General features: G+C 70.4%; 49 protein-coding genes (1 of these 49 running past the window's edge). 25 read left to right on the top strand and 24 right to left on the bottom strand.

Annotated features, from left to right (window positions below):
- From ngcE to ACN6LB_RS09575, 9 genes are all read left to right on the top strand, one after another.
- Nucleotides 1-1,286, top strand: partial view of an N-acetylglucosamine/diacetylchitobiose ABC transporter substrate-binding protein gene (gene ngcE / locus ACN6LB_RS09615; protein WP_445025430.1) — the 3' portion only. 160 nt of this gene lie to the left of the window's left edge; 1,286 of the gene's 1,446 nt are visible here — the last part of the coding sequence; its start codon lies beyond the left edge, outside the window; its stop codon occupies nt 1,284-1,286.
- A gap of 80 nt (nt 1,287-1,366) precedes the next feature.
- Nucleotides 1,367-2,299, top strand: coding sequence for a carbohydrate ABC transporter permease (locus tag ACN6LB_RS09610; protein WP_356144652.1), 933 nt, complete (start codon nt 1,367-1,369; stop codon nt 2,297-2,299).
- A gap of 14 nt (nt 2,300-2,313) precedes the next feature.
- On the top strand, nt 2,314-3,252 hold the full coding sequence (locus ACN6LB_RS09605) for a carbohydrate ABC transporter permease (RefSeq protein ID WP_356144654.1): 939 nt from the start codon (nt 2,314-2,316) through the stop codon (nt 3,250-3,252).
- A 414-nt stretch (nt 3,253-3,666) separates the two neighbouring features.
- A complete protein-coding gene (locus ACN6LB_RS09600) occupies nt 3,667-4,866 on the top strand; it encodes an ROK family transcriptional regulator (protein WP_356144656.1) in 1,200 nt (399 codons plus the stop codon).
- Between the two features lie 133 nt (nt 4,867-4,999).
- Nucleotides 5,000-6,109 carry a substrate-binding domain-containing protein gene (locus ACN6LB_RS09595; RefSeq protein ID WP_445025504.1) on the top strand — a complete coding sequence of 370 codons (1,110 nt, stop codon included), beginning with the start codon at nt 5,000-5,002 and terminating at the stop codon, nt 6,107-6,109.
- Between the two features lie 178 nt (nt 6,110-6,287).
- Nucleotides 6,288-7,079: an ATP-binding cassette domain-containing protein gene (locus ACN6LB_RS09590; RefSeq protein ID WP_356144658.1), complete on the top strand. Its 792-nt coding sequence runs from the start codon at nt 6,288-6,290 to the stop codon at nt 7,077-7,079.
- Complete coding sequence (locus tag ACN6LB_RS09585; RefSeq protein WP_445025429.1) at nt 7,076-8,371, top strand: sugar ABC transporter permease; 1,296 nt, start codon at nt 7,076-7,078, stop codon at nt 8,369-8,371. Before ACN6LB_RS09590 ends, ACN6LB_RS09585 begins: the two co-directional genes overlap by 4 nt.
- Nucleotides 8,372-8,596: 225 nt before the next feature.
- The gene (gene dxs / locus ACN6LB_RS09580; protein WP_445025428.1) at nt 8,597-10,531 is read left to right on the top strand and encodes a 1-deoxy-D-xylulose-5-phosphate synthase; all 1,935 of its coding nucleotides are present in this window, start codon (nt 8,597-8,599) and stop codon (nt 10,529-10,531) included.
- A 146-nt stretch (nt 10,532-10,677) separates the two neighbouring features.
- Complete coding sequence (locus ACN6LB_RS09575; RefSeq protein ID WP_356147997.1) at nt 10,678-12,174, top strand: amino acid permease; 1,497 nt, start codon at nt 10,678-10,680, stop codon at nt 12,172-12,174.
- A 34-nt stretch (nt 12,175-12,208) separates the two neighbouring features.
- Here the strand turns inward: ACN6LB_RS09575 and ACN6LB_RS09570 are convergent, their stop codons facing one another.
- On the bottom strand, nt 12,209-13,186 hold the full coding sequence (locus ACN6LB_RS09570; protein ID WP_356148000.1) for a hypothetical protein: 978 nt from the start codon (nt 13,184-13,186) through the stop codon (nt 12,209-12,211).
- Nucleotides 13,187-13,206: 20 nt separating this feature from the next.
- Between ACN6LB_RS09570 and ACN6LB_RS09565 the strand changes: the two genes are divergently transcribed.
- The 6 genes from ACN6LB_RS09565 to ACN6LB_RS09540 all read left to right on the top strand — a co-directional run bounded on the left by ACN6LB_RS09565 (nt 13,207) and on the right by ACN6LB_RS09540 (nt 21,242).
- A complete protein-coding gene (locus ACN6LB_RS09565) occupies nt 13,207-14,427 on the top strand; it encodes a CapA family protein (RefSeq protein ID WP_445025427.1) in 1,221 nt (406 codons plus the stop codon).
- A gap of 258 nt (nt 14,428-14,685) precedes the next feature.
- Complete coding sequence (locus tag ACN6LB_RS09560; RefSeq protein ID WP_445025426.1) at nt 14,686-16,941, top strand: HAMP domain-containing protein; 2,256 nt, start codon at nt 14,686-14,688, stop codon at nt 16,939-16,941.
- Between the two features lie 6 nt (nt 16,942-16,947).
- Entirely contained in the window at nt 16,948-18,555 is a 1,608-nt protein-coding gene (pgsB, locus tag ACN6LB_RS09555) for a poly-gamma-glutamate synthase PgsB (protein WP_445025425.1), read from the top strand.
- A complete protein-coding gene (locus ACN6LB_RS09550; protein WP_356148019.1) occupies nt 18,552-19,034 on the top strand; it encodes a poly-gamma-glutamate biosynthesis protein PgsC/CapC in 483 nt (160 codons plus the stop codon). Before pgsB ends, ACN6LB_RS09550 begins: the two co-directional genes overlap by 4 nt.
- 37 nt (nt 19,035-19,071) lie before the next feature.
- Nucleotides 19,072-20,127, top strand: coding sequence for an NlpC/P60 family protein (locus ACN6LB_RS09545; protein WP_445025424.1), 1,056 nt, complete (start codon nt 19,072-19,074; stop codon nt 20,125-20,127).
- Nucleotides 20,128-20,225: 98 nt separating this feature from the next.
- A complete protein-coding gene (locus ACN6LB_RS09540; protein ID WP_445025423.1) occupies nt 20,226-21,242 on the top strand; it encodes a hypothetical protein in 1,017 nt (338 codons plus the stop codon).
- A 250-nt stretch (nt 21,243-21,492) separates the two neighbouring features.
- On the opposite strand, the gene ACN6LB_RS09535 is transcribed toward ACN6LB_RS09540, so the two are convergent.
- The 4 genes from ACN6LB_RS09535 to ACN6LB_RS09520 form a co-directional block, all read right to left on the bottom strand.
- On the bottom strand, nt 21,493-23,619 hold the full coding sequence (locus ACN6LB_RS09535; protein WP_445025422.1) for a 3-hydroxyacyl-CoA dehydrogenase NAD-binding domain-containing protein: 2,127 nt from the start codon (nt 23,617-23,619) through the stop codon (nt 21,493-21,495).
- Nucleotides 23,616-24,842, bottom strand: a complete 1,227-nt coding sequence (locus ACN6LB_RS09530; RefSeq protein WP_445025421.1) for a thiolase family protein — start codon at nt 24,840-24,842, stop codon at nt 23,616-23,618. The genes ACN6LB_RS09535 and ACN6LB_RS09530 overlap by 4 nt, the downstream gene beginning before the upstream one ends.
- Nucleotides 24,843-24,967: 125 nt before the next feature.
- Nucleotides 24,968-25,996 (bottom strand): LacI family DNA-binding transcriptional regulator, encoded by a 1,029-nt coding sequence (locus ACN6LB_RS09525; RefSeq protein WP_445025420.1) that lies wholly within the window; start codon nt 25,994-25,996, stop codon nt 24,968-24,970.
- Nucleotides 25,993-28,362, bottom strand: coding sequence for a glycoside hydrolase family 2 protein (locus tag ACN6LB_RS09520; protein ID WP_445025419.1), 2,370 nt, complete (start codon nt 28,360-28,362; stop codon nt 25,993-25,995). The genes ACN6LB_RS09525 and ACN6LB_RS09520 overlap by 4 nt, the downstream gene beginning before the upstream one ends.
- Nucleotides 28,363-28,522: 160 nt before the next feature.
- On the opposite strand from ACN6LB_RS09520, the gene ACN6LB_RS09515 reads away from it, so the two are divergent.
- The 3 genes from ACN6LB_RS09515 to ACN6LB_RS09505 are packed head-to-tail and all read left to right on the top strand — an operon-like array spanning nt 28,523 to nt 31,619.
- Nucleotides 28,523-29,839: an extracellular solute-binding protein gene (locus tag ACN6LB_RS09515; RefSeq protein ID WP_445025418.1), complete on the top strand. Its 1,317-nt coding sequence runs from the start codon at nt 28,523-28,525 to the stop codon at nt 29,837-29,839.
- Nucleotides 29,839-30,792: a carbohydrate ABC transporter permease gene (locus ACN6LB_RS09510; protein WP_445025417.1), complete on the top strand. Its 954-nt coding sequence runs from the start codon at nt 29,839-29,841 to the stop codon at nt 30,790-30,792. The genes ACN6LB_RS09515 and ACN6LB_RS09510 overlap by 1 nt, the downstream gene beginning before the upstream one ends.
- Complete coding sequence (locus ACN6LB_RS09505; protein WP_356145795.1) at nt 30,789-31,619, top strand: carbohydrate ABC transporter permease; 831 nt, start codon at nt 30,789-30,791, stop codon at nt 31,617-31,619. The genes ACN6LB_RS09510 and ACN6LB_RS09505 overlap by 4 nt, the downstream gene beginning before the upstream one ends.
- Nucleotides 31,620-31,623: 4 nt before the next feature.
- Here the strand turns inward: ACN6LB_RS09505 and ACN6LB_RS09500 are convergent, their stop codons facing one another.
- The 3 genes from ACN6LB_RS09500 to ACN6LB_RS09490 all read right to left on the bottom strand — a co-directional run bounded on the left by ACN6LB_RS09500 (nt 31,624) and on the right by ACN6LB_RS09490 (nt 34,711).
- Nucleotides 31,624-32,901 carry an HRDC domain-containing protein gene (locus ACN6LB_RS09500; protein WP_445025416.1) on the bottom strand — a complete coding sequence of 426 codons (1,278 nt, stop codon included), beginning with the start codon at nt 32,899-32,901 and terminating at the stop codon, nt 31,624-31,626.
- A gap of 173 nt (nt 32,902-33,074) precedes the next feature.
- Complete coding sequence (locus tag ACN6LB_RS09495; protein ID WP_030605794.1) at nt 33,075-33,737, bottom strand: response regulator transcription factor; 663 nt, start codon at nt 33,735-33,737, stop codon at nt 33,075-33,077.
- A 347-nt stretch (nt 33,738-34,084) separates the two neighbouring features.
- A complete protein-coding gene (locus ACN6LB_RS09490; protein ID WP_445025503.1) occupies nt 34,085-34,711 on the bottom strand; it encodes a DUF3000 domain-containing protein in 627 nt (208 codons plus the stop codon).
- Nucleotides 34,712-34,870: 159 nt separating this feature from the next.
- On the opposite strand from ACN6LB_RS09490, the gene hemE reads away from it, so the two are divergent.
- Nucleotides 34,871-35,938: a uroporphyrinogen decarboxylase gene (gene hemE / locus ACN6LB_RS09485; RefSeq protein ID WP_445025415.1), complete on the top strand. Its 1,068-nt coding sequence runs from the start codon at nt 34,871-34,873 to the stop codon at nt 35,936-35,938.
- Nucleotides 35,939-35,947: 9 nt separating this feature from the next.
- On the opposite strand, the gene ACN6LB_RS09480 is transcribed toward hemE, so the two are convergent.
- On the bottom strand, nt 35,948-36,769 hold the full coding sequence (locus ACN6LB_RS09480; protein WP_356145809.1) for a rhomboid family intramembrane serine protease: 822 nt from the start codon (nt 36,767-36,769) through the stop codon (nt 35,948-35,950).
- A 148-nt stretch (nt 36,770-36,917) separates the two neighbouring features.
- On the opposite strand from ACN6LB_RS09480, the gene ACN6LB_RS09475 reads away from it, so the two are divergent.
- Entirely contained in the window at nt 36,918-37,256 is a 339-nt protein-coding gene (locus ACN6LB_RS09475; protein ID WP_356145812.1) for a hypothetical protein, read from the top strand.
- 10 nt (nt 37,257-37,266) lie between these two features.
- Here the strand turns inward: ACN6LB_RS09475 and ACN6LB_RS09470 are convergent, their stop codons facing one another.
- Both ACN6LB_RS09470 and ACN6LB_RS09465 read right to left on the bottom strand, forming a co-directional pair.
- Nucleotides 37,267-38,670 carry an FAD-dependent oxidoreductase gene (locus ACN6LB_RS09470; protein WP_445025414.1) on the bottom strand — a complete coding sequence of 468 codons (1,404 nt, stop codon included), beginning with the start codon at nt 38,668-38,670 and terminating at the stop codon, nt 37,267-37,269.
- A gap of 27 nt (nt 38,671-38,697) precedes the next feature.
- Nucleotides 38,698-39,717, bottom strand: a complete 1,020-nt coding sequence (locus ACN6LB_RS09465) for a DUF4349 domain-containing protein (protein WP_356137313.1) — start codon at nt 39,715-39,717, stop codon at nt 38,698-38,700.
- Between the two features lie 158 nt (nt 39,718-39,875).
- On the opposite strand from ACN6LB_RS09465, the gene hemG reads away from it, so the two are divergent.
- Together hemG and hemQ are read left to right on the top strand one after the other, a co-directional pair.
- Complete coding sequence (gene hemG / locus ACN6LB_RS09460) at nt 39,876-41,333, top strand: protoporphyrinogen oxidase (protein ID WP_445025413.1); 1,458 nt, start codon at nt 39,876-39,878, stop codon at nt 41,331-41,333.
- A 4-nt stretch (nt 41,334-41,337) separates the two neighbouring features.
- Complete coding sequence (hemQ, locus tag ACN6LB_RS09455; protein ID WP_356137309.1) at nt 41,338-42,069, top strand: hydrogen peroxide-dependent heme synthase; 732 nt, start codon at nt 41,338-41,340, stop codon at nt 42,067-42,069.
- Between the two features lie 11 nt (nt 42,070-42,080).
- On the opposite strand, the gene ACN6LB_RS09450 is transcribed toward hemQ, so the two are convergent.
- The 7 genes from ACN6LB_RS09450 to ACN6LB_RS09420 all read right to left on the bottom strand — a co-directional run bounded on the left by ACN6LB_RS09450 (nt 42,081) and on the right by ACN6LB_RS09420 (nt 49,805).
- Complete coding sequence (locus tag ACN6LB_RS09450; RefSeq protein ID WP_445025411.1) at nt 42,081-43,721, bottom strand: alpha/beta hydrolase; 1,641 nt, start codon at nt 43,719-43,721, stop codon at nt 42,081-42,083.
- A gap of 128 nt (nt 43,722-43,849) precedes the next feature.
- Nucleotides 43,850-44,644: a TIGR04222 domain-containing membrane protein gene (locus ACN6LB_RS09445; RefSeq protein ID WP_445025410.1), complete on the bottom strand. Its 795-nt coding sequence runs from the start codon at nt 44,642-44,644 to the stop codon at nt 43,850-43,852.
- Between the two features lie 113 nt (nt 44,645-44,757).
- Nucleotides 44,758-45,537 (bottom strand): DUF4142 domain-containing protein, encoded by a 780-nt coding sequence (locus ACN6LB_RS09440; protein WP_445025409.1) that lies wholly within the window; start codon nt 45,535-45,537, stop codon nt 44,758-44,760.
- 277 nt (nt 45,538-45,814) lie between these two features.
- Entirely contained in the window at nt 45,815-47,191 is a 1,377-nt protein-coding gene (locus ACN6LB_RS09435) for a DUF692 domain-containing protein (RefSeq protein WP_445025502.1), read from the bottom strand.
- Between the two features lie 152 nt (nt 47,192-47,343).
- On the bottom strand, nt 47,344-47,994 hold the full coding sequence (locus ACN6LB_RS09430; RefSeq protein WP_445025408.1) for a TIGR03086 family metal-binding protein: 651 nt from the start codon (nt 47,992-47,994) through the stop codon (nt 47,344-47,346).
- An 81-nt stretch (nt 47,995-48,075) separates the two neighbouring features.
- The gene (locus ACN6LB_RS09425) at nt 48,076-48,720 is read right to left on the bottom strand and encodes a TetR/AcrR family transcriptional regulator (RefSeq protein WP_356137299.1); all 645 of its coding nucleotides are present in this window, start codon (nt 48,718-48,720) and stop codon (nt 48,076-48,078) included.
- A 347-nt stretch (nt 48,721-49,067) separates the two neighbouring features.
- Nucleotides 49,068-49,805 carry a peptidyl-tRNA hydrolase gene (locus ACN6LB_RS09420; RefSeq protein WP_356137297.1) on the bottom strand — a complete coding sequence of 246 codons (738 nt, stop codon included), beginning with the start codon at nt 49,803-49,805 and terminating at the stop codon, nt 49,068-49,070.
- A gap of 68 nt (nt 49,806-49,873) precedes the next feature.
- Here ACN6LB_RS09420 and ACN6LB_RS09415 point away from each other — a divergent pair, with 68 nt between their 5' ends.
- Together ACN6LB_RS09415 and ACN6LB_RS09410 are read left to right on the top strand one after the other, a co-directional pair.
- Complete coding sequence (locus ACN6LB_RS09415; protein ID WP_445025407.1) at nt 49,874-50,788, top strand: ABC transporter ATP-binding protein; 915 nt, start codon at nt 49,874-49,876, stop codon at nt 50,786-50,788.
- Entirely contained in the window at nt 50,785-51,456 is a 672-nt protein-coding gene (locus tag ACN6LB_RS09410) for an ABC transporter (protein ID WP_356137293.1), read from the top strand. Before ACN6LB_RS09415 ends, ACN6LB_RS09410 begins: the two co-directional genes overlap by 4 nt.
- Nucleotides 51,457-51,467: 11 nt before the next feature.
- On the opposite strand, the gene ACN6LB_RS09405 is transcribed toward ACN6LB_RS09410, so the two are convergent.
- The 4 genes from ACN6LB_RS09405 to thrS form a co-directional block, all read right to left on the bottom strand.
- Nucleotides 51,468-51,662 (bottom strand): hypothetical protein, encoded by a 195-nt coding sequence (locus ACN6LB_RS09405; RefSeq protein ID WP_356137291.1) that lies wholly within the window; start codon nt 51,660-51,662, stop codon nt 51,468-51,470.
- A gap of 31 nt (nt 51,663-51,693) precedes the next feature.
- Nucleotides 51,694-52,575, bottom strand: a complete 882-nt coding sequence (locus tag ACN6LB_RS09400; RefSeq protein ID WP_445025406.1) for a polysaccharide deacetylase family protein — start codon at nt 52,573-52,575, stop codon at nt 51,694-51,696.
- A 125-nt stretch (nt 52,576-52,700) separates the two neighbouring features.
- Nucleotides 52,701-53,588, bottom strand: coding sequence for a PPK2 family polyphosphate kinase (locus tag ACN6LB_RS09395; protein WP_445025405.1), 888 nt, complete (start codon nt 53,586-53,588; stop codon nt 52,701-52,703).
- 135 nt (nt 53,589-53,723) lie between these two features.
- Nucleotides 53,724-55,001: a threonine--tRNA ligase gene (thrS, locus tag ACN6LB_RS09390; protein WP_445025404.1), complete on the bottom strand. Its 1,278-nt coding sequence runs from the start codon at nt 54,999-55,001 to the stop codon at nt 53,724-53,726.
- Between the two features lie 197 nt (nt 55,002-55,198).
- On the opposite strand from thrS, the gene ACN6LB_RS09385 reads away from it, so the two are divergent.
- Entirely contained in the window at nt 55,199-55,675 is a 477-nt protein-coding gene (locus ACN6LB_RS09385; protein ID WP_445025403.1) for a spore germination protein GerW family protein, read from the top strand.
- Between the two features lie 56 nt (nt 55,676-55,731).
- Here the strand turns inward: ACN6LB_RS09385 and ACN6LB_RS09380 are convergent, their stop codons facing one another.
- Together ACN6LB_RS09380 and ACN6LB_RS09375 are read right to left on the bottom strand one after the other, a co-directional pair.
- On the bottom strand, nt 55,732-57,141 hold the full coding sequence (locus ACN6LB_RS09380) for a PhoX family protein (RefSeq protein WP_445025402.1): 1,410 nt from the start codon (nt 57,139-57,141) through the stop codon (nt 55,732-55,734).
- Between the two features lie 88 nt (nt 57,142-57,229).
- Nucleotides 57,230-57,671 (bottom strand): SPFH domain-containing protein (locus tag ACN6LB_RS09375; RefSeq protein ID WP_445025401.1); only part of this gene is annotated, 442 nt, incomplete at its 5' end.

The raw sequence follows: 57,671 nt of genomic DNA, 5'->3' as shown, positions 1-57,671 counted from the left end.
AGGGCAAGACCAGCAAGAAGAACCCCTTCGGCGTGGACAAGGGCACCAAGGTCGACGTCGTCGTCTTCAAGGGCGGATACGGCGACGACTACGCCAAGGCCTGGGAAGCCGCCTTCGACAAGAAGTGGGGCACCAAGAGCGTCCACACGGGCACCCAGGAGATCACCGGCAAGCTCCAGCCCCGCTTCAACAACAACACCCCGCCGGACATCGTCGACGACTCCGGCGCCCAGCAGATCAAGCTGGACGTGCTCGCCAAGAACGGCCAACTGCTCGACCTGGCCGCCGTGCTCGACGCCCCGTCCATCGACGACCCGAGCAAGAAGGTCCGCGACACCCTCATCCCCGGCACGCTCGACCCGGGCCTGCAGGGCGGCAAGGTCGTGGCCCTCAACTACATCTACACGGTGTGGGGCCTGTGGTACTCCGGCAAGCTCTTCAAGGAGAAGGGCTGGGAGGTGCCGAAGACCTGGGACGACTTCCTCGCCATCTGCAAGGACGCCAAGTCGCAGGGCATCGGCGGCCTCGCCCACCAGGGCAAGTACCCGTACTACATCAACGTCGCCATCATGGACCTGATCGCCAAGAAGGGCGGTCTGGACGCCATGAAGGCGATCGACAACCTCGACCCGAAGGCGTTCGTCGGGTCCGACGCCGCCCAGGCGGCCGTCGAGGCGATCTACGAGGTCGTCGAGAAGGGCTACCTGCTGCCGGGCACCAACGGTCTCACCCACACCGAGTCGCAGACCCGCTGGAACCAGTACAAGGCCGCGTTCATCACCTGCGGCTCCTGGCTGGAGAACGAGCAGCTCAAGCAGACCCCGGCCGACTTCGACATGAAGTTCATGCCGATGCCCAACCTGCCCGGCAGCGCGCTGCCCTTCGAGGCGATCCGGGCCGGCTCGGGTGAGCCCTTCATCATCCCCGCGAAGGCCGGAAACCTGCCTGCCGCCAAGGAGTTCATGCGGAGCATGCTCTCCAAGGAGTGGTCGACGCTCTTCGCGCAGAAGGCCAACTCGCTCACCATCCTCAAGGACGGCGTCTCCACCGGCGTAAAACTGCGTCCGGGTACGCAGTCCACCGTTGAGGCCTCGAAGGCGGCGGGCGACAATACCTTCAACTACCTGTACCCCAACTGGTACAGCGAGATGGGCACCGCCATCGAGAACGCGTCCAACGAGCTGATGTCCAAGCGTATTCAGCCGAAGGAATGGCTGAAGCGGGCTCAGGCCGCCGTCGACAAGGCCGCCAAGGACCCGGCGTCCAAGAAGAACCACCGCGACTGACACGCAACCCGGAACACCAGGGTCACGCACACCCGGAACACCAGGGTCACGCACACCCGGAACACCAGGGGCAGGATGCCATGCGAAAAGGGCAGTACCGGTTCGTCGCGGGGTTTCTCCTCGCTCCTTTGGCGCTGTATCTGATCTTCGTGATCTGGCCGTACATACAGACCATCGGCTACTCCTTCACCGACTGGACGGGCCAGTCACAGAAGTTCAGCTTCGTCGGCCTGGACAATTACACGGCGTTGTTCAAGGACGACGTGTTCATGGGCGCCATCTGGCACAACATCCTGTTCCTGGTGTTCATCCCGGTGATCACCATCCTGCTCGCCCTCTTCTTCGCCTTCATGGTGAACGCGGGCGGGCGGGGCCGGGCCGGCGGTGTCGAGGGCGTCGCCGGCTCGAAGTTCTACAAGATCGTCTACTTCTTCCCGCAGGTGCTCTCGCTCGCGATCGTCGCCGTCCTGTTCGGCGCGCTCTACCGAAGTGACGGCGGTGGCCTGCTCAACGGCATCCTGATCAAGCTGGGCCTCGTCGACGCGAACAATCCGATCGAGTGGATGAACGAGCCCAAGCTCGTCCTGTGGTGCCTGATGGCGGTGGTGGTCTGGCACGGCGTCGGCTTCTACCTGGTGCTGTTCTCGGCCGCCATGCAGTCCATCCCGAAGGACATCTACGAGGCCGCGCTGCTCGACGGCGCCGGCCGCGGGCACACCTTCTTCCGGGTCACCCTGCCCCTGCTGTGGGACACGGTGCAGACGGCGTGGGTCTACCTCGGCATCATCGCGATGGACATGTTCGTGCTCGTCTCCACCATGACCCAGGGCACCGGGTACGGCGGCGGGCCCGACCACCACAGCGACGTCATGGCGAACGTCATGATGCGCAACTTCCTCTACTTCGGAAAGAGCGGCTACGCCTGCGCCATGGGCGTCGTCATGCTGCTCCTCACCCTGGTCCTGTCCGTGGTCACGCTGCGCGCCACCCGCCGCGAGCGCATCGAGTTCTGAGCGGGAGAGAGACCATGAGCGCACCCATCACCGAACCGACCAAGGTCGACACACCCGGCGTACCGCCCGGAGGCACGGTAAAGAAGGCCCCGCCGCGGCCCGGCGACAAGCGCAGCGAGGGCATGACCCTCAATGTCTTCTCGCACGGATTCCTCGCCCTGTGGGCCGTGTTGATCATCCTTCCACTGCTCTGGCTGGTCCTGAGCTCCTTCAAGACCGACGCGCAGATCGGTGGCTCGGCCCTGGGCTGGCCCTCCAACTGGCAGCTGGACGTGTTCAGCAGGGCCTGGGACAAGGGCATCGGCGACTACTTCGCCAACACGCTCATCGTGCTGGTGTTCTCGGTCCCACTGACCATGCTGCTGGGCTCGATGGCGGCCTATGTGCTGGCCCGCTACGAGTTCCCGGGCAACCGGCTCGTCTACTACTTCTTCGTCGGCGGGGCGATGTTCCCGGTGTTCCTCGCCCTCGTGCCGCTGTTCTTCATGGTCAAGCGGCTCGACATGTTGAACACCTACCAGGGTCTGATCCTGGTGTACGTCGCCTACTCGATGCCGTTCACCGTGTTCTTCATGCACGCCTTCTTCCGCACGCTGCCGAACGCCGTCTTCGAGGCCGCGGTCCTGGACGGCGCCTCGCACAGCCGGGCGTTCTTCCAGGTCATGCTGCCGATGGCGAAGCCCGGCCTGCTGAGCGTCGGCATCTTCAACGTGCTGGGCCAGTGGAACCAGTACATCCTGCCGTCGGTGCTGATGCAGCCGCAGAAGGGCGGCGATCCGGAACGGTACGTGCTCACCCAGGGCCTCATCCAGCTCCAGCAGCAGCAGGGCTACGCCACCGACCTGCCCGTCCTCTTCGCCGGCGTCACCATCGCCATGATCCCGATGCTCGTCGTCTACCTGTCCTTCCAACGCCAGGTCCAGGCGGGCATGACCTCGGCCACGCTCAAGTAGCCCTGCCGCACGTTTCGCTCGTCCAGCGCCTGCGCCACCCTCGCTCCCGGGGGTGACGCAGGCGTCTTCGGGAAAGAGGCCGCGGCGCGACGGGGTGTGAACCGAAGGGAGAGCGTCCCTGCGGTTCGCGGCCGAAAGGGTGACAAATTACGCATAGCCGGGCTCTCGTTGGTGTGGCGTGCGTCACGGATGTCGTTGCGTCCCTGGTCAGCGCCTTGTCTCCGGCGTCAGGGCTGGGTTTTTCCGCTTCCGAGGCGTCGCGCATCGTCCGGGCCGGGCCTTCATCTGTGTGCCCTATTGCCCAGATGTGGCGCAACCTCTTGACGGGAGGTAACCCAAACGGCTCAGCTTAGAGTTCACTAGTTGGACATAGACGGGGCCTCATTGTGGCGGCCCCGTACGCGGGAGGTCGTCGTGGAGACTCCGGGGTCGCAGTCGTCGCTGCACCGGGCCAATCTGGAGCGCGTCGTCCGTGCGGTGCGGCTTGCGGGCTCGCTGACGCAGGCGGAGATCGCGAGGACGACGGGCCTGTCCGCCGCGACCGTCTCCAATATCGTCCGTGAGCTCAAGGACGGTGGAACGGTCGAGGTCACACCCACTTCGGCCGGGGGTCGCAGGGCCCGCAGCGTCAGTCTGAGCGGCGATGCCGGCATTGTCATCGGCGTCGACTTCGGGCATACGCATTTGCGCGTCGCGGTCGGGAATCTCGCCCACCAGGTGCTCGCCGAGGAGTCGGAGCCGCTGGATGTGGACGCGTCCGCGGCGCAGGGCTTCGACCGGGCGGAGGAGCTGGTCAGTCGCCTGATCGCAGCAACCGGGGTCGACCGGTCGAAGATCGCGGGCGTGGGGCTCGGTGTACCCGGCCCGATCGACGTCGAGTCCGGGACTCTGGGCTCCACCTCGATCCTGCCGGGCTGGACCGGCGCGAAGCCCGCCGAGGAGCTGCAGGGGCGGCTCGGCGTGCCCGTGCACGTGGACAACGACGCCAACCTCGGCGCCCTCGGCGAGCTGGTCTGGGGCAGTGGGCGCGGCGTCAAGGACCTGGCGTACATCAAGGTCGCCAGCGGTGTCGGTGCGGGACTCGTCATCAGCGGCAAGATCTACCGCGGCCCGGGTGGCACAGCGGGAGAAATCGGGCATATTACTCTTGATGAATCCGGCCCCGTCTGCCGCTGCGGCAACCGGGGCTGCTTGGAGACCTTCGCGGCGGCGCGCTATGTGCTGCCGCTCCTCCAGTCCAGTCATGGCACGGATCTGACCATGGAAGGAGTGGTCAGGCTGGCACGGGACGGAGATCCGGGCTGCCGTCGTGTGATCGCCGACGTCGGTCGACACATCGGCAGTGGAGTCGCCAATCTCTGCAATTTGCTGAACCCGAGCCGGGTGGTCCTCGGCGGCGACCTAGCGGAAGCCGGCGAGCTGGTTCTCGGGCCCATAAGGGAGTCTGTCGGCCGCTACGCGATCCCGAGTGCGGCACGCCAACTGTCCGTTCTCCCGGGGGCACTTGGGGGCCGTGCGGAGGTGCTCGGAGCACTCGCTCTCGCGCTCAGCGAGATGGGTGATTCGACCCTTTTGGACGGCACGCTGCATGCAGTGACCCCTGCCTTCACTTAGAGAACGGATGGCACCGTTGCCATCTCGTTAAGGATTTACTTCTTGACGTCGCACGTGTGGCCGAGTTGACTTCCAGCCACCTCGGCCGCAACGTCGCGGCCTCGTCAGGGAGGTTTCTGAAGTGAACACGCGTATGCGTCGTGCCGCCGTTGCTGTCGCCGCTGGTGCGATGGCCGTATCGCTGGCTGCCTGTGGCAGTGCCAAGGAGTCCGGCGACAAGAGTGAGGCTTCGAAGTCCGCTTCGAAGAAGGGCGACGCGATCAAGGTCGGTCTGCTCCTGCCGGAGAACGAGACCGCGCGTTACGAGAAGTTCGACAAGCCCTTGATCGAGAAGAAGGTCAAGGAGCTCACGAACAACAAGGGCGAGGTCGTCTACGCCAACGCCAAGCAGCAGGCCACCACCCAGGCCCAGCAGGTCGACACGATGATCACCAACAAGGTGGACGTGCTGATCGTGGACGCGGTGGACTCCAAGGCCATCGCGAGCGGCGTGAAGAAGGCCAAGGAGGCCGGCATCCCCGTCGTCGCCTACGACCGCCTGGCCGAGGGTCCCATCGACGCCTACACCTCGTTCGACAACGAAGAGGTCGGCCACGTTCAGGGCAAGGCGCTCCTGACGGCCCTGGGCGCCAAGGCCAAGCCCTCCGCGAAGATCGTCATGATGAACGGCGCGATCACCGACCCGAACGCCGCCCTCTTCAAGAAGGGCGCGCTCGCCGAGCTCAAGGGCAAGGTCGACATCGCGAAGTCGTACGACACCAAGGAGTGGAAGCCCGAGAACGCCAACCAGAACATGGAAGGCGCGATCGCCGCGATCGGCAAGGACAAGATCGTCGGCGTCTACTCCGCCAACGACGGCATGGCGGGCGGCATCATCACCGCCCTGAAGGCCGCGGGCGTCTCCCCGCTCCCGCCGGTCACCGGCCAGGACGCCGAGCTCGCCGGTGTGCAGCGCATCGTCGCGGGTGAGCAGTACATGAGCGTCTACAAGCCGTACGCCCCCGAGGCCACCGCCGCCGCCGAGATGGCCGTCGCGCTCGCCCAGGGCAAGTCGCTCGACTCGGTCGCCAAGGACAAGGTCGACAGCCCGACCACCAAGGCCGTCCCGTCGGTCATCGTCCCGGTCATCTCGCTGACCAAGGCGAACGTCAACGACACCGTCATCAAGGACGGCGTCTACACCGCCGCCGAAATCTGCACGGCCAAGTACAAGGCGGCCTGCGACAAGCTCGGCATCAAGTAAGTCACCGCAGGTCTCTATCCGCGTACGGGAATTCGTCCTTGAATTCCCGTACGGGACTTGCGCTCCAAGCCCCTCCGGCACCCCGCCGTCAAACAGCCCCGCAAGCTAGGCGGGGTGCCGGACGGAACTCCCCCCGATCTTTCTGCACAACCTCCCGCCGGGTCAGGCGGCGAAGGAGATGGTTCACGTGTCCGCTACGCCTGTTCTGGCGTTGCGCGGGGTCTCGAAGCGGTTCGGTGCCGTTCAGGCGCTCACCGACGTAGAGCTCGAGGTCCACGCCGGTGAGGTGGTCGCCCTGGTGGGCGACAACGGCGCCGGAAAGTCCACGCTGGTCAAGACGATCGCCGGCGTGCATCCCATCGATGAGGGCGTCATCGAGTGGGGCGGCAAGGCAGTTCAGATCAACCGGCCGCACGACGCCCAGAGCCTGGGCATCGCGACCGTCTACCAGGACCTCGCGCTGTGCGACAACATCGACGTCGTCGGCAACCTCTTCCTGGGCCGCGAGCTCAAGCGCCGCGGCGTTCTGGACGAGGTCGAGATGGAGCGCCGCGCCCGCGAGCTCCTGCAGACGCTGTCGATCCGCATCCCCAGCGTGCGCATCCCGATCGCCTCGCTCTCCGGCGGTCAGCGCCAGACCGTGGCCATCGCGCGCTCCATGCTCGGCGAGCCCAAGCTGGTCATCCTCGACGAGCCCACCGCGGCCCTCGGTGTCGAGCAGACCGCGCAGGTCCTCGACCTGGTGGAGCGGCTGCGCGAGCGCGGCCACGCAGTCATCCTCATCAGCCACAACATGGCCGATGTGAAGGCCGTCGCCGACAAGGTCGCCGTACTGCGGCTCGGCAGCAACAACGGCGTCTTCGAGGTCAAGTCGACCTCGCAGGAAGAGATCATCTCCGCCATCACCGGCGCCACGGACAACGCCGTGACCCGTCGTGCGGCGCGCAGCAACGGGGAGGCTCAGAAGTGAGCATCGACAAGACCTCCGCCACGCCGGAGGACCAGCACATCGTCGAGAACCCCGAGGCCGCCGCCGGAGCCGACGTCGCCGTCGACCCCCGGCTGCTGGTGCGCGAGCGCGGTCTCGCCGGCTACCTGGACGAGTTCAAGCGCAAGATGCGCGCGGGCGACCTGGGCTCCATGCCCGTCGTGGTCGGCCTGATCATCATCTGCGCGATCTTCCAGAGCCTGAACTCGGCCTTCCTCTCGGCCGAGAACCTGAACAACATCGCCGTGGCCATGGTGGCCACCGGCATGATGTCGGTCGGCATCATCTTCGTGCTGCTGCTCGGCGAGATCGACCTGTCGGTCGGCTCGGTGAGCGGTGTCGCGGGTGCGGTCACCGCCGTACTCAGCGTCACGCACGGCATGAACGAGTGGCTCGCCGTGATCATCGCGATCGCCAGCGGCGCTGCCATCGGCGCGATCCACGGGTTCTTCTTCGCCAAGATCGGCGCGCCCGCGTTCGCGGTCACGCTGGCCGGCCTGCTGTTCTGGCTCGGCTTCATGCTCCAGATCCTGGGCGAGAACGGCACCATCAACCTCGACGGCGACGGCGTGGTCGGCAAGCTGACCACGTACTACTTCACGGACGTCGCGGCGGCCTACGCCCTCGCCGTGGTCGCGGTCGCGGGCTTCTTCCTCTCCTCGTACCTGGACAGCCGCCGCCGTCAGGCCGCGGGCGTCCCGTCCCGGCCGCTCGTCGACATCCTGGTGCGCACCGGCGCGCTGGCGATCGTCGCCTTCGCCGCGGCGGTCATGTTCAACCAGTACAAGGGCCTGCCGCTGGCGCTGCTGCTCTTCGTGGTGTTCCTGGTCGGCACGGACTTCCTGCTGCGCCGCACCGCGTACGGTCGCAAGATCTTCGCGCTCGGCGGCAGCGTCGAGGCCTCCCGCCGTGCCGGTATCAACGTCACGGCGATCCGGATCTCGGTCTTCTCCATCGCGGGTACCTTCGCGGCCATCGGCGGTCTGTTCTGGGCCTCCAAGATCGCGGCGGCGAACCAGGGCTCCGGCACTGGTGACCTGCTGATGAACGTCATCGCGGCAGCCGTCATCGGCGGCACCAGCCTCTTCGGCGGCCGCGGCCGCACCTGGAACGCGCTGCTCGGTGTCATGGTGATCACCTCGATCCAGTACGGCCTGGCCCTGCAGGGCATCGCCACCCCGATCCAGTACATGATCACCGGTGGTGTGCTGCTGGCGACGGTCGTCATCGACTCCGTCACCCGCAAGACCCAGAAGACGGCGGGCCGCGCCTAGCGGCTGCCCCACCCTGGACGAAGTGCCCGGTACCAATGGCGGTACCGGGCACTTCCATGTGCGGAACGCGTCCGGAACACATGCGAAAAAGGAACGCGTGTACGGGCGATTTACGGCCGTTCGCGTGACGTACACCCCAGAGCCCGGACGCCGCCATGAAAGGCGGAACATTAGACTCGACAGACCCGGCGAAAGCTCGAACAGCTCTACTGCAAGGAGGCACGGGTGCCGCTGCTGACCCGCATCACGGGACCGCGCGATCTGGACCGGCTCAGCCTGGAGCAGCTGGACCAGCTGGCAGAGGAGATCCGGACCTTCCTCGTCGACGCCGTCTCCAAGACCGGCGGCCACCTCGGCCCCAACCTCGGTGTGGTCGAGCTCACCATCGCCCTGCACCGCGTCTTCGAGTCGCCGAAGGACAGGGTGCTGTGGGACACGGGCCACCAGTCCTACGTCCACAAGCTGCTCACCGGCCGTCAGGACTTCTCGAAGCTGAAGATGAAGGGCGGCCTGTCCGGCTACCCCGCGCAGTCCGAGTCCGAGCACGACGTGATCGAGAACTCGCACGCCTCGACCGTCCTCGGCTGGGCCGACGGCCTCGCCAAGGCCAACGAGGTGCAGGGCCGCGGTGACCACGTGGTCGCCGTCATCGGCGACGGCGCCCTGACCGGCGGCATGGCCTGGGAGGCGCTCAACAACATCGCGGACGCCAAGGAGCGCCCGCTGGTGATCGTCGTCAACGACAACGAGCGCTCGTACGCGCCCACCATCGGCGGCCTCGCGAACCATCTGGCGACCCTGCGCACCACCGACGGCTACGAACGCTTCCTGGCCCGCACCAAGGACCTCCTGGAGCGCACCCCGGTCCTCGGCAAGCCGCTCTACGAGACCCTGCACGGCGCCAAGAAGGGCCTGAAGGACTTCATCGCCCCGCAGGGCATGTTCGAGGACCTCGGCATCAAGTACGTCGGCCCGATCGACGGCCACGACATCGAGGCCCTGGAGTCCGCGCTGGCCCGCGCCAAGCGCTTCGGCGGCCCGGTCATCGTGCACTGCCTCACCGAGAAGGGCCGCGGCTACCAGCCCGCCCTCCAGGACGAGGCGGACCGCTTCCACGGCATCGGCCCCATCCACCCGGACACGGGTCTGCCGATCAAGGCCTCGGGCGCCGACTGGACCTCCGTCTTCGGCGACGAGATGGTCGAACTCGGCAGGGAGCGCGAGGACATCGTCGCCATCACGGCCGCCATGCTCCAGCCGGTCGGCCTGAAGAAGTTCGCGGACGCCTTCCCGAACCGGATCTACGACGTCGGCATCGCCGAGCAGCATGCCGCCGTCTCCGCCGCGGGCCTCGCCACCGGCGGACTGCACCCCGTCTTCGCCGTCTACGCGACCTTCCTCAACCGCGCCTTCGACCAGGTCCTGATGGACGTGGCCCTGCACAGGTGCGGGGTCACCTTCGTACTGGACCGCGCGGGCGTCACCGGCACCGACGGCGCCTCCCACAACGGCATGTGGGACATGTCGATCCTCCAGGTCGTACCGGGCCTGCGCCTCGCCGCGCCGCGCGACGCCGACCAGGTCCGCGCCCAGCTGCGCGAGGCCGTCGAGGTGGACGACGCGCCGACCGTGGTCCGCTTCTCCAAGGGCGCCGTCGGCCCGGCGGTGCCCGCCGTGGGCCGTATCGGCGGCATGGACGTACTGCGCGAGCCCGGCACCGACGCCCCCGACGTCCTCCTGGTCTCCATCGGTGCCCTCGCGCCGATGTGCCTGGAGATCGCCGGCCTGCTCGACAAGCAGGGCATCACCACGACCGTCGTCGACCCGCGCTGGGTCAAGCCCGTCGACGAGGCCATGGCACCGCTCGCCGAGCAGCACCGCGTCGTCGTCACCGTCGAGGACAACTCCCGCGTCGGCGGCGTCGGTTCGGCGATCGCCCAGGCCCTGCGCGACGCGGGCGTCGACGTCCCCCTGCGGGACTTCGGCATCCCGCCGCGCTTCCTCGACCACGCCTCCCGCGCCGAGGTCATGGCGGAGATCGGCCTCACCGCGCCGGACATCGCCCGCCAGGTCACCGGGCTCGTCTCCAAGCTGGACGGACGGTTCGAGCGCACCACCGCGCAGGCCGTGGAAGCGGCGGTGGAGCCCGCCCGCGACTGACGCGTTCCCGCGGTCCTCTGGGCCGGTTCCGCCACCCTGTTCGGGTGGCGGAACCGGCCCATCTGCGTGAATCCACCCGTGCCGGGGCATACGGAGCACGAACCCCCTCGATCATGTCGAGGACGACGAGCGTGGGAGGTACATCCGTGAGCACCCTCTTCAGAACGAAGAAGGTCGAACAGTCGATCTTGGACACTGAGGAGCCGGAGCACGCACTCAAGAAGTCGCTCTCGGCCCTGGACCTCACCGTCTTCGGCGTCGGCGTGATCATCGGCACCGGCATCTTCGTCCTCACCGGCACGGTGGCCAGGAACAACGCCGGTCCCGCCGTCGCCCTGGCCTTCGTGGTGGCCGGGGTCAGCTGCGGGCTCGCCGCGCTCTGCTACGCCGAGTTCGCCTCCACGGTGCCGGTGGCGGGCTCCGCGTACACCTTCTCCTACGCCTCCCTCGGCGAACTGCCCGCCTGGACCATCGGCTGGGACCTGGTCCTGGAGTTCGCGCTCGGCACGGCGGTGGTCGCCGTCGGCTGGTCCGGCTACATCGCCTCACTGCTGGACAACGCCGGCTGGCATCTGCCGGCGAGGCTCGCGGGCCGGGACGGAGCCCACGGCTTCGGCTTCGACATCCTCGCCGCCGCCCTGGTCCTCGTGCTCACCGGCATTCTCGTGCTCGGCACCAAGCTCTCGGCGCGCGTCACCTCGATCGTCGTCGCCATCAAGGTGACGGTCGTCCTCGTCGTGATCGTCGCGGGCGCCTTCTTCATCAAGGGCGACAACTACCACCCGTTCATCCCCAAGGCGCAGACCGTGGAGGCGGGCGGAGACCTCCAGTCCCCGCTCATCCAGCTGATGTTCGGCTGGGCCCCGTCCAACTTCGGCGTGATGGGCATCTTCACCGCCGCCTCCGTCGTCTTCTTCGCCTTCATCGGCTTCGACGTCGTCGCCACGGCCGCCGAGGAGACCAGGAACCCGCAGCGCGACATGCCGCGCGGCATCCTCGGCTCCCTGCTCATCTGCACCACCCTCTACGTCGCGGTGTCCATCGTCGTGACCGGGATGCAGCACTACACGAAGCTGTCCGTCACCGCGCCGCTCGCCGACGCCTTCAAGGCCACCGGACACCCGTGGTTCGCGGGGTTCATCAGCTTCGGCGCCGCCGTCGGCCTCACGACCGTGTGCATGATCCTGCTGCTCGGCCAGACCCGCGTCTTCTTCGCGATGAGCCGCGACGGACTGCTGCCCCGCTTCTTCTCCCACGTCCACCCGAGGTTCAAGACCCCGCACCGGCCGACGATCCTGCTCGGCGTGATCATCGCGATCCTCGCGGGCTTCACGCCCCTGAGCGAGCTCGCCGAACTGGTCAACATCGGCACGCTCTTCGCCTTCGTGGTCGTCGCGCTCGGCGTGATCATCCTCCGCAGGTCCCGCCCCGACCTGCACCGCTCCTTCCGCACCCCGCTGGTACCCCTGGTCCCGATCCTGTCGGTCCTCGCCTCGCTGTGGCTGATGCTCAACCTGCCCGCCGAGACCTGGCTGCGCTTCGGGATCTGGATGGTGATCGGCTTCTTCGTCTACTTCCTGTACGGGATCTCGCACAGCCGTCTCGGGCGGCGCGACGAGACGTCGGTGGGTGAGGTGCTGTAGCCGCCGGGCGAGGGCACCGGGGTTCGTGGGGGCCTCAGTTCGTCACCGGAGTGCTCGCCCACCTGCGTGTGATCCTGCCCACCGCGGCGGTCGCCTCCTCGGCCGGCCGCCCGCCTGCGCGCACCGCGGGGGAGAACTCGATGTGCAGGAACGGCACGTGGTCGTCGTCGGCGTCGCGGCTCTGCACGTTCTCCCGGCCCTCCAAGGGGCAGCTCCTGGCCCAGGCCCGGCACACGTTGAAGCCGCGTGCGCGGAAGGCGTCGGCCAGCGTGCGGCCGTCCTGCCGACCCGTCGGTCCGGCCCCGGTGGAGGCGACCATGTCGTAGCCGGGGGCGGAGGAGGCGGCGAAGCCGTGCAGCTGGATCCCGGGCATCCCCCGCCGGGCAAGCTCGGCGCAGACGGCACTGAAGACGGTGTCCTCGCGGTGCGCCACGTCCGCGGAGTTCCCGACTCCGGCTTTGCGGTGTGCTCCCGCGATCACCAGAACGCCACCGGGGGCGCCACGCATCACCTGCACGCCCAGCAGCTCGGTACCCCGGTCGAAGATCGGATGCGGGACCTGCACGGACCAGCGGGGGCGGTGGTCCAGGTCGATGTAGAACCGGCCCCAGCCGCGCGGAGCCACGGCGGCGTCGGTGCGGTCGGCCACCTCGGCGTAGTGGGCTCCGGAGGAGCGGTCGACGACGGTACGCACGGTGAAGTCGCGTTGCGAAAGCTGCTGCTCCGCTTCCTTGCGGTGCCCGTCGAGCAACAGGCCGACCGCCGCGGCGATGCCCTCGCGGTTGGCGCGGCTGGGTTGTCGGTAGCCGTGGTCCGCGCTGAACCGGCTTGTGTAATCCGTCACTTCGCGCGCCAGGTCGATCTCCCCGGCGCCCTTGAAGGCATGCCGGCCCGCACCGTCCGTGGCCTTGCCTTGGTCGGTGTGGAGGAGGGCGGTGAGTGCACCGGCGAGACCGGCGACGACCAGGAGTATTGTCGTGATCGTTATGATCCGTGGGCGGATGGCTCTCATGGTTGTATCAAGATATCCCGGTGAACAGACGCCGTAGCCGCACCCTGCTGAGCCTGCTGACCCCGCTCTCCCTCGTCGCCGCCGTGTCCGGCTGCGGCCTCGTCTCGGGCGGCGGGGACGACCAGAGCGGCGGGCGCTCCTTCACCGTCGCGGCAGCCGGGGACATCCTGATGCATCCCGAGCTGGTGGACCAGGCGCGCAAGGACGCCAAGCGCACCGGCAAGGGCGTGGACGGGCTGGACTTCGGGCCGATGATGGCCGGCATCAAGCCGGTGATCAGCAAGGCGGACCTGGCGATCTGTCACTTCGAGCCGGTGATGGGTGCGCCGAAGGGCCCGTTCGAGGGCTTCCCGGACTTCCAGGTGCCCCCGCAGGTCGCGAAGACGATCAAGAGCGTCGGCTACGACACCTGCTCCACCGCCTCCAATCACACGCTCGACCACGGGTACGAGGGCGTGAAGCGCACCCTGGACGGGCTGGACGCCGCCGGCCTGAAGCACACGGGTTCCTTCCGGACGAAGAAGGAGTCGCTCACCCCGCTGATCATGGACGTCAAGGGTGTCAAGGTCGCCCAGATATCGTTCGCGTACGGCTTCAACGAGCCCCACAAGCTGCCGAAGGACAAGCCCTGGCTCGCCAACCAGCAGGATCTGCGCCAGATCAAGGCCGCTGAGCAGCGGGCCCGCAAGGCCGGTGCCGAAGTGGTGATCCTCTCCCTGCACTGGGGTCGCGAGCACCACCCGGAGCCCTCGTCCACGCAGCTCTCCTTCGCCCGGCAGATCGCCCGTCACACGGGTATCAATCTGGTCATCGGCCACCACGCGCACGTCGTGGAGCCCATGGAGAAGGTCGACGGAACCTGGGTGACCTATGGCCTCGGCAACCAGATCGCCCGGCACGAGGTGCCGACGGGGCTGACCGAGGAGGGCGTGATCACCTGGTTCACGTTCACCGAGCACGGCAAGGGCAACTGGGAGGTCCGGCCCCGCTACGAGCCGACGCTGCTGATGATCCCGCCGGACGCCGAGAACGAGCGGGACGGCGGCGCGGCCACCTACAAGGACGACGACGTGAGGGACTACCGCCTGCTGGACGTGGCGACCGCGCTCCGGGACGACCAGGACCTCACGGACGCCCAGCGGGCCCGGCTGCGGCTCGCGTTCGAACGCACGGAGGGCACCCTGCTCAACCGTGGCGCGGCCAAGGACGGTCTGAAGGCACTGACCTCGCTGCCCGATTAATGTGCATGCATGCCCGATCCTGACCGCCTAAACGCGAATGTTGCGTACATCACAAAGCAACCTGCGCAACTCTGAGGGCCTCCTACCAGTCTGACTGCTGCGGGTGTGCCCGGGAGACGGGCGCGCCCGCAATGCATCCGTAATCGAACAACGTTCCCGATTTCCTGTGCGGAACTGGCCGTCCCGCACCCCTGAGAGGACCCTCCTGTGGCGTCACCGCCTCCGGCGCGGCACCATCGAGCCCGCCGTCGTGCCGACATGTCGCTGATCGGAGGCATCCGCCCGCCGATCGCGGTCCTGTCGGTGCTCCTCCTGACGCTTGCCGGCGTCACAGCACTCGTGCTGGGCCGCGTCGACAACGCCGGAGTGTCAAAGGCGGTGCTGACGTCCCAACAGCACTTCGCGGAGGACGGCGCCATCGCGCTGCGTGCCTCCATCGACGAGTCCGTCACCGACGTCACCCGGTCCGCCACGTTGTTCAGTGCCGGGCAGCCGGTCTCCAGCGACGCCGTCCTCGACAAGCTCGGCAACACCTACCAGAAGTGGGTGGGCACCGCCGTCGTCGAGATCCGCAGCAACAAGCTGGTCGCGGCCCGCGGTGAGACCGTCCCGCTGACCTCCGTGGACACCTCCGCACTCGGCGGCGCGGACGGACTGGCCCCGCGCATGGTCCGGCTGAAGAACGGCGAGGTGCGTCTGCTGTCCTTCGGGCTGCTGACCTGGCCGGGCAAGCCGCAGCTGCTGCTGGTGACCTCCAGCAACCTGAAGTTCCCCGGTATCAGCCTCGGAGATTTCCGCTCCATCGCCGTGGTCGACCGCGACGGCGCGATCCTCAGCAGCGACGGCATCCCCGAACCCGAGCAGGCGCGCAACAGCATCGACCGCAAGGACATCACGGACTCCCGCAAGCAGCTCAAGGACTTCGCCCAAACGACGGCCCGCAAGGCGCAGCAGGATCCGCGCAGCAGCAAGGAGCCCGGCATCGGGGGCTACCAGGGCGTCAGTGGCAGCCTGCTCGGCGGAAAGCTCCTCAGCGACCGGTCCGTCGCCGGATACGCCACGCTGACCTCACCCCAGCCCGGCGAGGTCAGCACCGCTTCCGGGCTCGGCCTCTCCGTGGTCGCCATGGTCAAGGTGCCCGAGGACCCCACCCGCACCCATTCCTCGGTCTTCGGTCTGCTGGCGGCCGGCGCCCTGCTCATCGTCGGCGCACTGGCCGTCGCGGTGCTGCTGGGCACCGTGCAACGCCCGCTCATCCGGCTGTTCCTGGAGTCCCGCCGGCTCACCCGGGGCGACCTGACCCGGCCCGTCACCGTCCCGGGCTACGGCGAGGCGCACCGCATCGGCAACACCCTGGAGCAGCTGCGCCGGCAGCTGGTCAGCGAGTCCGACGAAGCCTCAGGCCCGGCGCCGCGTCCGCGCGGACTGCGCAGGGTGGGCACCCGGGCCCTGCTGGTGGTGAGCGCCAGCCTGCTGCTGGCCTGGTGCGCACCGCTGATGCTGCTGCTCAACCGCGCGGACAGCACGGCCGTCGTACCCCAGCAGCTCGTCAGCGACCAGCGCGAGCGCACCCAGACGCTCAGCGACCGGGTGCGTCGCGCGCTCAACGAGGGTGACGCCGACCTCCAGTCGGTCGCCTCGCTGGTCGGCAACCGGACCCCCGAGGCCATGGGCGAGGTGCTGGAACGCACCATCAACGAGAACCAGCGCTACCGTTCGCTCTACATCGTCGACTCCTCCGGTGAGGTCCTGGCCCGGAAGGGCAAGGACCCCCGGGTGATCAAGTCCAAGCGGGCTTCCGGCACCGCGCTCCGGCTGCTGGGCCATGGCGGCAAGGAGCCCGTCGTCGTGGGCGACGCGGCGATCCCGGGCCGCAAGGGCAGTTATCTGGTGGGCGAGTTCCGCGTCGAGTTCCTCAACGCCCTGCTGAACCGGCCGGGCATGGGCGTGGTCCGGCTCGTGGACGACCACAGCAAGATCATCGCCGGCAACACGGGCTTCCTCGCCTTCCAGTCGCTGCCCGACGACAACCTGAAGGACCTCGTCTCGGCCAGCGCCCAGCGGCTCGGCAAGAAGGCACGGCCCAACGGCGTGCTCTACCACGCGCACGGCGTGCGGATCGCCGCCGCCGCGCCGTTCGCCGGCAGCGGCTCCGCCCAGAAGCTCGGCTGGAGCGTGGTCAGCTGGCAGCCCGCCAGCCGGCTCGCCATCCCCGGCTACGAGTCCCAGAACCGCACCATCCTCGCCGGGCTGCTCGGCGCCACCGCGGCCGTCGCCTGTCTGGGCTGGCTGCACATCGTGGTGGCCCGGCCCCTGCGTGCGCTGGCCGACGGAGCCGAGGCGCTCGCCGGGGGAGACCGCAAGACCGTGCTCTTCCCGCAGCACCACGACGAGGTCGGTGCCGTCACCCGCTCCCTGGAACTCATCCGGCAGCAGCTGCAGGACCAACGCAGGCAGCAGCCCCGCCGCACCCCGCCCCGGCAGCCCGCGCCGCAGCAGTACACAAGGAACTGATCACCCGTGCTCTTCCTCTACACCGTGCTGCTGGTCTGCTGCGCGATCCTGCTCATAGCGGGCATCGTGGAGCAGCGCCGGCACTTCACCAACCTGGACCACATACCCACCCGGGTACTGGTCAACGGGATCCGAGGCAAGTCCTCCATCACCCGGCTGTGCGCGGGCGCCCTGCGCGGCGGTGACCTGGTCACCGTCGCCAAGACGACCGGCACCGCGGCCCGGTTCATCCACCCGGACGCCACCGAGGAGCCGGTCTACCGCAAGTTCGGCATCGCCAACGTGGTCGAGCAGATCGGCATCGTGCGGCGGGCCGCCGCGTACCAGCCGGACGCGCTCGTCATCGAGTGCATGGCCGTCATGCCGGCCCTCCAGGAGATCAACCAGTCCAAGCTGATCCGCTCCACGATCGGCGTGTTGTGCAACGTCCGTGAGGACCACCTCGCCGAGATGGGCCCCACCCTGGACGACGTGGCACGCTCGCTGTGCCGCTCGATGCCGGAGGACGGCATCTGCGTCACCGCCGAGAAGGATCGTTTCGACATCCTCCAGGAGGAGGCGGACTCCCGGAACTGCCAGCTGATCTACGCCGACCCGGAGACGGTCAGCGACGAGGAGCTGCGCGGTTTCAGCTGGTTCACCTTCAAGGAGAACGTGGCCATCGCGCTGACCGTCGCCGAACTGCTCGGCGTCGACCGTGAGACGGCCTTGACGGGCATGTACGAGGCTCCGCCGGACCCCGGTGTCCTCTCCGTCGAGCGCTATCTGACGCCCGAGGGGAAGAAGCTGCGCTTCGCCAACGTCTTCGCGGCCAACGACCCCGAGTCGACGCTGATGAACATCAACCAGCTGCTCGACCTCGGCGCCGTCCACCGCCCGCTCAACGTGGTCATCAACTGCCGCCCCGACCGCGTCGAGCGCAACGGGCAGATGGGCGAGATCATCCCCGAGCTCGACCCCGAGCACGTCTTCGTCATCGGCCACCCGGCCAAGTCCGCCATCGACGCCATCCCCGCGGAGTTCCGCTCGCGCGCCGTCGACCTCGGCGGCGACAAGCGTGACCCGGAGGAGTTCATGGCCCTGCTGCTGCAGCAGCTCGGCCCGGACTCCTCACTGGTCGCGATCGGCAACATCCACGGCCAGGGCGAGATCCTGCTCGAGCACCTCGCCGAACTCCCGCCGGACGACAGCGCCGAGGAGCCCGTGGCCGAGGCGTCGACCGACCGTGCGGGGGCGGCGCCCACCGTGGTCGAGCACGTAGAGACCGTGCAGCTGTACGCGCCCCGCATCGACCCGTACCAGGGCTACCCGCAGGCGTACGAGTCGCGCTACACCCAGCAGCCGTACGTCCCGCAGATCCCCGTACAGCGCGATGCCGCACACCAGGACCGGGCGAGCCAGGCGGGGCACGGGCAGCCGTACCCGAACGACCCGTGGCCGCAGCCGCAGCCGTACTACGGCGAGCAGCCTGCCCCCGTCGCGCCGCAGGCGCGCCCGGACACCGGCCCCCCGGCCGGACAGGACCACCCCCGCGGGCTGTTCGAACCCCGCGTACCTCCCCAGCCTTCCGACGACGACAGCCAGCAGTGGCACAGCCCAGGAGAACAGCGTTGATCCCCTCCGTCCTCACCCCCGAGATCGCCGCGATCGGCATCGGCCTGGGTCTGATGTTCTCGCTGATGTGCTACCTGACGACCAACCTGTCGCCGGGCGGCATGATCACGCCGGGCTGGCTGGCGCTCACCCTGATCGAGGACCTGCAGCGGGCCGCACTGGTGCTCGGGGTGACCGTGCTGACCTACGTCACCACACTGCTGCTGCAGCGTTTCGTGATCCTCTACGGGAAGCGGCTGTTCGCGACCGTGGTGCTCAGCGGCGTGCTCATCCAGGCCACCGTGATCATCGTGCTGCAGATGGAGTTCCCGCTGCTGTACGCCAACCAGACGCTCGGCTTCATCGTCCCGGGCCTGATCGGCTATCAGCTGGTGCGTCAGCCCAAGGGCGCGACGCTGCTGTCCACCGGAGCGGTCACCCTCGCCACCTATGTGGTCCTGACCGCCGGAATCCTCCTGGGCGCTCTGCCGTCCGCCTGAACTTGCCTGTACTCGACGCAATCCTGGAGCCCTCATCATGGCGAAGCGCAAAGGCCGCCCCGTCGTCCACGCCGCGACGGTCGTGGCGCTGCTCGCGAGCAGCGCCTACTTCACCTACGAACTGCGCAAGGACGAGCAGGCGAAGGTCCCGGCCACCCAGTCGGTCACCGACAACGCCCAGCAGGGTTCGGGCAAGGCGACCGGCAAGGAGACCTGGGAGCGGCTGAACAACCCGGCGCGCTCGGTGCTGCGCGACGGCAAGGGCGCGGTCATCGCCACCTACACGGACGGAGCCCGCACCGCCACGCTCAAGGGCCCCACCCGGACCTTCACCGAACCGTCCAACACCAGCACCAAGGTGGTCACCAACGACTGGGTGCGCCTCCTGCCGGAGCCCTGGACCAAGGGCGCCGAGAAGCAGCAGTGGTACAAGGACTGGTTCAAGCAGTACAACGGCAGCGAAGAGGACGACATCTTCGCGTTCGCCTTCCAGTACACGCCGGGCGCGCCGGTCAAGAAGGACGACCAGGGGGTCCAGTACGAGGGCCACGCGTTCTACGGGCCCCTCAAGTCCGACGGCGTGGACCGGTACGAACAGACCGACTTCTACGACTACCTGGGCATCCCGTACACCTTCCGGGACGGCACCACGAAGCAGCCGAGCTCCGACCGCCTGCGCTCCGTGGACTGCTCCGGCTACCTGCGTCTGGTCTACGGCTACCGTGCCCGCTACCCCCTGCGGTCCGGCAACGAGTCCGGCGACGGGCTGCCGCGCACGGCCGACGCCATGGCCCGCTCCAAGACCGGTGTCGACATCATCAAGCTCCAGGGCCCCAGCCCCTGGTACGTCCGGCCGACGAACATCGATGTCCTCCAGCCCGGAGATCTGCTGTTCTTCAAGATGGACCACCGCACCGGCAACCACATGGACCACTCCGCGATCTACCTGGGCCCGGACACCGAGGGCCACAAGGTCTTCGTCTCCAGCCGCAAGGAGCAGAACGGGCCCACGATCGGCGACCAGGGCGGTGTCTCGCGGCTCGACGGCAACGGCTTCTACGCCGGGCTGTTCCGCACTGCCAAGCGCCTTTGAGCGGTGTCCGGCCTCGCCCCCAGTTCTTCGTGGGCGAGGCCGTCACCCGCGTGGGGGCTGGCCGTCGCGACGGCTCCGCCCCCACTTAGAGTGAAGCGGTGAACGGCGACTGGCTCCTCCGCGGACGCGACGGCAGGCTCAGCGTGTACCTGCTGTCGGAGGCCGCCGTGCTCTGCCGGGCGGAGCACGGCCCCGGCGGCTCCTGGGACCCGCCGCGCACCATCGGCGGCGCCCAGCGCCTGCACCCCGTCCTGGCCGTCGGCCAGGGCGCCGACGGCTATGCCCATCTGGTCTCCTGGCGCCCCACCGTCACCGGCGAGTCCGGCCTCGTCCACTCCACACACTTCCGGCCACGGCTCGCCGCCCTCGACTGGACCCCGATCGGCCACCCCGACAAGAAGGGCGACCGGACGGGCATTCCCGCCGTCGCCGTCGACGCCGAGGGCCGCGCCCACGTCTTCGTGCGCAACAAGAGCGGCGGCGTCAGCATGGTCGCCCAGAAGGAGAAGGGCGGCTGGGATCCCTGGCGCGACCTCAAGGGGCGTGACGTACAGGGGGAGTTGGCCGCCGTGACCGGCGAGTCCGGTTGTGTCGAGCTGTACGCGGCCACCGGCGACGGGATGCTGTACTGGCGCCAGCAGAAGCCGGGCGAACAGCCGGTGCTGGAGGAGGAGTTGGGGGCGTCGGTACGGCCCGGCACGCTGCGTGCGCTCGCGACGTCCCCGGAGCGCACCACCCTCTTCTACACCGACGGCACGGGCGATCTCCGCGCCTGGCGTCCCGGTGGCGAGCCCGTCGTCCTGCTTGCCGGTGCCGGGCCGGGGCCCGTGAGCGCCGTTCGCTGTGAACTCGACGGCCACGACTGCACGTTGCTCGCCCAGCGGTCCGCCAGTGGGCGGGTCGCCTTCGCGGCGTATCCGACCGAGGGTGAGTCGGCGGGCGCGTGGTGGACCGAGTCGGGTCCTCAACTCCCGGCTGACGCCCGGGTGTCGCTCGCCTCGGACGAGGACGGCCGCGTGGTCGCGGCGAGCCTGGCCCCGGGGACCGGTGCCCTGCTCCTGACCCGCCGCAAGAACGAGCCGGGGCTGGCCCTGGAGGCCTGGCACCCGGTGTGAGGGCAGTACGTTTCTCGCCCCTCCGCCCCTGCCCTTCCCGTTGTCCTGGGGGCTGCGCCCCCTCTCCCCCCGCTTCGGCCTGAACGGCCTCGTCCTCAAACGCCGGACGGGCTGGAAATAGCCCCTCCGGCGTTTGAGGAGCGGGGGTCCTGGGGCGGAGGGGGCGAAGAAGGCTTCTGGTCGGGCGGAAACGCCGGGTGCCCCGCACGCCTACCTGGCGTACAGGGCACCCGACCATCACAGCGAAGCGTTACGCCGGCACGCTGGCCACGCCCGTCTCCAGGAACCGCTTCCCGGTGACCCGCTCGGAGACGCCCTCGCGGTCGAGGTAGGGAGTGATCCCACCGAGGTGGAAGGGCCAGCCCGCGCCCGTGATCAGGCAGAGGTCGATGTCCTGCGCCTCGGCGACGACACCCTCGTCGAGCATGAGCCCGATCTCCTGCGCGACGGCGTCCAGGACGCGGTCGCGGACCTGCTCCTCGTCGAGGACGGTGTCGCCCTGCTTGAGGAGTGCGGCGACCTCGGGGTCGAGCTCCGGCTTCCCGCTGTCGTACACGTAGAAGCCGCGCTTGCCCGCCTTGACGACGGCCGCGAGGTTCGGGGAGACCGTGAAGCGGTCCGGGAAGGCCCGGTTCAGGGTCTCGGAGACGTGCAGACCGATGGCCGGACCGACCAGTTCGAGGAGGACCAGCGGCGACATCGGCAGACCCAGCGGCTCGACCGCCTTCTCGGCGACCTCGACCGGCGTGCCCTCGTCGATGACGTTCTGGATCTCGCCCATGAAGCGGGTGAGGATGCGGTTGACGACGAACGCCGGGGCGTCCTTCACCAGCACCGCGGTCTTCTTCAGCTTCTTGGCGACACCGAACGCCGTGGCCAGCGCGGCGTCGTCGGTCGCCTCACCGCGGACGATCTCCAGAAGGGGGAGGATCGCGACCGGGTTGAAGAAGTGGAAGCCCACGACCCGCTCGGGGTTCTTCAGCTTCGACGCCATCTCGGTCACCGACAGCGAGGAGGTGTTGGTGGCGAGGATCGCGTGCGCCGGGGCGACCGCCTCGACCTCCGCGAACACCTGCTGCTTGACGCCGATCTCCTCGAAGACGGCCTCGATGATGAAGTCGGCGTCGGAGAAGCCCTCGGCCTTGTCCAGCACACCGGAGACCAGCGCCTTGAGGCGGTTGGCCTTGTCCTGGTTGACGCGGCCCTTGCCGAGCAGCTTGTCGATCTCGGCGTGGACGTAGCCCACACCCTTGTCGACGCGCTCCTGGTCGATGTCGGTCAGCACGACCGGCACCTCCAGGCGGCGCAGGAAGAGCAGCGCGAGCTGCGAGGCCATCAGGCCCGCACCCACGACACCGACCTTGGTGACCGGACGCGCGAGCGACTTGTCCGGCGCACCCGCGGGACGCTTGCCGCGCTTCTGGACGAGGTTGAACGCGTAGATGCCCGCGCGCAGTTCGCCACCCATGATCAGGTCGGCGAGCGCCTTGTCCTCGGCGTCGTAGCCCTGCTGGAGGTCGCCGTTCTTGGCCGCGGCGATGATGTCCAGCGCGCGGTAGGCGGCGGGAGCCGCACCGTGCACCTTGCTGTCGGCGATGAACCGGCCGCGCGCGACGGCCTGGTCCCAGGCCTCGCCGCGGTCGATGACCGGGCGCTCGACCTCGACGTCGCCCTTCAGCACCTGGGCGGTCCAGATCAGCGACTGCTCCAGGAAGTCCGCACCCTCGAACAGGGCGTCGGCGATCCCGAGGTCGAAGACCTGCTGACCCTTCAGCTGCTTGTTCTGGTTGAGCGAGTTCTCGATGATCACCGAGACGGCCTTGTCGGCGCCGATCAGGTTCGGCAGGATCGTGCAGCCGCCCCAGCCGGGGACCAGACCGAGGAAGACCTCGGGCAGCGAGAACGCCGGGAGCGCCTTGGAGACCGTGCGGTACTTGCAGTGCAGGCCGACCTCGACGCCGCCGCCCATGGCCGCACCGTTGTAGTACGCGAAGGTCGGGACCGCGAGGGCGGAGAGGCGCTTGAAGACCTCGTGGCCGCCCTTGCCGATGGCGAGCGCGTCGTCGTGCTTCTTCAGGAGCTCTACGCCCTTGAGGTCCGCGCCGACGGCGAAGATGAACGGCTTGCCGGTGACGCCGATACCGACGATCTCGCCGGCCGACGCCTCCTTCTCGACCTGGTCGATGGCGGCGTTGAGGTTCGCCAGCGACTGCGGGCCGAAGGTGGTCGGCTTGGTGTGGTCGAAGCCGTTGTCCAGCGTGATGAGCGCGAAGCGCCCGGCGCCGAACGGCAGGTCCAGGTGGCGTACGTTCGCCGCGGTGACGACCTCGCCGGGGAACAGCTCGGCCGCGCCCTTCAGGAGTTCAGCGGTGCTCACTTGTCGCCTCCGGCGTCCTTGTGGTGCGGGTTCTCCCAGATCACCGTGGCGCCCATGCCGAAGCCGACGCACATGGTGGTGAGGCCGTAACGGACCGCCGGCTGCTCCTCGAACTGGCGGGCCAGCTGCGTCATCAGACGGACGCCGGAGGAGGCGAGCGGGTGGCCGTAGGCGATCGCGCCGCCGTACTGGTTGACGCGCGCGTCGTCGTCGGCGATGCCGTAGTGCTCAAGGAACGCGAGCACCTGGACGGCGAAGGCCTCGTTGATCTCGAAGAGGTTGATGTCCTCGATCGAGAGGCCCGCCTTGGCGAGGGCCTTCTCGGTGGCCGGGATCGGGCCGTAGCCCATGACCTCCGGCTCGACGCCCGCGAAGGCGTACGAGACCAGGCGCATCTTCACCGGCAGGTTGTTCTCGCGGGCGAAGTCCTCGGAGGCGAGGATCGAGGCGGTGGCGCCGTCGTTCAGACCGGCCGCGTTACCGGCGGTGACCCGGCCGTGGACGCGGAAGGGGGTCTTGAGGTTGGAGAGGTTCTCCAGCGTGGTGCCGGGGCGCATCGGCTCGTCGGCGGTGACCAGGCCCCAGCCCGTCTCACCGACCTCCGCGTTGGTGTTGCGCACCGAGACCGGCACCAGGTCCTGCTGGATCTTGCCGTTGGCGTACGCCTTGGCGGCCTTCTCCTGCGAGCGCACGGCGTACTCGTCGGCGCGCTGCTTGGTGATCGTCGGGTAGCGGTCGTGCAGGTTCTCGGCGGTCATGCCCATGAACAGGGCGGACTCGTCGACCAGCTTCTCGCTGACGAAGCGCGGGTTCGGGTCCACGCCCTCGCCCATCGGGTGGCGGCCCATGTGCTCGACACCACCGGCGATGACGGCGTCGTACGCACCGAAGGCGATGGAGCCCGCGGTGGCGGTGACGGCGGTCAGCGCGCCCGCGCACATGCGGTCGATGGAGTAGCCGGGAACCGACTGGGGGAGACCGGCGAGGATTCCGGCCGTGCGGCCCAGCGTCAGGCCCTGGTCACCGATCTGCGTGGTCGCGGCGATGGCGACCTCGTCGATCTTCTTGGGGTCCAGGCCGGGGTTGCGGCGCAGCAGCTCCCGGATGGCCTTCACGACGAGGTCGTCGGCGCGGGTCTCGTGGTAGATGCCCTTCGGGCCCGCCTTGCCGAACGGGGTGCGGACGCCGTCGACGAAGACGACGTCCCTGACGGTACGAGGCACGATGGCTCTCCTCCAGATGCGGGATGGCACTGCTGCGCGGCGCACACGCCTGAGCGCGCGCTCACCTCACCATGCTACTTACGAGTAACCATGCTGCACAGTCCCGGAGGCGGGAGCGGCGAAGGTCACACCCGCGGAGGTGCCGTGGAGCCCCTCGGGGTGAGGACGGGGGTGGACGCCAGATGCGATCCGGGCCCCTCGCCGGTGATCACCCCGAACAGCGTCCGCGCCACGTCCGCGCCGAATCCGTGCACGTCATGGCTCATCGCGGAGAGCGTCGGATGGGTCAGCCGGCACAGCTGGGAGTCGTCCCAGGCGAGCAGCGAGACATCGCCGGGCACGCTCAGCCCCATCTCGGAGGCGACCGACAATCCGGCGACGGCCATGATGTCGTTGTCGTACACGATCGCGGTGGGACGGTCCGGGGGAGCGGCGGCCAGCAGCGACCGGGTGGCCCGCGCGCCCGCCTCCCCGGAGTAGTCGGTGGCGACCTGCCAGGCCCCGTCGAGGTCGAGGGCCCGCGCCGCCTCGTCGAAGGCGGCGGCACGGATCGTGGTGTGGCCGAGCGCCGCCGCACCGCCGACCCGGGCGATCCGCCGGTGCCCGAGCGCGCCGAGATAGCGCACGGCCTCGGTCACGGCGGTGGCGTCGTCCGTCCACACGGTGGTGAGGCCGCCGGTCAGCGAGGGGTGCCCGACGGCCACGGCGGGCATGCCGAGCCGCTCGACGGCGGCCACCCGCGGGTCGTCCGCCCGGAAGTCGACCATGATCGACCCGCCGATCTGCCGCCCCTTCCACCAGGCGTCCTGCAGTCGGACCTCCTCCTCCAGGTTCCGCACCAGGCGCAGCAGCAGCGAGCAGGAGTGCTCCGTCAGCACGCCCTCCACACCGGAGATGAACTCCATGTAGAACGGTTCGAGCCCGAGCAGCTCGGCCGGCCGGCAGATCGCCAGCCCCACCACGTCCACCCGTCGGCTGGACAGCGACCGCGCCGTCAGGTTCGGCGCCCAGCCCAGCTCGCGGGCCGCGTCGAAGATCCGGTCGCGGGTGGCATCCGACAGCCCCGGTTTGTGGTTGAAGGCGAGCGACACCGCGCCCTTGGACACGCCGGCGCGCGCGGCGACGTCCTTGATGGTGACGCGAGCTGTCGTCATCGAGTGAACTCCACGCAGTACAGGGCCGATCGGGCGGTTTCCGCATCGGGAGTCTCCCAGCCGCGTACGGCGATGGTCACCTGTTCGCCGGGGAGCAGCGTGACGAGTCCGGTGTCGGCCGTGGCGGCGGGGTCGATCCGGTCGGCCTGCAGCAGCAGATCCCGTACGAGCGTGCGGGCCGTCACGGTCACCGCCCCCGGTGCGACGCTCACCTCGAACTCCGGTCGTGGGTAGGGGACTTCGCGGTCCGGTACGGGGAAGTGCAGTGCGCGCAGCCCGTCCGCGTCGGCCACCAGGAACTCCTTCGGCCCGGCGGGCTCCAGCTCCCGCGGTACCCGAACCTCGGCGACCGTGCGCGCGAGGGCCGACAGACTCAGGGTCGCCTCGCCCACGACCTCGCCCTCGACGGACATCCGGCGCAGCACCAGCGAACCCTGCCAGGCCTCGGCCGACTGGTTGACGGCGGCCAGCAACAGTCCGTCCGAACGGGCCTGCAGGGTCAGCAGCCTGTCCGCGTACAGCCGCTTCAGCTCGTGGTAGAGCGGCTTCTCGCGTCCGTCGCCGTCGATCGCCGCCCAGGACGTCACCGGCCAGCAGTCGTTGAGCTGCCAGACGATCGTGCCGGCGCAGCGGGGCCAGTGGGCGCGCCAGTGCTCGATTCCGGCCGCGACGGCCCGCGCCTGGTTGACCTGGGTGAGGTAGTGCCACCGGTCGAAGTCCCCCTCCGGCAGTGGGAAATGCCGGGCGAGCCCGCGCTCCAGCTTCCCGTTCCCGTCGTCCGCCTTCTGGTGGTGCAGCATCCCGGGGGAGTCGGCGGCAAGCTCCTCACCGGGCAGCGCGCGCCGCAGCGTCGCGAAGGCGGGCGGCGCCTGCCAGCCGAACTCGGCCACGAACCGCGGGACTTCGAGCCGGTAGTCGGCGTAGTCCTCGCGGTTCCACACCTCCCACGAGTGGTGCGTGCCGCGCGCCGGATCGTTCGGGTGATGGTCCCAGGAACCGGACCACGGACTGCCGGGCGTGTACGGCCGCGTCGGGTCCGACTCCGCCACGACACGCGGCAGCAGCCCCAGGTAGTACCCCTCGCCCCACGAGTCCCCGGCCAGCCGCCGCTCCCAGTCCCAGTCCCTGAAGCCCCACAGGTTCTCGTTGTTGCCGTTCCACAGCACCAGCGAGGGATGCGGCATGAGCCGTACGACGTTCTCGCGGGCCTCGGCCTCCACCTCGCCGCGCAGCGGCTGTTCCTCGGGGTAGGCCGCGCAGGCGAACGGGAAGTCCTGCCACACCATCAGGCCCAGTTCGTCGCAGGCGTCGTAGAAGTCCTCGCTCTCGTAGATGCCGCCGCCCCAGACGCGGACCAGATCGACGCCCGCGCGGGCCGCCTGCGCGAGCCGGGTCCGGTACCGCTCCCGGGTGATCCGGGACGGGAAGACGTCGTCCGGGATCCAGTTGACGCCCCGCGCGAACAGCCGTACCCCGTTCACCACGAAGGTGAAGCCGCAGCCGTGCTCGTCGGGCGAGGTGTCCAGCTCGATGGTGCGGAAGCCGATGCGGCGCCGCCAGGAGTTGAGCGGCCCATGGGTGTCGAGGAGGGTCAACTCGATGTCGTACAGCGGCTGTTCGCCGTATCCGCGCGGCCACCACAGCTCGACGTCGGGCACGTCGAGACGTACGGTTCCGCTCGTGCCGTCGATCACCGCGCTCACCCGCACCCCGCCGAGTCGGGCCTCGACGGTGAGTTCCGCCTCGATTCGGGTCCGTTCGACCTCGACGGACAGGTCGACCCGGCCCGTCGAGCCCTGCACGGTCACCACGGGCCGTACCCGGGCGATCCGCGCCGTCGACCAGCGCTCCAGTCGGGCCGGCCGCCAGATTCCGGCCGTCACCAGGGTCGGTCCCCAGTCCCAGCCGAAGGAGCAGGCCATCTTGCGCAGGTACTGGAAGGGCTCGGGATAGGCGTTGGGCCGCTCACCGAGGCGGTCGCGCACGGCCTCGGCGGCGGTGTAGGCGGAGGTGAAGCGCACGGAGAGCGGGCCGCTCATGCCGGTGATGTCGAAGCGGTGGGAGCGGTGCATGTTCCGGACACGGCCCAGGAGTTGGCCGTCGAGCCGGATCTCGGCGGCGGTGTCCAGGCCGTCGAAGACGAGGTCGGTCTGCTCGTGACCCGAGGAGAGGGGCAGCTCGAAGTCGTACGTCCAGTCCCGCCGGCCCACCCACGCGACCTCGGTCTCGGCCTGCCCGAGAAGGGGGTCCGGGATGACTCCGGCGGCCAGCAGATCGGTGTGCACACAGCCCGGCACCGCGGCGGGAAGCGCGCTTCCCTCGTGCCGCAGAGTCCATCCCTCGGTGAGCGGTGTGGCATCCAGCATGCGCGCTCCCTAAACCGGTCCAGCCCCTGAACTCCCAGCGCTGGATGACATTTTTGCATCGTTGGCGGAATAGAGACTTTACCGGTTCAGTAACGACTGCCAGAGTGCCGAATCAGCCAACCCACTCGTGCTCGTCCGTCACAGAACGGAGCTGGTGCACATGAACAGCCGCAGGATTCTCGCCGGATCGGTGGTCGCCCTCGCCCTCATGGCCTCGGGGTGCACCGGCACCGGAGGCTCGACGAAGGGCGCGGACGCCAAGGCGCCGGTCGACCCGGCCAAGGTGAACGGAACCATCACGGTCCTCACCCAGCGGACCGACCTCGTGCAGGACGGCACGATGAAGAAGTACGCCGCCGAGTTCAACAAGACGTATCCGAAGGTCAAGGTCAAGTTCCAGGCCCTCACGAACTATGAGGCCGAGGTCAAGATCCGGATGAACACCGAGAACTACGGTGACGTCCTGCTGATCCCGGGCGTGATCAAGAAGAGCGACTACCCGAAGTTCTTCGCCTCGCTCGGCACCGACACCGAGCGCAGCAAGAAGTACCGGTTCACCGACTTCACCACGGTCGGCGGCAAGGTCTACGGGCAGAGCCCGATCGGCGTGATGCCCGGCTTCGTCTACAACAAGAAGGTCTGGCAGCAGGCGGGGGCCGGCAAGTGGCCCACCACACCGGCCGAGTTCCTCGCCGACCTCAAGGCGATCAAGACGAAAACCGACGCGACGCCGTACTACACCAACTTCTCGGCCGGGTGGCCGCTGACCTCCTGGACGTTCGTCAACGGCTCGGTGCACTGCGACACGGGCGCCACCACAAAGATCGCCGAGGGTGACCCCTGGGCGAAGGGCGCCGATCTGCGCGTCGGTGACCAGCTGCTCTACGACACCGTGCACGACGGATACGTCGAGAAGGACCCGACGACCACCAACTGGGAGGCGTCCAAGGCCCGGTTGGCGAAGGGCGAGATTGCCACCGAGTGGCTCGGGACCTGGGCGATCATCCAGTTCCAGGACGCCGCCAAGAAGGCCGGCCTCGACCCGGACGACATCGGCTTCATGCCCTTCCCCGCCCAGGTCGACGGCAAGTTCTGCGCGACCGTCGGCCCCGACTACAACCTGGCCGTCAACGTCCACTCCCCGCACAAGGAGGCGGCCCGCGCCTGGATCGACTGGTTCACCGACAAGTCCGGCTACGACAAGGACAACCTGGCCATCTCCCCGCTCAAGGACGCGCCTCTGCCGACGGTCCTGAAGCCGTACGAGGACGCCGGGGTGAAGCTCATCGAACTCGACGACAGCGCGGGCGCGAAGGTCAAGCTGGTCGACACCGAGTCGGAGGTCGGCATCAACACCCCCGACTACCGCCAGAAGCTCGTCGACCTCGCCCGCGGCGCCGGAAAGGGCAGCCTCGACGACTTCTACGCCGATCTCAGCAAGCGCTGGACCGAGGCTCAGAAGAACGCGGGGTCCTGATGGCGGACACCACCCAGAAGGCGGCCTTCAAGGCCGCGGCGCCGGCCGCGGCCGGCGTCCGCCGTCCGCCCCCGGCTCCGCGCCGCGCCCGTCTGTGGCGCGGAGTCACGCCGTGGCTGTTCCTGATCGCCCCGCTCGCCCTGCTGATCGTCTTCACCTACGCGCCGATCGCCAACATGGTCGCGTACAGCTTCACCGACTGGGACGGGGTGAGCCCCGAACTGCACTACACGGGCACCGGGAACTACACCGAACTCTTCACCAGGGAGGACCTCTTCCAGGTCTTCTTCGTCAGCGGCTACTACCTCGTCGCCTCCGCGTTCCAGATCGCCGCAGCCCTCTACTTCGCGACCGTCCTCAGCTTCAACGTCCGCTTCCGGAACTTCTTCAAGGGCGTGCTCTTCTTCCCGTATCTGATCAACGGGGTCGCGATCGGTTTCGTGTTCCTCTACTTCTTCCAGGACGGCGGCACCCTCGACACGGTGCTCGGCCTGTTCGGCTACCACTCCGACCACGCCTGGCTCGGCACGTCGACGTCCGCGAACATCTCGCTCGCCGGGGTGTCGGTCTGGCGGTACATGGGCCTGAACTTCGTGCTCTTCCTGGGCGCGATCCAGTCCATCCCGGGGGAGTTGTACGAGGCCGCGGAACTGGACGGCGCGAACCGCTGGCACCAGTTCCGGTACATCATCGCGCCGGGCATCAAACCGGTGCTGAGCCTCACCGTGATCCTGTCGATCTCCGGCTCGCTGTCGGTCTTCGAGATCCCGTACATCATGACCGGCGGGGCCACCGGCACCGAGACCTTCGTGATCCAGACGGTGAAGCTCGCCTTCCAGTTCAACAAGACGGGGCTCGCCTCGGCCGCCGCCGTCGTGCTGCTGCTGATCATCCTCGCGGTGACCTGGCTGCAGCGGCGCCTCGTTCCCGACGACAGGGTGGATCTCGTATGACGCGCCGCGCGGTTGCCCGCACCTTCGTCTACCTGTCGCTGGTCGTCGCGGCCGTGGTCGTCCTGCTGCCGCTCGGCGCCGTCCTGCTGACCTCGCTCAAGTCCTCGCAGGAGATGTCGGACGACAGCGGGGCCCTCACCATGCCGAAGGACTTCCTGAACTTCGACAACTACGTGACGGCGTTCCAGGACGGCCGGATGCTCTCCGCGTTCGGGAACACGGCCGTCATCCTGCTGGTCGCCATCGCCGGAACCGTGCTCATCGGCTCGATGGCGGCGTACGCGATCGACCGCTTCACCTTCCGCTTCAAGAAGCTGGTGGTCGCGCTCTTCCTGGTCGCCGCGCTCGTCCCGGGCGTGACCACACAGGTGGCCACCTTCCAGATCGTCAACAGCTTCGGCATGTTCGACACGCTGTGGGCGCCGATCGCGCTCTACATGGGCACGGACATCGTGTCGATCTACATCTTCCTGCAGTTCGTCCGGTCCATCCCGATCTCCCTGGACGAGTCCGCACGCCTCGACGGCGCCAACGCCTTCACGATCTACCGGAAGATCATCTTCCCGCTGCTGCGGCCGGCGATCGCGACCGTCGTGATCGTGAAGGGGATCACCGTCTACAACGACTTCTACATCCCCTTCCTCTACATGCCGTCCGAGGATCTTGGCGTGATCTCGACGTCGTTGTTCCGCTTCCGCGGGCCGTTCGGCGCGCACTGGGAGACGATCTCGGCCGGGGCGGTGCTCGTCATCCTCCCGACCCTGATCGTCTTCCTGCTCCTGCAGCGCTTCATCTACAACGGCTTCATGCGGGGCGCGACCAAGTGAGCCCTCAGGCCGCAGGCGTCGCCAGAGCCGCCACCAGCACCGGCGTGACCTGCTCGACCTGCCAGGGCCGCGCTCCGTAACCGGCGAGCAGCGCCGCGACCGACTCGTCGTCCGGCGTGGCCGGCGGCTCCCAGCACACCCGGCGCACGGTGTCCGGGGTGATCAGGTTCTCCTGCGGCATGTTCAGCTGCTCGGCCAGCGCCGAGACGGCGGCGCGTGCCGCGGAGAGCCGGGCCGCAGCCACCGGGTCCTTGTCCGCCCAGGCGCGCGGCGGCGGAGGACCGGTCACCGGCTGGCCGGGCTGCGGCAGCTCGGCCTCCGGCAGTGCCTTCGCACGGTCCACGGCGGCCTGCCACTGCTCCAGCTGGCGCCGCCCCATGCGGTGCCCGAAGCCGTTCAGCTCGGCCAGGGCGTGCACGTTGGGCGGCAGGGACAGCGCGGCCTCGACGATCGCGGTGTCCCCGAGCACCTTGCCGGGTGAGATGTCCCGGCGCTGCGCGACCCGGTCCCGGGCCTCCCACAGCTCCCGGACGACCGCCATCTGCCTGCGGCGGCGCACCTTGTGCATGCCCGACGTACGGCGCCAGGGGTCCTTGCGCGGCGGCGCGGGCTCGGCTCCGGCGATGGCGTCGAACTCCTGCCGGGCCCACTCCAGCTTGCCCTGCCGGTCCAGCTCCTTCTCCAGGGCGTCCCGCAGGTCGACGAGCAGCTCCACGTCCAGAGCGGCATACCGCAGCCAGGGCTCGGGCAGCGGGCGCGTCGACCAGTCGACCGCGGAGTGCCCCTTCTCCAGTACGAAGCCGAGAACGCTCTCGACCATCGCGCCGAGGCCGACCCGGGGGAACCCGGCGAGGCGTCCGGCCAGCTCGGTGTCGAACAGGCGGGTGGGGATCATGCCTATCTCGCGCAGGCACGGCAGGTCCTGTGTGGCGGCGTGCAGCACCCACTCCACTCCGGAGATCGCCTCGCCGAGGCCCGACAGGTCGGGACAGGCGACGGGGTCGATCAGCGCGGAGCCCGCGCCCTCACGGCGCAACTGCACCAGATAGGCGCGCTGGCCGTATCGGTACCCGGACGCACGTTCGGCGTCCACGGCCACGGGGCCGCTGCCGGCGGCGAAGGCGGCGATCATCTCGGCGAGCGCGTCCTCGTCGGCGATGACGGGCGGAATGCCCTCGCGCGGTTCGAGCAAAGGGATCGGCGCCGATTCGACGTCGTCCGGAGGGCCGCCTCCGGTGGTTCGCAGTGGGCTGTCTGCTGCGGTCTCTTGGGCGTCGGTCACCTGTCAAGGGTATCTGTGTATGGACGACGCCCGCCGACGGAACGTTCCGTCGGCGGGCGTGGCAGGGTCGTAAACCAGTCAGGTCAGTGAAAGATCCGGTTCAGTGTTCGTTCGTTCGCCGGTTTCCCGGTTTGCCGGATTCCTGGTCGGGACGGCTTCTCGGTCGTTCGCGGTCAGTGGATGATTCCGGTGCGCAGGGCCACCGCCACCATCCCGGCGCGGTCGCCCGTGCCGAGCTTGCGGGCGATGCGGGCGAGGTGGCTCTTGACGGTCAGCGCGGACAGGCCCATCGAGACGCCGATGGCCTTGTTCGACTGGCCCTCGGCGACCAGGCGGAGCACCTCGACCTCGCGGCCGGAGAGCTCGCGGTAGCCACCCGGGTGGCTCGGGGAACCCGGGGGGCGGCGGTGCATTCGGGCGGCGGCCGAGCCGATGGGCGCGGCGCCGGGGCGGGTGGGGAGCCCGACGTTGGTGCGGGTGCCGGTGACGACGTAGCCCTTGACGCCGCCCGCGAGGGCGTTGCGTACGGCGCCGATGTCGTCGGCGGCGGAGAGGGCCAGGCCGTTGGGCCAGCCCGCGGCTCGGGTTTCGGAGAGGAGCGTCAGGCCGGATCCGTCGGGGAGGTGGACGTCGGCGACGCAGATGTCGCGGGGGTTGCCGATGCGGGGACGAGCCTCCGCGACGGACGAGGCCTCGATGACGTCGCGTACACCGAGGGCCCACAGGTGGCGGGTCACGGTGGAGCGGACGCGGGGGTCGGCCACGACCACCATGGCGGTCGGCTTGTTCGGGCGGTAGGCGACCAGGCTTGCGGGCTGCTCGAGGAGAACGGACACCAGGCCTCCTGGGTGGGGGACGGGGCCGGCTTGTGGGGATGAAGCCGGGACGAACCGTGCTTTCAAGGTCACAGTCGTCTTCGGCACCAAACCCGTCCGCCTTTAGAGAATGATCACGATCTGGTGAGTAACAATCCGTGCAATTCGGACACGCGATCGATCATCCGAAGATCGAACCGAGTCGCTCCGCGCCAATCACCGTTCATACGCGGCCGAAAGTGGCCGTATCGACAAAGCCGCGACCGGCACCGACACACCCCGGCAACCCCTGGGCAAGACTCGTGCCGAGGACCTGAGCAAGGTCCTCGGCACGGGATCGGCATCGAACAGAAGGGAGTCGTCGGCGCTCAGCGCGACTGCGGCCCCCGGCGCTGCGGCAGCGTCACCACCGACGCGTCGCCCGCGCTCGCCGGCGGAAGCCCCGCGACCTGGCAGAGCAGATCGCACCACGCGGCAAGATGAGAGGCCGTGTCCGGGACCCCGCCCAGCCCCTCCCGCGGGGTCCAGGACGCCCGGATCTCGATCTGGGAGGCGGACGGACGCTCGGAGAGACCGCCGAAGTAGTGCGAACTCGCGCGCGTCACGGTGCCGCTCGGTTCGCCGTACGACAGACCGCGGGCCTGGAGCGCGCCGGTCAGCCACGACCAGCAGACGTCGGGCAGCAGCGGGTCGGCCGCCATCTCCGGCTCCAGCTCGGCGCGGACCAGCGTCACCAGACGGAAGGTGCCCTGCCAGGCATCGTGCCCCGCCGGGTCGTGCAGCAGCACGAGGCGGCCGTCGGCCAGGTCCTCGTCGTCGGCGACGACCGCCGCCTCCAACGCGTACGCGTACGGGGCCAGGCGCTGCGGCGGGCGCGTCGGGTCGATCTCGATCTCCGGTCGCAGCCGCGCGACCCTCAGCGCCTCGACGGCGGCCCGGAAGGGCGGCGGAGCCGTCTGCGTCGCATCCCGCTCTCCCTCCTTCGCGTCGTCCATTCCGCCAGCGCCGTCCGACAGTCGTCCCTGAGCCGCAGCCATGCGGGGAAGATTAAGGGGAACAGGGCCCGGTTGCAGCGACAGACATCCCCTTTTGGAGACCCGGTTCGGGCCGGACCCCGAACCGGGGGCGGCAGCGGACGTGCGAGACTTTCCGACGTGAGTGCCAACCGCCGCCCCGAGGGCCAGCCGCCGACAGCCACGTACGAGTCCGCCTTCCTCAAGGCGTGCAGGCGCGAGCCCGTGCCGCACACGCCCGTGTGGTTCATGCGGCAGGCCGGGCGCTCGCTGCCCGAGTACCTCAAGGTGCGCGAGGGCATCCCCATGCTGGAGTCCTGCACGCGGCCCGAGCTGGTCGCCGAGATCACCCTCCAGCCCGTACGCCGGCACCACGTCGACGCGGCGGTCTACTACAGCGACATCGTCGTCCCGCTGAAGGCCATCGGCGTCGACCTCGACATCAAGCCGGGCGTCGGCCCCGTCGTCCAGAACCCGATCCGCACCCGCGCCGACCTGGCCCAGCTGCGCGATCTGACCCCCGAGGACGTCTGGTACGTCACCGAGGCGATCAAGCTCCTGACGGACGAGCTCGGCGCGACGCCGCTCATCGGTTTCGCAGGCGCGCCTTTCACCCTCGCGAGCTACCTCGTCGAGGGCGGCCCGTCCAAGAACCACGAGCACACCAAGGCGCTCATGTACGGCGACCCGCAGCTGTGGGCCGACCTGCTCGACCGTCTCGCCGAGATCACCTCCGCCTTCCTGAAGGTGCAGATCGAGGCGGGCGCCAGTGCCGTCCAGCTCTTCGACTCCTGGGTCGGCGCCCTGGCGCCGGCCGACTACCGCCGCTCGGTGATGCCCGCCTCCACGAAGGTCTTCGAGGCCGTCGCCGGGTACGGCGTCCCGCGCATTCACTTCGGTGTCGGCACCGGCGAGCTGCTCGGCCTCATGGGCGAGGCGGGCGCGGACGTGGTGGGCGTCGACTGGCGCGTCCCGCTCGACGAGGCCGCCCGCCGCGTCGGCCCCGGCAAGGCGCTCCAGGGCAACCTGGACCCGGCCGTCCTGTACTCCACGACCGAGGCCGTGGAGACCAAGACGCGCGAGGTGCTCGACGCGGCCGCCGGACTGGAGGGCCACATCTTCAACCTCGGCCACGGCGTCCTGCCGACCATGAACCCGGACGCGCTGACCCGGCTCGTGGAGTACGTGCACACGCAGACCGCCCGCTGACGCCTCACCTCACCAGGTGTGCCGCGCCTGCCTGCCCCACAGCAGCCGGCGCGGCTCGGGCGGGGGCGGTGTGCCGGGGCGCAACGGCCACGCCAGCAGCATGCCCACGAGGAAGCCGGCCACATGGGCCGCGTACGCCACCGTCCCGGCCGCGGAGACACCGGCGCCCGACGAGTACACCGCCTGCAGCACGAACCAGAAGCCCAGCACCAGCCATGCGGGCAGCCGCAGCGGCAGGAAGATCAGGAACGGGACCAGGACCCAGACCCGCGCCTTCGGATAGAGCACCAGATAGGCGCCGAGGACTCCGGCGATCGCCCCGGACGCGCCGATCAGCGGGTCCCCCGAGTCGTCGTTGAGCAGCGCGAAGCCGTACGCGGCCGCATAGCCGCAGACGACGTAGAACAACGTGAAGCGCACATGCCCGAGGCGGTCCTCGATGTTGTTGCCGAAGATCCACAGGAAGAGCATGTTGCCGAGCAGGTGCAGCCAGCTGCCGTGCAGGAACATCGCCGTCAGGACCGACAGCGGCGGCGACTTGTCGTAGCCCGGCGGGGCCGCGAGGCAGCCGGGCCCGCTCTGCGGATCCACCGCGACGTGACCCGTGGGCACTAGCCGCGGCATCCGATGGTGGATCAGCTCCTGCGGCACCGCGGCGTAGTGGTCCAGGAACGCCTGCAGATGGCAGAGCTGGGACAGGCCGCTCTCGCCGGTCACCGAACCCGCGACGCCGGGGGTGCGCAGGAAGACCAGGAAGTTGACGGCGATCAGCGCGTACGTCACATAGGGCGTACGGCGTGCCGGGTTCACGTCATGGACGGGGATGACCACGAGGAATCAGTTCCCCCGATGCGCCCCGTGAATCCGTGCCCCCCTACCCTCCGCGGCGGTGAACACGGCCGCGCCCGGCTGCGTATCTCTCCTCAACCGTCCGTGACGCGACGAAGACGCGACGCGAGGACAACGTGAGGAACAGGCGATGAACGACCGAGTTACTCCTCCGATGCACGCTCTGCCCGACGGTGAGGCGGAGATCGCCCTGGTGCTGCACCTGCCCTGGGAGGACGTCGCCGCGCTCGGCCAGGAGGCCGGCCGGCTCGCCGCCCGGATGCAGCGGCCCGTCACCCTCGACGAGGCCGTCAGCCACCGGCTGCGGTCGGCCCGGTCGGCCGCGCACGCGAAGCCCGCGGGGGCGCAGCCCGCTGCCGTCCCCCCGTCCGCGTCCGTGTCCTCGCTGCCGGGGCGGCCGCCTGCCGAGCAGGCCCGGCAGGCCATCGAACGGATCAACGGCACCACCGGGCAGCACGAGTCGGCGTGAGCCGGTGTGTTCACGCCTTTCGTGAACGCACCGCCCCCGCCGCCTTCCTCGCCGCCACCAGGACCGGGTCCCACACCGGTGAGAACGGCGGGGCGTAGCCCAGGTCCAGGGCCGTCATCTGCTCCACCGACATACCCGCCGTCAGCGCCACGGCGGCGATGTCGACGCGTTTGGCGGCGCCCTCACGGCCGACGATCTGCACGCCGAGCAACCGTCCGGTGCGGCGCTCGGCGAGCATCTTCACGGTCATGAGGGCGGCGTTCGGGTAGTAACCGGCGCGGCTCGTCGACTCGATGGTGACGGCCTCGAACTGGAGGCCCGCTCGGTGCGCGTCCTTCTCACGCAGTCCGGTGCGCGCGATCTCCAGCTCGCAGACCTTGCTGACCGCCGTGCCGACGACACCGGGGAACGTCGCGTACCCGCCGCCCACATTGCTGCCGATCACCTGGCCGTGCTTGTTGGCGTGCGTGCCCAGCGCGATGTGCCGCTCCCGCCCCGAGACCAGGTCGAGGACCTCGACGCAGTCGCCGCCCGCCCAGATGTCCTCGTGCCCGCGCACCCGCATCGCCAGGTCGGTGAGCAGTCCGCCGTGCTCGCCGAGCGGCAGCCCGGCGGCCTTGGCGAGCGCGGTCTCGGGGCGTACGCCGATACCGAGGACGACCACGTCCGCCGGGTACTCGGCGTCCTCGGTGGCGACCGCCCGGACCCGCCCGTCCTGCCCGGTCAGCAGCTTGGTGACCGCGGCGTCGTTGACCATGGTGATGCCCATGCCCTCCATGGCCTCGTGCACCAGACGCCCCATGTCCGGGTCGAGCGTGGACATCGGCTCCTTGCCGCGGTTGACGACCGTCACCTCGTAGCCGCGGTTGATGAGCGCCTCGGCCATCTCCACACCGATGTAGCCCGCGCCGACGACCACCGCGTGCCGGCCCTCCGTGGCGGCCAGCGTGTCAAGGAGCGCCTGGCCGTCGTCCAGGGTCTGCACCCCGTGCACACCGGGCGCGTCGACGCCGGGCAGCTCGGGGCGGATCGGGCGGGCACCGGTGGCGATCACGAGTTTGTCGTACGGCGTCCACTCCTCGGCCCCGGTCTCCAGGTTCCGGGAGCGGACGCGGGCGCCCGCCGCGTCGATCTCCACGACCTCCGTACGCATCCGCAGATCGATGTCCCGTTCCCGGTGCTCCTCGGGAGAGCGCGCGATGAGTTGGTCCCGCTCGGTGACGTCGCCGCCGACCCAGTACGGGATGCCGCACGCGGAGTACGACGTGAAGTGGCCCCGCTCGAACGCCACGATCTCCAGCTCGTCCGGGCCCCGCATCCGGCGCGCCTGCGACGCGGCGGACATGCCCGCCGCGTCGCCGCCGATGACGACCAGCCGCTCTTTCGTCCCGCCCGTTCCGCTGCTCATGCTCATGCGAACACGCTACGGGGGCAGGGCATTTCAGTCCTGTTCGCCACTCTCCGGCCGTACGGGAGGAGCGACCGGAAGCCCGGCGGTCGCCGGTGCCGCCGGGGCCGGGCGGCGCGGCAGACGGGGCCGCACGAGCCGCAGCCACACCAGGACGAGCAGCGCCAGGCCCGCCGCGAACGGGAGCACCGCGCCGACCGCCAGCGCGAGCCAGCGCAGCATGGTGACCAGCACATGCCAGCCGCCCGCGAGCGCGTCCACGAAGCCGGGGTCCTCGTCCTTCTTCTCGGCCTTCTTCACCGGCGTCTCGGACAGTGACAGGGTGATCGTCGCCAGGCTGGTGCGGTCCTTCAGGGACGCCTGCTGGGCGAGCAGCGCCTCCAGGTCGGACTCACGGGTGCTCAACTCGCCTTCCAGGGTGACCACATCGCTCAGCTTGGTCGCCTTGTCCATCAGCTCGCGGACCCGGGCCACGCTGGCGCGCTGCGACTTGATCCGGCTGTCCACGTCCACCACCTGGTCGGTGACGTCCTGCGCCTTGGCCGTACGTTCGAGGATCTTCCCGGTGCCCTCCAGGCCGGCGAGCACCTCGTCGTACTGGTCGGTGGGCACGCGCAGGACGACCCGGGTGCGTTCATGGCCCCCGTCGTCGCGGGTGGTCGTCTCGTTGCCGACGAATCCGCCCGCGTTCTCGGTGGTGGTGCGGGCGTCGTCCAGCGCCTTGGGCACGTCCTTGACCTGCACGGTCAGTGAGGCGGTGCGGATGATGTGGCTCGCGGTGACCTTGGGAGGGGCGGTCGCCTTCGCGCCCGCGGCCCCGCCCCGGCTGCTGTCCGCGGCGCCGTCGCCGTCCGCCTGTGCGGCGCCCGAGTCGGCCTTCGCCGCGCTCTGGGGGGCCGCCTTGTCGTCGGAACCGCTGCCGGAGTCCGCCGAGTCGCCCGCGCCGCAGCCCGCCACCGCGAGGGCGGCGGCGAGGAGGACACCGGCCAGGGCCCGGCCCTGTCGTACGGAGCGTCGTCGTGGGCGCGCTTGCGTCCGGACCGTCTGTGCCATGTGGGCCTACCCCCGGGGAGTCGTCGTGACTGACGCTCCTTCGACGCCCGGCCGGGCCGGGACGTTGGCGGGATCCGGTCCCGATGCGGTCACGGTCGGGACTCGGCGGGGCCACACGCCCCGGCGGGTGTGTCAGGGGGCTCTGAGACAGTGGAGCCATGCGCGCACACAGCACTCGTACGGGTAACGGACACGTCGTCGTCATCGGAGGGGGGATCGCGGGTCTGGCCGCCGCCCACCGCCTCCTGGAGCAGGGCGCGCGCGTGACCGTCCTGGAGGCGTCCGGCCGGCTCGGCGGCAAGTTGCTGCCCGGCGAGATCGCGGGCGCGCGGGTCGACCTGGGCGCCGAGTCGATGCTCGCGCGGCGCCCCGAGGCGGTGGGACTGGCCCGGGAAGTGGGCCTCACCGACCGCCTCCAGCCCCCTGCCACGGCGACGGCCTCGATCTGGACCCGCGGCGCCCTGCGGCCCATGCCCAAGGGCCACGTCATGGGTGTCCCCGGCACCGCCGCCGCGCTCTCCGGCGTCCTGTCCGCGGACGGACTGCACCGCATCGAGCGGGAGGCGGACCTGCCGCGCACCGAGGTCGGCGACGACGTGGCGGTGGGGGAGTACGTGGCGGCCCGCCTCGGCCGCGAGGTCGTCGACCGCCTCGTCGAGCCCCTCCTCGGCGGCGTCTACGCGGGCGACGCGTACCGCATCTCGATGCGCGCAGCCGTCCCCCAGCTCTTCGAGGCAGCCCGCACCCACGCCTCCCTCACGGAAGCGGTCCGCGCCATCCAGGCCCGCGCGGCCGCCGCCCAGCAGACCGGCCCGGTCTTCACGGGCATCGAGGGCGGCATCGGCCAACTCCCGCTCGCGGTCGCGGAGTCGGTGCGGGCGCGCGGCGGCGAGATCGTCCTGAACAGTCCGGTCCAGGGGCTGCGCTGCACTCCCGAGGGCTGGGAGGTGACGGTCGGCGACCGCCTGGTGGCGGCCGACGGCGTCGTCGTCGCCGTACCCGCCGCCCAGGCCGCCGCGCTGCTGCGGGCCGAGGTGCCCGCCGCGGCGGCGGAGCTGGGCTTGGTCGAGTACGCGTCCATGGCGCTCATCACGCTCGCCTACCGTCGCGCCGACACCGACCTCCCCGAAGGCAGTGGCTTCCTCGTGCCGCCGGTGGACGGGCACACGATCAAGGCGTCGACCTTCGCGAGCCGGAAGTGGGGCTGGATCGGCGCCGAGAACCCCGACCTGCTGGTGCTGCGGACCTCGGTGGGGCGCTACGGGGAGACCGAGGTCCTCGGCCGGGACGACGAGGACCTCGTGAACGTCTCGCGCCACGACCTGCGCGCGGCGGTCGGGCTGGCCGCCACCCCCGTCGCCTCCCGCGTCACCCGGTGGACCGACGGGCTGCCGCAGTACCCCGTCGGACACCACGCGCGCGTGGCCCGCATCCGCGAGCACGTCGGCAAGCTGCCGGGCCTCGCCGTGTGCGGCGCCGCCTACGACGGCGTCGGGATCCCGGCGTGCATCGCGAGCGCGAACGCCGCCGTGGACCAGCTGCGCGGTGACCGCGGCGCACTGGACGCCCTCGTCGCGAACCCGGTGCAGAGTCTGCACGGCGGCGCGGGAGAATAGCCCCATGAGTGACGACGCCCCCACCACCGAGTCCGGCAGGGTCCCCAACAAGGGCAAGCTGGCCAAGGACCTCAACGAGGTCATCCGCTACACGCTGTGGTCCGTCTTCAAGCTGCGCGACGTGCTGCCGGAGGACCGCGCGGGCTACGCCGACGAGGTCCAGGACCTGTTCGACCAGCTCGCCGCGAAGGACGTGACGGTCCGCGGCACGTACGACGTGTCGGGGCTGCGCGCCGACGCCGACCTCATGATCTGGTGGCACGCCGAGACCGCCGACCAGCTCCAGGAGGCGTACAACCTCTTCCGCCGCACGAAGCTGGGCCGCGCCCTGGAGCCGGTCTGGTCGAACATGGCGCTGCACCGCCCCGCCGAGTTCAACCGCTCGCACATCCCGGCGTTCCTCGCCGACGAGACGCCGCGCAACTACATCAGCGTCTACCCGTTCGTGCGCTCCTACGACTGGTACCTGCTGCCCGACGAGGACCGTCGCCGCATGCTCGCCGACCACGGCAAGATGGCCCGCGGCTACCCGGACGTGCGCGCCAACACGGTCGCCTCGTTCTCGCTCGGCGACTACGAGTGGCTCCTCGCGTTCGAGGCCGACGAGCTGTACCGCATCGTCGACCTCATGCGCCACCTGCGCGCCTCCGAGGCCCGCATGCATGTCCGCGAAGAGGTCCCGTTCTACACGGGGCGCCGCAAGGACATCGCCGAGCTGGTCGCCGGGCTCGCCTGACCGGCGCCTGATCAGCGGGTGGGCCGGGCGGCCTTGTCCGAGGCGCTGTCCGGCGCCGCGGACTTGGCTGCCGCCGGCTTCGGCTCCTCGTGCGGTGCGCAGTCGGCGCTCCGCACCGGGAGCCTGCCCTCCAGGACGTATGCGTCCAGGTAGCCGTTGACGCACCGGTTGGGCCCGCCGCCGATGCCGTGCGTGCCGGCGCCGTTCTCGGTGACCAGGACCGAGCCGGACAGCCGCCGCTGCAGCTCGACCGCGCCGTCGTAGGGCGTCGCCGCGTCCCGCTCGGCGGCCAGGATCAGGGTGGGCGGCAGGGCGCCAGGAAGCGTCCGTACGTCGAGCGGCTGCTGCCGGGGCACCGGCCAGTACGCGCACGGCAGGTTCATCCAGGCGTTGCCCCACGTCTCGAACGGTGCGCTGCGGGCGAGCCGCGTGTTGTCGCGGTCCCAGGTGCGCCAGTCGGTCGGCCAGGGCGCGTCGTTGCACTCGACGGCCGTGTAGACCGCGGTGCCGTTCTCCTGCTCGACGGCCGCCTCCGGGTGCGGCTCGGCCTGCTGGATCAGCGGCTTCGGGTCACCCTTCAGATACGCCGAGAGGGCCAGCGCGCGCTGCGGCCAGTAGTCGTCGTAGTACCCGGCCTGCAGGAACGCGCCCTGCAACTGCCCCGGGCCGACCTTGCCGCCCGCGGGCTCGGCGGCGAGCTGGGCCCGCGCCTTGTCGTAGCTGTGCAGGACCGCTTCGGGCGTGGTGCCGAGGCCGTACACCTTGTCGTGCCGGGCGATCCAGGTGCGGAAGTCCGCCCAGCGGGTCTCGAACGCGGCCGACTGGTCGAGGTTGTTCTGGTACCAGATCTGCTCGGGGTCCGGGTTCACCGCCGAGTCGAAGACCATGCGGCGTACGTGCGAAGGGAAGAGGGTGGCGTAGAGGGCACCGAAGTAGGTGCCGTAGGACGCGCCCATGAAGGTCAGCCGCCGCTCGCCGAGCGCGGCGCGCAGCACGTCCAGGTCGCGGGCGTTGTTCAGCGACGAGTAGTACCGCACCGCGCGGCCCGAGCGCCGGACACAACCGCGCGCGTACGCCTTCGCCTCGGCGATCCGCTCCTTCTTGTACGACTCCGAGGGGAACGTCGGCGCCGGCGAGGGCCCCTTCACGAAGTGCTTCGGGTCCTGGCAGGAGAGGGGCGCCGAGCGGCCGACGCCGCGCGGGGCGTAGCCGACGAGGTCGTACGCCGCCGCGATGCGCTTCCACTCGGGAAGGAAGCCGATCAGCGGGAAGTACATGCCGGAGGCGCCGGGTCCGCCGGGGTTGTAGACGAAGGCGCCCTGCCGGGGCACCTTCCGCTTGGAGTTGTGCGGGTCGCGGCCGGTGGCCCGGACACGGCTGACGGTCAGTTTGATCTGCTTGCCGTCGGGGTGCGCGTAGTCGAGGGGCACGGTGACGGTGCCGCACTGGAGCTTGCCCGGCACGTCCTGCTTCTTGGCGCACGTTCCGAAGCGGATCCCGGCGGTCGCGGCGCGCGCGGCGGCCACGGCGGTGCCGAGCGTCTCGGGGGAGCCCGTGGAGTCCGGCCAGGCGGGCCGGCCGTCCGCGGGGGCGGCGACGAGGGCGGTCAGGAGCAGGGCTCCGGCGGTTCCATGGAGGACGGCAGCTCTCATCGCAGATCCCTTCGGCGCGCGGCAGCGACAAAAAGGATGTTTCGTTTGACGGTTGGCGAAGTAAAGCACCGGCCCCCGGTGTCGGGTCCAATGACCCCGATGCGCCCCCTCGCGCGCCGGTCAGCCGGTCAGCCGTGCCGCTCGCGGCCCTGCGGCCCGTGCTGCCGGTCGCGGTGCGCGAAGGCCGCCCGCAGCTCCGGCTCGCCGATCGCGCGGACGCCGCGCACGGCCACCGAGGTGAGGTACGTACGGTCGTCGCCGCTGCCGTCGGGGCGCCGGGCGAGCGTGCCGAGCAGCTGCTGCCCGGCCGGAGAGGCCCAGCGCGTGTAGGGGTGCACCTCGATACGGGCGATGGCGAGACAGCTCAGCGTGAGGATCAGCGGGAGCGCGAACCAGAGGGCGACCGGTACCTCGTCGGCGGTGGTCTGCGACGGCAGCAGCAGCGCCACGGTGCCCAGCGCGAGGACGGCCGCCGAGGCCGCCTGGACCTGGCGGACGGCGCCCGCGACGGTGGTGCGCGCCCCGTCGGGCACGGCGAGGCCCGCGGCGACGAGACGGTCGGCGAGTGTACGTACGCAGTCGGCGGCCGCCGCGGTGGCCCGTACCGGCGCTATCCGCGACTGGCCCTCCGGGCCGATGGCCCCTATGACCGAACGCTCCATGTCGTCGCGCCCGCGCGGGTCCACCACGGTCGCCCAGCCGGTGTGCGCGAGCAGCAGCCGGCGCTGCCGGGCCATCGACACCAGGGTCAGCTCGGCGACCCGGGCCGGACCACCGGACAGGAACGCGGCCTCGTACAGCGTGAGATCGTGCCCGCGCACGCCGTCCGCATCGGCGGCGGCGCGTACGGCGGCCAGGCACAGCCGCGTGCACGAGACACCGGCTGCGGCCCAGGCCAGGAGCAGAAGAAGGACCCAGAACATGGCGTGTTTGTATGCGACCGAAACGGGGGAGCGCCATGCCTTGTTCACGATATGGACGGAGTGTTGTGAGTATGTGACGTTCCGGTTGGCCCTCGCGTCGCGGCCCAGGAGTCCTAGGAGGCCTCGCCCTGCCCGGGCGGTGGGCTGGACTCGGCCGGCGGCAGCGTGTAGCTCGGCTCCGGCGACGGGCTCACGGGGACGGGTGTCCGGGGTGAGGTCTGGGGGCCGGGCGGGGCGGGCGAGTTGGTGAGCGGCGGCGGGCTCGCGGTGGCCGCGTCCCGGGCGAGCGCGTCGAAGTCGACGTTCCCGGTGGCCTCCAGGACCTTGATGTGGTCGAGGACGGTGGTGTTCGCGTCGTCGGCGAGGTCGCGGACCAGCGAGTTGCGGGTGTTCGCGCGGACGAGGGCGACGACGGAGAAGACCTTGCCGTGTGCCTTGCGCAAGATGTTGGCGAACTGGACGTCGAAGTCCTGGCCGTGCGCCGCGCCGAGCGTCGCGAGCCACTGACGCTGCTGCGGGTTGGGCTGGTTGGGCAGGTCCAGGCCGAGCCGGGCCGCCACGTTGCGGACCCTGGCGTCCAGGAACATGTGCCCCTCGACGAGGTGCTGTCCGGCGGTCCGTACGGCCTGTGTGGTGCCGCGTTCCTCGGCCTCCTGCCCCGCGGGCAGCTCCCACAGCCCGGCCAGCCGGACCTTGGTGATGAACTCCCGGTCCAGCCCGGACAGCGGCCCGAACTTCGTCGACACGGTCTGCGCGTTCAGGGTGTCCAGGCCGGTGCCGGAGCGGTCCGCGTACGACCAGATCGGAAAGACCAGGGCGATGAGGGTCGCCGTGAGACCGGTGATGATGAGCCCGGTCCCGCTGATCAGTCCGGTTCGGTTGATGGATCGCATGGTGCCTCCTGTTGCGGCACCGCACGCTAGTGCGCTTCGGGTGCGGCTTGGCATATTACCGAGGGTCCTACGCCAACTGCCGTACGAGCCGGGAGGGTCGGGAGGGCGGTAACGGGCGCCCGGATGCGGTACCGGTGAGGAGGGATGAATCATCAGATACAGTCGCAAAGTGAATGCGGTGCCTGTGGGGACCGGGGCATCTTGTTAACCGCAGCACATCAGGGCGTTTAAGCCCGTCCGGCGTTCGAGGACGAGCGCGTCAGCGCGATTCAACCCCTCAGTGCCGCAGCAACACGCGCCGCGTGACCCGGGCCAGCCGCGCCGCGGGCCGCTGGGACCGCGGTGCCGGCCCCGACCGCTCCAGCCACCACTCCCGCAGCGCCCGCCGCGCATCCGCGTCCTGCGGCCGCCCCGCGAGCAGCAGATGCTCCGCGAAGTCCAGCGCGTCGCGCCGGTACCCCCCACCCATCGGATGCCCCTGGGCGTACGCGAGGAACGCGGGCCGGTAGTCCGACGCGAGGATCTCCGGCAGCTCCGGAGCCACCTTCGCCACGATGTCCGCGCGCTTGGCGGCAAGCGCCCGCGCCTGCACGCCGAGGCGTACCCGGTCGAACCCCTCCGGCACCGGCGTCCCGGCGACCAGTGCGGAGAGCAGCGCGGCCTGAGCGAGGGCGACCCGCTGCCGGGCGGGCACGGTGTCGGAGGCCGATGCGTCGCCGGCACTCCCGGATCCCCCGGTGTCCCCCGCGCCCCCAGCGCCATCGGGAGAGGAGGAGGCGGCTTCCTGTCCCCCCGTCGCCCTCACCAGCGTCTCCCGAATGGCGTCCACCTCGCGCTCCAGCTCCCCGGCCTCCGGGAAGTTGTCGTCCCGCTCCAGCAGAACGCCCGGCGGGGTCACCCGGGACGCGAGGTCCGCGAGGATGTCGAGGACCGGCCGGGGCACGGGGTGGGCGTGGCTGTCGTGCCAGACGCCGTCGCGCTCGAAACCGCCGGCCACGTGGACGTAGGCGATGGCCTCGACGGGCAGTTCGTCGAGGGCCTTGGCGGGGTCCTCGCCGCGGTTGACGTGGTTGGTGTGCAGGTTGGCGACATCGATCAGCAGCCGTACGCCGGTGCGGTCGACCAGGTCGTACAGGAACTGCCCCTCGGTCATCTCCTCGCCGGGCCAGGAGATCAGCGCGGCGATGTTCTCCACGGCGAGCGGCACCGGCAGCGCCGCCTGGGCGATGCGGACGTTCTCGCACAGGACGTCCAGGGCGTCCCGGGTGCGCGGCACGGGCAGCAGGTGTCCCGCCTCCAGCAACGGCGACGCGGTGAGAGGGCCACCGGCCCGCACGAACGCGATGTGCTCCGTGACGAGCGGCGAGCCGAGCGCCTCGGCGCGCTCGGCCAGCGCCGTGAGCCGTGCCTCGTCGGGGCGGTCGGCGCCGCCGAGGCCGAGCGAGACGCCGTGCGGGACGACCGTGACACCGCGCTCCCGCAGTCGCAGCAGCGACTCGGGGAGATGTCCGGGGCACAGGTTCTCCGCCACGGCCTCGACCCAGTCGATGCCGGGCATGCGCTCCACGGCGTCGGCGATCTCCGGCCGCCACCCGATCCCGGTCCCCAGTCGCCCCGCCCGCCCGAGTAGCCCGGTCCGCTCCAGCCGCGTCATGCTCGTCATGGCCCCTCCTCCGTCACTGCTGCCCTACCGACCCTGCGTGTCGTCTCCTCACGACGGACCTGTGTTCCGGCGTGACGGAGTCATGGCCCCGGCAGCCGGGGCCGAACCCAGGGGAGCGGACGTTCAGAGCAACATTTGAGGTTTCAGCCCAGGGGCCACTTGTCCGGATCGCGGCCCAGCAGTCGTAGCGACTCGTGCAGCGGGTCCGCGCCCGCCGGTACGTCCAGCACCGGCGCGAAGGCGAATCCCTCGCCGCGTCCCGCCGGGTCCGTGGGCACGAACCGGGCGACGGCGAGCGCCGCGCGAAGGACGTGGTCCGGCAGGTCGAGCCCTGCGCCGAGACAGGCCGCGACGTCCCAGGAGTGCACCACGTAGTCGACGAAGTGAAAGCTGACGGCGAGCCGCCCGGGGAACCCGCCGCCGAGTTCCGGCAGTGCGAACTCCCGCTCCGTGACGCCCGGTTCGTCGAAGGCGGCGAGCACGGTCGTCGCCGCCGCCCGATACGTCGGCCCGGGCGCGGTCATGTCCGCCGGCTCCTGCCAGTACGCCATCCGGTGCCCTGCCCCGCGCGCGGCCGCCGCGAATCCGTGGTGCTGCGCGGCCATGTGCGCCACCAGTTCGCGCAGCGTCCACCCCGTGCAGGGGGTGTCCCGCTCCCAGTCCGCGTCCCGCGCCAGAGCGACGAGCCGTAACGACTCGTGCACGGCGATCCGGTCGAGGGTGACGAAGTCCCGTTCGGTGGCGCCCGGTTGGGCCGCTCCCGACGAGGTGATGTCCGATGGGGTGATGTCCATGGACCGAGCATAAAACTAAGCGAACGGTCGTGCTACTTGTTTGGGAGGATCAATCGACGTCGAGGCCGACATCCGTACGCATCAGGGGACTTCGGGCACCCAGGAGGGATCCGTTGCCGCTGCCCGCAGCCGGGACGCGATCGCGACGCGGGCCCTGCGGTACGCGGTGGTCTCGTCGTGCAGGACGGAGACGGCGTTGGCGGTCTCCATCAACGCGATGAGCTCGAAGGCGAGTTGGGGTGCGTCCGTACCGGGCAGCAGGTCGCCGGCGGCACGGGCGTCCTCGACGGTGCGCTCCACATGGGCGGTCCAGTCCCGCTGGGCGCGGGCGACGGCGTCGTGCACGGGGCCGGAACGGGCGTCGAACTCGGCGATCACCTCGTAGAAGAAGCAGCCGCCCGGGAAGACGCGGCCCTCGGAGTACTCCAGCCACAGGTCGCACAGCCGCCACACCCGGGCGACCCCGGCCGGGGTCTGTGCCGTCGGCCGGACCACCCGCTCCAGGTAGATGCGGGACGCCTCCCGCACCGTCGCCAACTGCAGTTCCTGCTTGGAGCCGAAGAGGGCGAAGACGCCGCTCTTGCTGAGGTTCAGTTCGGTGGCCAGCCGCCCCACCGACAACGCCTCAAGTCCTTCGACCGAGGCGATGGCGACGGTACGGCCCAGGACCGACTGCCGCGTACGGTTGCCGCGTTCGACCCTGCCGTCCAGCCGGGTCCCGGCCATCGTGACCTCCACAGATCCACAGATCCACAGTTCCGCGTGTCCGGACATCCGGTCCGGGAGCATCCGTCAAGCCTAGCCTTCGCGGCCCGCGTGACCGGTGCCGCTCAGCGGCGGTTGCCCCAGGCCGCGCTCTGCTGTCGGCGAGCAGCCGAAGTGTGGTGGGGGCGAGGCCGATCACCTCGGCCTCGGCGGAGCGGACGGTCACGGACTCGTCGAAGTCCGGCACGATCGGCGACATCTCATGCCTGCTGTGGTGAGGACGGCTGTCTGCCCTGCGGAGCGGCCTGCTCGCCCCGATGTGCGGCGGCCGGGAGCGGCGTCTCGGTGCCGGCCGCGCGGCATGGACGTCAGTGGCGCAGTGCCGGATGGTCCGCGACGACCGTGCAGGAACCCGGCGCGATCTCCGTGAAGCCCGCGTCGCGGACCAACGGCAGGCCGCCGGAGGTGAGTTCGGGCCAGCGGGCGGGGTCGGCGGTGCGCACGGCGAGGGGGAAGCCGGCCTCGCGCCAGGCCCTGCGCTCCTCGTCCGAGAGCTCCCACCAGGCCAGTTGGGCGCCGTGGCCCGTCTGGGCCATCGTCTTGCCCGCCGACATGTCGAGTTCGGGGTTCAGCCACAGCACCGGCGCCGTCGCGTCGGCAGCCACGGGAGGCTCGGGGTCCTCGAGGTCGGTGCCGGAGACCTGGAGCCGGGCCAGGTCCTTGGGCCAGCCGTCCAGCGGGACGGGTGGGAAGACCCGTACCTCCGCGGACTTGCCCGCGACCGTGATGCCGGGCAGCGCCTCGGCCCGCCGCCACTCGGCGCCGCGCGCCCGCCGGACGACCTTCCGGATCCGGGCGTCCTGCCAGTCCCGCATCGCCGGTGCCCATGCGCCGTCCCCGAGCGAGCGCTCGTCGCTCAGAATCGTGAGGACGGCGCGGGCAGCCGTCTCCAGCGCGTCGGTACGGGCCGGGGGAGCATCCCGCTCGATGCGCACGACCAGAGGCAGTACGAACTGGGGTGCCTCGTCGCGCGCCGTGCGCTCGGAGCGGAAGGGGCTGTCGGAGTTGTCGGAGCCCTCGGTGGGAACGGCCGCATCGCTGATCACGTCCTCCAGTCTGCCAGGGGAGGATTCGTTCTTCCGCGCACGGTCGTAGGGACGAGAGGATGCGGTGCATGCGAGGGGATCTGCGGCTGGAGGGCGTCGGCCGCCGCTACGGGCTACGCGGCCCCTGGGTGCTGCGCGGAGTCGACCTCACGCTCACCCCCGGCACGCTGACCCGCATCGAGGGCGCCAACGGCACGGGAAAATCAACCCTGTTGCGGCTTCTGGCCGGGATCGACGCGCCCACCGAAGGCCGGATCGGCGGGCGCCCGCGCACGGCGTACGTCCCGGAGCGGTTCCCGGCGGCGCTCCCCTTCACCGCCTCCGGCTACCTCACCCACCTCGGTGCCGTCCAGGGGCTCTCCCGTCCGGCCGCCGCCCGTGCGGCCGACGAGTGGCTGGAGCGCTTCGGCGCCGCCGCCTACGCCCGCACACCCCTGTCCGAGCTCTCCAAGGGCAGCAGCCAGAAGGTCGCCGTCGCCCAGGCCCTGCTCGCGCAGCCGGAACTCCTCGTCCTCGACGAGGCCTGGACCGGCCTCGACACCGCCGCCCGCGCGGAACTCGAACGCGTCGTCGCGGAGCGCACGGCCGCCGGTGCCGCCGTCGTCTTCGTCGACCACGACCCGCGCCGCCTGGCGGGGGCACCCGACGCGACGTACGCCGTCGTCGAGGGCGCGCTCCGACTCCGTACGACGCCCGGGGCCGGACCGGTCGGCGCGCCGGACGCGCCGCACGTCGTCGTCGAGGTCGAGGGCCCGCTCGGGAGCGAACCGCCCGCCGACGCGGGGAAGTTCGCCACGGCCGTCGACGAGTCCGCGCCGGGCACCTACCGGCTGACCGTCCCGGGGACCCACTCGGACGTCGTGCTCCGCGCGCTGCTGGGCGCGCACCCGCCATGGCACGTGGTGAGCGTGCGCCAGGTCCCCGCGGACACCATCGCCGCCGCGGACGACGTAAAGCCCCTCGAAGCCGAAAGCCGCCGATGACCGCCCTCTTCCGCTATCAGGCCGACCTCCTCCTGCGCTCCCAGCGCTGGCTGCCTCCCTTCATCCTGTACGCCGCGTTCCTCGCCATCGGTGTGCAGGGCGGGCAGCCGGTGCTCGACTCGCTCGGCTACGCTGCCGCCGCCGTGCTCCCCGTGGCCGCCTGGCTCGTCCGTATCTGCGCCACCAACGAGCCGCCCGCTGCCCGGAGTTGTGTAGGGGCGGCGGCCGGTCCCGGACGGGCGCACCTCGCCTGTCTGCTCGTCGCGCTGTCGGCGTCCGCACTCATCGGCACGGCGTCGACCCTGGTCGTCACGGTGATCAGCGACCCGAGGAGCACCGACCACCAGACGCGGCTGCCCGTGTTCGAGGCGGGCGCCGCGGGGCTTCTGGCCGTGCTCGCGTGCGCCCTGCTCGGCACGGCGGTCGGCGCCCTCACGACCTGGCCGCTGCTGAACTCGCCCGGCCGCGCGATCCCCGCCATGCTGCTCGCCGTACTGCTGGGCCTGGTGGTGACGGGCTCGCCCGCCCAGGCGGCGATCACCGGCCTGATCACCGGCTCGCAGGAGGGCAGGGTGCCCGTGCCGCTTCTGCCGCTGGCCGCTGCCGCACTCCTGGCGGCCGCCGCGACCGCCGCGGCCTGCGCACTCACCACCCGCAGATCGCCCTGACCGGCCGCTGCTCAGCCCGAGCAGGCCGTGCGCTGCGCCTCCTGCCACTCACAGACGGGGCACAACGTGACGCCCTTGTGGGACTCCGGGTACTCGGTCGGCTTCCGGCACAGCACGCACTCGGCGAACGGCGGCCCGTCCGCCGCGGGGCCCGGGGCCGCCGCGGGCTGCGGGGCCGCCGTCTCCGTACCGCAGTAATCGCTCATGCCCCCCAGGGTAGGGCGAGCCCCGCAGGAGTCAGCGGTGGCCGCCCGCCGCCCCGATCAGCTCGGACACCTTCACGAACCGGTAGCCCTTCCTGCGCAGCTCGGGAACGATCGTGCGCACCGCCCGCTCGGTCGCGGGAGCCGCGCTCCGCGTGCAGTGCATGACGACGACGGACCCCGGCCGCACCCCGTCAAGCACCTGCTGGGCCACCGCATCCGCATCCGTCGCGAACGCGTCCCCGCTCACCACGTCCCACTGCACGGCGGTGACCCCGACCGCGCTCAGCGCGCGCAGCGCCCGCTGGTCGTAGCACCCGCCGGGGAAGCGGAAGTACGGCATCGCATCGGGCACTCCCGCCTTCTTGAAGGCGGCGTACGCCCGCTCCACGTCGGTCCGCATCCGGTTGGCGGGGACGGTCGGCAGGCCGTAGCAGTCCTTGGTGAAGGCGTAGTGGCTGTAGGAGTGGTTGGCGACCTCGAAGAGCGGGTCCCGCCCGATGGCCCTGGCCTCCTGCGGATACTCGTCGGCCCACCGCCCCGTCATGAACACCGTGGCCGGCACCTTCAGCCCGCGCAGGGTCGCGATGAGCCGCGGATTGTCGAAGTGTTCTCCGGCCGCGGCCCGCGACCCCTGATCCGCGGTCATGTCCGCGTCGAAGGTCAGCGCGACGGCCTTGCCCGCCGCGCGCGAGCCGTTCGTCCGGGGGCTGCTCGTGCGCGGGCCGTTCTTGAAGACCGGGGTCAGGCCGGCGGGACCGGGGGCGAGGGTCGGGGGCGCGGGGGATTTCGAGGCCGCGGCAGTGGGCGCCGGGCGGGTGGGGTGCTGGGCGGCCGGGGCGCCGCAGGCGGTAAGCGCGGTCCCGAGGGCCCCCAGGGCGCAGGCGGCGGCGACACGGCGTACAAGAATGATCACCGGATGAAGGTATCCAGACAAATGTGACTAATCGCCCGTCGTGGGTGTGCGTCGGGTGAATCCGGGGCCGAAGTCACCCGCCCAGCGTCCCGGCGCCGCCCGGTACCTCTCGGCGAGGTCGCCCCTCAGGCGTTCCGCAGCATCCGCCGGCTCTCCTCCACGTCGAAGTCCGCCTTCGGGTACTGCGGGTCCAGCGCCTCCAGGTGCTCCAGGAGGAGCGTGCTGATCGCCCAGTTGCGGTACCACTTGCGGTCGGCGGGGACCAGGTACCAGGGGGCTTGTGGGGTGGAGCAGCGGGCGAGCGCGATCTCGTACGCCTCCTGGTAGGCGGGCCACAGGGCGCGGTCCTCGATGTCCCCGGTGCTGAACTTCCAGTGCTTGGCGGGGTTGTCGAGCCGTTTGAGCAGGCGGCGCCGCTGCTGTTCGTAGGAGATGTGGAGGAAGCACTTGACCACGGTGAAGCCGTCGTCGGTGAGGGCCTTCTCGAAGCGGTTGATCCGGCCGTAGCGGTTGCCGAGGTCCTTGTGCGGGACGAGTGCGCGGACGCGGGCGATCAGGACGTCCTCGTAGTGCGAACGGTCGAAGATGCCGATCTCGCCGGGCAGCGGCAGCGCCTTCTTGACGCGCCAGAGGAAGTCGTGCCGCAGTTCCTCGGGGGTCGGGGCCTTGAACGCCCGGATCCGGCAGCCGGAGGGGTTGAACAGACCGATGACGTGTCTGACCGTGCCGCCCTTGCCGCTGGTGTCCATGCCCTGCAGGATCAGCAGGATCCGGCGCTGGTCACCCGCCGTGCTGGCGGCCCACAGGCGCTCCTGGAGGTCGCCGAGGCGCTCGCCCGTGCGGGCGATGGCCTCCAGCCCGGCGACCTTGTCCCGGGGGCCGCCGGGGGTGGCGTCCGTGGGGTACGAGGAGAGGTCGACCGGCTTGCCGTCGGACGGCAGACGAAGCAGGTCGCCGAGCGCGGCGTGCGGCTCGCTCCTCCGGCCCCTCGTGTGCTTCTCGGCCTTGGCCACCGCGTACCCCTTCCGGCTCGCCGGGTGTGTCCCTCGATCCTGCGCCGGGGGCCGGGCGGCCGCTACCCGCCGGGGCGGACCGCACGCAAGCGCGCCCGCGGTGATGTCCGGGTCGTCCCTCCCGCGCGCCCGCCCTTACCCGTGCGCCACCACCGGATCGGGTTCCCACAGCGCGGTGCCCTGTCCGGCGACCACCGCGCCGATGCGGGCCAGTACCTCCGCCGCCGGCCGTGCGTCCAGGCGGCGGCCGTCGCGCAGCCGCAGGGCGACCTCGCCTGCCGAGGACTCCCGGGCGCCGATCACCGCCTGGTAGGGCACGAGCCGAGCGGCCCGGACGCGGGCGCCGAGGGTGCCCTGGTCCGGGGCGGCGAGCTCGGCGCGCAGCCCCTGGTCGCGGCAGCGCCGCAGCAGCCGTACGGCGTCGTCGCTCTCCGCGTCGGAGACCGGCAGGACCACCACCTGGGTGGGGGCGAGCCAGGCCGGGAAGGCACCGCCGTGCGCCTCGATGAGATGGGCGACGGCCCGCTCCAGGCTGCCGATCACGCTGCGGTGGACCATGACCGGGCGGTGCCGGGCGCCGTCGGCACCGATGTAGTGCAGATCGAACCGCTCGGGCTGGTGGAAGTCGACCTGCACGGTGGAGAGGGTCGACTCGCGTCCTGCCGGGTCGGCGATCTGCACGTCGATCTTGGGGCCGTAGAACGCCGCCTCGCCCTCGACGGCCTCGTACACCACCCCGGAGCGGTCGAGGACGTCCCGCAGCAGCGCGGCGGACCGGCGCCACAGTTCGGGGCCGGCGACGTACTTCCCGCCGGGGCCGGGCAGCGAGAGGCGGTAGCGGGCGGGTTCGATGCCGAGTGCGCCATAGGCGCGGCGGATCAGCTCCAGTGCGTCGTACGCCTCTTCGGCGACCTGGTCCAGGGTGCAGAAGATGTGCGCGTCGTTGAGCTGGATCGCGCGCACCCGGGTCAGACCGCCGAGGACGCCCGACATCTCGGAGCGGTACATGCCGCCCAACTCGGCCATGCGAAGCGGTAGTTCGCGGTAACTGTGGGAGCGAGCGCGGTAGATGAGCGCGTGGTGGGGACAGAGGCTGGGGCGCAGGACGACCTGCTCGCCGCCGAGATCCATGGGCGGGAACATGTCCTCGCTGTAGTGGGACCAGTGGCCGGAGATCTCGTACAGCTCGCGCTTGCCCAACACCGGTGAGTACACATGCCGGTAGCCCGCCCGGCGCTCGGCGTCGCGCACGTACTCCTCCAGCGCGTGCCGTACGGCCGCGCCGTCCGGCAGCCAGTACGGCAGGCCCGCGCCCATCAGCGGGTCGGTGTCGAACAGGTCCAGCTCGCGGCCGAGTCGGCGGTGGTCGTGCATGGCGGTCTCCTCGTTCGGGGGAGGGACGAGTGACCACACACGGCGAAGCCCCGGGGCACTCGCCCCGGGGCTTCGGACTCAAGACATCAGTCAGCGCGCCGGGACACTCTCCGGCGTCGTCGTGTTCACGGCGGCACGCTTCATGGTCGTGACGGTAGCAGGGGGTCTCACGGCAGGCACCGGAATTAATCTGCGCCTACCGGTATGCGCCGCACCCCGTCCAAGGAGGCACCGCCATGACAGCACCGCAGGACACCTCGCCCTCGTCCGCCGATCCCACGGACCCGGCCGCCGGCACCCCGGCCCTCGACGCCGCCGTCGCGGCCACGGCGGCCACGGACGGAATCGTCGCCCGTCTGCTGGAGGGGCTCGCCGAGCGGTTCGGCGGGCGGGCCTCCGTCGCTGCCGTGTTCGGTGAGCCGGTCACCCGCGAGGGGGTCACCGTGATCCCCGTCGCCAGGGCCGCCTTCGGCTTCGGCGGCGGCACCGCGCGCGAGGTGCGCCGGTTTGCGAGCGGCGAGGGCGGCGGGGGAGGGGGCGGCTGTGAGACCCGGCCGCTCGGTTTCATCGAACTCCGCGACGGCAGCGCCACCTACCACCGCATCCGCGACCCGTGGACCGACGTCGTCGCCCCCTTGGCGACGCTGCTTCTGGGCACCACCGCCCCCTTGCTGGCCCGCGCCCTCACCGCGCGGCGCGGGCGGAGCCACTGAGGACCCGCCAGGCGCGGGCGGGTCCTCCGGCGACCCGCCCGGCGCCGCTGGAACGGCTAACGGCGCCAGGGCCCCGTCACCGCGAACGTGGTCCCCGGCGTATAGCAGTTCACGTACATCGTCCTGCCGTCCGGCGAGAACGTGACGCCCGCGAACTCGCCCCATTCCGGGGCCTGCTGGGTGCCGATGTTCTGGGCGCCGCGCGCCATCGCGTACACCTCGCCGCGGCGCGTCACGCCGAAGACGTGCTGGGCGCCGTTGCCGTCCTCGCAGACCATGAGGCCGCCGCTGGGGGCGAGGCAGATGTTGTCCGGGGACTCGCCCGGGAGTTGTACGTCGGTGTCCGGACCGAAGACGATCACGAGGGTGAGACGGCGCGCCGACGGGTCGTAGCGCCAGATCTGGCCGTAGTGGTCGGCGGCCGAGCCATCGGCGCTGTGGGCGAAGGAGGAGACGAAGTACACGCACGAGCCGCCCCAGTAGCAGCCCTCCAGCTTCTGGGCGTGCGTGATGCCCTTCGGGCCGAAGTCCTGGAGCCGGACGGGTGTCCGGGCCGCCAGCGGGTCCGGTACGTCCACCCACTCGATGCCGTCGAAGGTCGCACCGGTCTCCTGGATCGAGGAGAGGTCCGGCACGCCGGGCACACGCATCGCCTGGAGTCTGCCTCCCGCGCGCAGTGAACCCACCCCGCCCTCGGGCCTGTTGGGCAGGAAGCGGTAGAAGAGGCCGAACGGCTTGAGGAACGCGTCCTCGGTCTCGTAGACGATGCCCCGCTTCGGATCGACGGCGATCGCCTCGTGCTGGAAGCGGCCCATCGCGGTCAGGGGGACCGCTCCGGTGCGGTGCGGGTCGACCGGGTCCACCTCGAAGATGAAGCCGTGGTCCTTGGTGTAGCCGTTGGTGCCCGCCCTGTCCTCGGTCTCCTCGCAGGTCAGCCAGGTGCCCCAAGGGGTGGGCCCGCCCGCGCAGTTGACCGCGGTACCGGCGATCGCGACCCGCTCCGACAGGACGTCGCCGTCGCGGTCGAGCGTGAATGCCGTGCAGCCGCCCTTGCCCATCGGGTCGTAGGTGAGGCCGTCGACGGTCGGAACGGCGAACTTCGCGGTGACGCGGTTCTCGTGGTTGCGCACGAGGTGCACCCGGCCGTGCCGGCCGGCGAAGGCGGACATGCCGTCGTGGTTGCTCGGGACGGGGCCTTCGCCGGAGCGCAACGGGTCGCCCTCGCGGGAGAGGACCCGGTAGCGGAAACCTTCCGGCAGGTCGAGGAGTCCGTTCGGGTCGGGGACCAGCGGGCCGTACCCGTGGTGCCCCAGGTCCTGCGCGGCGGCGGTGCCCGCGAAGAGATCGGTGAGGGATCCGGCGAAGGCGATCGAGACGCCCAGCGCCCCGGTGCGGGCGAGCAACTGACGGCGTGTCGCGGAGCTGCTGTTCTCTGGCACGGCGGGCGTGGCAGGCGTGAGGGACATGGGAGACCTTCCTGTTGGCGGACAGGACTGTGACCCAGCTGTGTGTATCACGCGTCAGGGGTCGCAGGAACCACGCGCGTAGCACGTGTCACCCGTCGGCCTCGGGCGGGACAGGCGTGTCGGCCTCGGGCAGGGCGGGCGTGTCGGCCTCGGGTCGCGGGGGTGTGACGGCCTCAGGCCCCGGGGGTGTGACGGCCGCGGGCGGCGCAGGTGTGGCGGGCGGCCCCTGCTGTGTCTGTGCGCGCTCCAGGAAGCGCAGCAGCTCCACCGGGAAGGGCAGGACGAGGGTGGAGTTCTTCTCGGCTGCGACCGCCACCACCGTCTGCAGCAGCCGCAGTTGCAGGGCCGCGGGCTGCTCGGCCATCACCTCGGCGGCCTCCGCGAGCTTCTTGGAGGCCTGGAGCTCGGCGTCGGCGTTGATGATCCGGGCGCGGCGTTCGCGGTCGGCCTCGGCCTGCCGTGCCATCGACCTCTTCATCGTCTCGGGCAGCGACACGTCCTTGATCTCGACGCGGTCGATCTGCACACCC

The organism is Streptomyces sp. SAS_270, assembly GCF_052543295.1.
Note: the sequence above shows the minus strand (reverse complement) of the source record. Positions and strands in the feature narration are given on the sequence as shown.

What these genes read in the sequence shown, in the direction of transcription:
- ACN6LB_RS09610 (WP_356144652.1), top strand. Translation starts at nt 1,367, where the DNA reads ATGCGAAAAGGGCAGTACCGGTTCGTCGCGGGGTTTCTCCTCGCTCCT.
- ACN6LB_RS09605 (WP_356144654.1), top strand. Translation starts at nt 2,314, where the DNA reads ATGAGCGCACCCATCACCGAACCGACCAAGGTCGACACACCCGGCGTA.
- ACN6LB_RS09595 (WP_445025504.1), top strand. Translation starts at nt 5,000, where the DNA reads ATGCGTCGTGCCGCCGTTGCTGTCGCCGCTGGTGCGATGGCCGTATCG.
- ACN6LB_RS09590 (WP_356144658.1), top strand. Translation starts at nt 6,288, where the DNA reads ATGGTTCACGTGTCCGCTACGCCTGTTCTGGCGTTGCGCGGGGTCTCG.
- ACN6LB_RS09570 (WP_356148000.1), bottom strand. Translation starts at nt 13,186, where the DNA reads ATGAGAGCCATCCGCCCACGGATCATAACGATCACGACAATACTCCTG.
- ACN6LB_RS09560 (WP_445025426.1), top strand. Translation starts at nt 14,686, where the DNA reads ATGTCGCTGATCGGAGGCATCCGCCCGCCGATCGCGGTCCTGTCGGTG.
- ACN6LB_RS09545 (WP_445025424.1), top strand. Translation starts at nt 19,072, where the DNA reads ATGGCGAAGCGCAAAGGCCGCCCCGTCGTCCACGCCGCGACGGTCGTG.
- ACN6LB_RS09525 (WP_445025420.1), bottom strand. Translation starts at nt 25,996, where the DNA reads ATGACGACAGCTCGCGTCACCATCAAGGACGTCGCCGCGCGCGCCGGC.
- ACN6LB_RS09520 (WP_445025419.1), bottom strand. Translation starts at nt 28,362, where the DNA reads ATGCTGGATGCCACACCGCTCACCGAGGGATGGACTCTGCGGCACGAG.
- ACN6LB_RS09515 (WP_445025418.1), top strand. Translation starts at nt 28,523, where the DNA reads ATGAACAGCCGCAGGATTCTCGCCGGATCGGTGGTCGCCCTCGCCCTC.
- ACN6LB_RS09510 (WP_445025417.1), top strand. Translation starts at nt 29,839, where the DNA reads ATGGCGGACACCACCCAGAAGGCGGCCTTCAAGGCCGCGGCGCCGGCC.
- ACN6LB_RS09505 (WP_356145795.1), top strand. Translation starts at nt 30,789, where the DNA reads ATGACGCGCCGCGCGGTTGCCCGCACCTTCGTCTACCTGTCGCTGGTC.
- ACN6LB_RS09490 (WP_445025503.1), bottom strand. Translation starts at nt 34,711, where the DNA reads ATGGACGACGCGAAGGAGGGAGAGCGGGATGCGACGCAGACGGCTCCG.
- ACN6LB_RS09475 (WP_356145812.1), top strand. Translation starts at nt 36,918, where the DNA reads ATGAACGACCGAGTTACTCCTCCGATGCACGCTCTGCCCGACGGTGAG.
- ACN6LB_RS09470 (WP_445025414.1), bottom strand. Translation starts at nt 38,670, where the DNA reads ATGAGCATGAGCAGCGGAACGGGCGGGACGAAAGAGCGGCTGGTCGTC.
- ACN6LB_RS09465 (WP_356137313.1), bottom strand. Translation starts at nt 39,717, where the DNA reads ATGGCACAGACGGTCCGGACGCAAGCGCGCCCACGACGACGCTCCGTA.
- hemG (WP_445025413.1), top strand. Translation starts at nt 39,876, where the DNA reads ATGCGCGCACACAGCACTCGTACGGGTAACGGACACGTCGTCGTCATC.
- hemQ (WP_356137309.1), top strand. Translation starts at nt 41,338, where the DNA reads ATGAGTGACGACGCCCCCACCACCGAGTCCGGCAGGGTCCCCAACAAG.
- ACN6LB_RS09450 (WP_445025411.1), bottom strand. Translation starts at nt 43,721, where the DNA reads ATGAGAGCTGCCGTCCTCCATGGAACCGCCGGAGCCCTGCTCCTGACC.
- ACN6LB_RS09445 (WP_445025410.1), bottom strand. Translation starts at nt 44,644, where the DNA reads ATGTTCTGGGTCCTTCTTCTGCTCCTGGCCTGGGCCGCAGCCGGTGTC.
- ACN6LB_RS09440 (WP_445025409.1), bottom strand. Translation starts at nt 45,537, where the DNA reads ATGCGATCCATCAACCGAACCGGACTGATCAGCGGGACCGGGCTCATC.
- ACN6LB_RS09435 (WP_445025502.1), bottom strand. Translation starts at nt 47,191, where the DNA reads ATGACGCGGCTGGAGCGGACCGGGCTACTCGGGCGGGCGGGGCGACTG.
- ACN6LB_RS09430 (WP_445025408.1), bottom strand. Translation starts at nt 47,994, where the DNA reads ATGGACATCACCCCATCGGACATCACCTCGTCGGGAGCGGCCCAACCG.
- ACN6LB_RS09425 (WP_356137299.1), bottom strand. Translation starts at nt 48,720, where the DNA reads ATGGCCGGGACCCGGCTGGACGGCAGGGTCGAACGCGGCAACCGTACG.
- ACN6LB_RS09415 (WP_445025407.1), top strand. Translation starts at nt 49,874, where the DNA reads ATGCGAGGGGATCTGCGGCTGGAGGGCGTCGGCCGCCGCTACGGGCTA.
- ACN6LB_RS09410 (WP_356137293.1), top strand. Translation starts at nt 50,785, where the DNA reads ATGACCGCCCTCTTCCGCTATCAGGCCGACCTCCTCCTGCGCTCCCAG.
- ACN6LB_RS09405 (WP_356137291.1), bottom strand. Translation starts at nt 51,662, where the DNA reads ATGAGCGATTACTGCGGTACGGAGACGGCGGCCCCGCAGCCCGCGGCG.
- ACN6LB_RS09385 (WP_445025403.1), top strand. Translation starts at nt 55,199, where the DNA reads ATGACAGCACCGCAGGACACCTCGCCCTCGTCCGCCGATCCCACGGAC.
- ACN6LB_RS09380 (WP_445025402.1), bottom strand. Translation starts at nt 57,141, where the DNA reads ATGTCCCTCACGCCTGCCACGCCCGCCGTGCCAGAGAACAGCAGCTCC.